This window comes from Kitasatospora sp. MAA19, from assembly GCF_029894125.1.
In the GTDB taxonomy this organism is placed as follows: domain Bacteria; phylum Actinomycetota; class Actinomycetes; order Streptomycetales; family Streptomycetaceae; genus Kitasatospora.
On record NZ_JARXYZ010000012.1, the window covers coordinates 172,246 to 229,916 of the forward strand.

47 protein-coding genes and 1 pseudogene (2 of these 48 only partly in view) are annotated in these 57,671 nt (G+C 72.8%); 29 read left to right on the forward strand and 19 right to left on the reverse strand.

Annotation, left to right across the window (positions count from 1 at the left end; translation table 11 throughout):
* A protein-coding gene (locus P3T27_RS20255) for an alpha/beta hydrolase-fold protein (RefSeq protein ID WP_280680488.1) crosses the window boundary here: on the forward strand, positions 1 to 934 show its 3' portion. 242 nt of this gene lie to the left of the window's left edge; the window shows 934 of its 1,176 coding nt (coding positions 243–1,176); its start codon lies off the left edge, out of view; it ends in the stop codon at positions 932 to 934.
* 45 nt (positions 935 to 979) lie between these two features.
* On the opposite strand, the gene P3T27_RS20260 is transcribed toward P3T27_RS20255, so the two are convergent.
* The 4 genes from P3T27_RS20260 to kdpB all read right to left on the reverse strand — a co-directional run bounded on the left by P3T27_RS20260 (position 980) and on the right by kdpB (position 5,566).
* On the reverse strand, positions 980 to 2,077 hold the full coding sequence (locus P3T27_RS20260) for a S1 family peptidase (RefSeq protein WP_280680489.1): 1,098 nt from the start codon (positions 2,075 to 2,077) through the stop codon (positions 980 to 982).
* Positions 2,078 to 2,277: 200 nt separating this feature from the next.
* On the reverse strand, positions 2,278 to 2,565 hold the full coding sequence (locus tag P3T27_RS20265) for a hypothetical protein (RefSeq protein ID WP_280680490.1): 288 nt from the start codon (positions 2,563 to 2,565) through the stop codon (positions 2,278 to 2,280).
* Positions 2,566 to 2,680: 115 nt separating this feature from the next.
* Positions 2,681 to 3,169 carry a universal stress protein gene (locus tag P3T27_RS20270; RefSeq protein WP_280680491.1) on the reverse strand — a complete coding sequence of 163 codons (489 nt, stop codon included), beginning with the start codon at positions 3,167 to 3,169 and terminating at the stop codon, positions 2,681 to 2,683.
* A 159-nt stretch (positions 3,170 to 3,328) separates the two neighbouring features.
* Positions 3,329 to 5,566, reverse strand: coding sequence for a potassium-transporting ATPase subunit KdpB (gene kdpB / locus P3T27_RS20275; RefSeq protein ID WP_280680492.1), 2,238 nt, complete (start codon positions 5,564 to 5,566; stop codon positions 3,329 to 3,331).
* A gap of 374 nt (positions 5,567 to 5,940) precedes the next feature.
* Between kdpB and P3T27_RS20280 the strand changes: the two genes are divergently transcribed.
* The 3 genes from P3T27_RS20280 to P3T27_RS20290 all read left to right on the forward strand — a co-directional run bounded on the left by P3T27_RS20280 (position 5,941) and on the right by P3T27_RS20290 (position 9,148).
* Positions 5,941 to 6,144: a hypothetical protein gene (locus P3T27_RS20280; protein WP_280680493.1), complete on the forward strand. Its 204-nt coding sequence runs from the start codon at positions 5,941 to 5,943 to the stop codon at positions 6,142 to 6,144.
* A 41-nt stretch (positions 6,145 to 6,185) separates the two neighbouring features.
* Positions 6,186 to 7,562, forward strand: coding sequence for a diaminopimelate decarboxylase (gene lysA, locus P3T27_RS20285; protein ID WP_280680494.1), 1,377 nt, complete (start codon positions 6,186 to 6,188; stop codon positions 7,560 to 7,562).
* A gap of 203 nt (positions 7,563 to 7,765) precedes the next feature.
* Positions 7,766 to 9,148 carry a sugar porter family MFS transporter gene (locus P3T27_RS20290; protein WP_280680495.1) on the forward strand — a complete coding sequence of 461 codons (1,383 nt, stop codon included), beginning with the start codon at positions 7,766 to 7,768 and terminating at the stop codon, positions 9,146 to 9,148.
* A 78-nt stretch (positions 9,149 to 9,226) separates the two neighbouring features.
* On the opposite strand, the gene P3T27_RS20295 is transcribed toward P3T27_RS20290, so the two are convergent.
* Positions 9,227 to 10,081 carry an NAD(P)-dependent oxidoreductase gene (locus tag P3T27_RS20295; protein WP_280680496.1) on the reverse strand — a complete coding sequence of 285 codons (855 nt, stop codon included), beginning with the start codon at positions 10,079 to 10,081 and terminating at the stop codon, positions 9,227 to 9,229.
* Between the two features lie 154 nt (positions 10,082 to 10,235).
* Between P3T27_RS20295 and P3T27_RS20300 the strand changes: the two genes are divergently transcribed.
* Both P3T27_RS20300 and P3T27_RS20305 read left to right on the forward strand, forming a co-directional pair.
* Positions 10,236 to 11,207: a 5-dehydro-4-deoxyglucarate dehydratase gene (locus P3T27_RS20300; protein ID WP_280680497.1), complete on the forward strand. Its 972-nt coding sequence runs from the start codon at positions 10,236 to 10,238 to the stop codon at positions 11,205 to 11,207.
* A gap of 86 nt (positions 11,208 to 11,293) precedes the next feature.
* Positions 11,294 to 12,511, forward strand: coding sequence for a hypothetical protein (locus P3T27_RS20305; RefSeq protein ID WP_280680547.1), 1,218 nt, complete (start codon positions 11,294 to 11,296; stop codon positions 12,509 to 12,511).
* On the opposite strand, the gene P3T27_RS20310 is transcribed toward P3T27_RS20305, so the two are convergent.
* Positions 12,468 to 13,247, reverse strand: coding sequence for an IclR family transcriptional regulator (locus P3T27_RS20310; RefSeq protein ID WP_280680498.1), 780 nt, complete (start codon positions 13,245 to 13,247; stop codon positions 12,468 to 12,470). The two genes, P3T27_RS20305 and P3T27_RS20310, sit on opposite strands and share 44 nt — an antisense overlap.
* Before the next feature lie 225 nt (positions 13,248 to 13,472).
* Here P3T27_RS20310 and P3T27_RS20315 point away from each other — a divergent pair, with 225 nt between their 5' ends.
* The 3 genes from P3T27_RS20315 (at position 13,473) to P3T27_RS20325 (ending at position 16,736) form a co-directional block, all read left to right on the forward strand.
* Complete coding sequence (locus tag P3T27_RS20315; protein ID WP_280680499.1) at positions 13,473 to 14,393, forward strand: polysaccharide lyase; 921 nt, start codon at positions 13,473 to 13,475, stop codon at positions 14,391 to 14,393.
* A 69-nt stretch (positions 14,394 to 14,462) separates the two neighbouring features.
* On the forward strand, positions 14,463 to 14,615 hold the full coding sequence (locus P3T27_RS20320; RefSeq protein ID WP_280680500.1) for a hypothetical protein: 153 nt from the start codon (positions 14,463 to 14,465) through the stop codon (positions 14,613 to 14,615).
* A gap of 120 nt (positions 14,616 to 14,735) precedes the next feature.
* Positions 14,736 to 16,736, forward strand: coding sequence for a transglycosylase domain-containing protein (locus tag P3T27_RS20325; protein WP_280680501.1), 2,001 nt, complete (start codon positions 14,736 to 14,738; stop codon positions 16,734 to 16,736).
* 70 nt (positions 16,737 to 16,806) lie between these two features.
* Here the strand turns inward: P3T27_RS20325 and P3T27_RS20330 are convergent, their stop codons facing one another.
* Positions 16,807 to 18,063 (reverse strand): hypothetical protein, encoded by a 1,257-nt coding sequence (locus P3T27_RS20330; protein WP_280680502.1) that lies wholly within the window; start codon positions 18,061 to 18,063, stop codon positions 16,807 to 16,809.
* A 379-nt stretch (positions 18,064 to 18,442) separates the two neighbouring features.
* On the opposite strand from P3T27_RS20330, the gene P3T27_RS20335 reads away from it, so the two are divergent.
* The 5 genes from P3T27_RS20335 to P3T27_RS20355 all read left to right on the forward strand — a co-directional run bounded on the left by P3T27_RS20335 (position 18,443) and on the right by P3T27_RS20355 (position 24,440).
* Positions 18,443 to 19,786, forward strand: coding sequence for a sugar ABC transporter substrate-binding protein (locus tag P3T27_RS20335; RefSeq protein WP_280680503.1), 1,344 nt, complete (start codon positions 18,443 to 18,445; stop codon positions 19,784 to 19,786).
* A complete protein-coding gene (locus tag P3T27_RS20340) occupies positions 19,783 to 20,703 on the forward strand; it encodes a sugar ABC transporter permease (protein ID WP_280680504.1) in 921 nt (306 codons plus the stop codon). The genes P3T27_RS20335 and P3T27_RS20340 overlap by 4 nt, the downstream gene beginning before the upstream one ends.
* Positions 20,704 to 20,729: 26 nt before the next feature.
* Positions 20,730 to 21,560, forward strand: coding sequence for a carbohydrate ABC transporter permease (locus P3T27_RS20345; RefSeq protein ID WP_280680505.1), 831 nt, complete (start codon positions 20,730 to 20,732; stop codon positions 21,558 to 21,560).
* Positions 21,561 to 21,562: 2 nt separating this feature from the next.
* A complete protein-coding gene (locus tag P3T27_RS20350) occupies positions 21,563 to 23,281 on the forward strand; it encodes an alpha-galactosidase (RefSeq protein ID WP_280680506.1) in 1,719 nt (572 codons plus the stop codon).
* A 115-nt stretch (positions 23,282 to 23,396) separates the two neighbouring features.
* On the forward strand, positions 23,397 to 24,440 hold the full coding sequence (locus tag P3T27_RS20355) for a LacI family DNA-binding transcriptional regulator (RefSeq protein WP_280680507.1): 1,044 nt from the start codon (positions 23,397 to 23,399) through the stop codon (positions 24,438 to 24,440).
* A 13-nt stretch (positions 24,441 to 24,453) separates the two neighbouring features.
* Here the strand turns inward: P3T27_RS20355 and P3T27_RS20360 are convergent, their stop codons facing one another.
* A complete protein-coding gene (locus P3T27_RS20360; protein ID WP_280680508.1) occupies positions 24,454 to 25,284 on the reverse strand; it encodes a DeoR/GlpR family DNA-binding transcription regulator in 831 nt (276 codons plus the stop codon).
* A gap of 161 nt (positions 25,285 to 25,445) precedes the next feature.
* Between P3T27_RS20360 and galT the strand changes: the two genes are divergently transcribed.
* Positions 25,446 to 26,615 (forward strand): galactose-1-phosphate uridylyltransferase, encoded by a 1,170-nt coding sequence (gene galT, locus P3T27_RS20365; protein WP_280680509.1) that lies wholly within the window; start codon positions 25,446 to 25,448, stop codon positions 26,613 to 26,615.
* Entirely contained in the window at positions 26,612 to 27,742 is a 1,131-nt protein-coding gene (gene galK / locus P3T27_RS20370) for a galactokinase (protein ID WP_280680510.1), read from the forward strand. The genes galT and galK overlap by 4 nt, the downstream gene beginning before the upstream one ends.
* 24 nt (positions 27,743 to 27,766) lie before the next feature.
* Here galK and P3T27_RS20375 read toward each other — a convergent pair.
* Positions 27,767 to 28,432: pseudogene (locus tag P3T27_RS20375) on the reverse strand (NAD(P)-binding domain-containing protein); the annotation flags it as partial.
* Positions 28,433 to 28,609: 177 nt separating this feature from the next.
* Here P3T27_RS20375 and P3T27_RS20380 point away from each other — a divergent pair.
* Positions 28,610 to 29,410 (forward strand): glucose 1-dehydrogenase, encoded by an 801-nt coding sequence (locus P3T27_RS20380; RefSeq protein WP_280680511.1) that lies wholly within the window; start codon positions 28,610 to 28,612, stop codon positions 29,408 to 29,410.
* A 113-nt stretch (positions 29,411 to 29,523) separates the two neighbouring features.
* On the forward strand, positions 29,524 to 30,363 hold the full coding sequence (locus P3T27_RS20385; RefSeq protein WP_280680512.1) for a helix-turn-helix transcriptional regulator: 840 nt from the start codon (positions 29,524 to 29,526) through the stop codon (positions 30,361 to 30,363).
* Positions 30,364 to 30,400: 37 nt separating this feature from the next.
* Here P3T27_RS20385 and P3T27_RS20390 read toward each other — a convergent pair whose 3' ends face one another.
* A complete protein-coding gene (locus tag P3T27_RS20390) occupies positions 30,401 to 31,687 on the reverse strand; it encodes a hypothetical protein (RefSeq protein WP_280680513.1) in 1,287 nt (428 codons plus the stop codon).
* A gap of 322 nt (positions 31,688 to 32,009) precedes the next feature.
* Positions 32,010 to 32,426 (reverse strand): Fur family transcriptional regulator, encoded by a 417-nt coding sequence (locus P3T27_RS20395; RefSeq protein ID WP_280680514.1) that lies wholly within the window; start codon positions 32,424 to 32,426, stop codon positions 32,010 to 32,012.
* A gap of 189 nt (positions 32,427 to 32,615) precedes the next feature.
* Here P3T27_RS20395 and katG point away from each other — a divergent pair, with 189 nt between their 5' ends.
* Together katG and P3T27_RS20405 are read left to right on the forward strand one after the other, a co-directional pair.
* A complete protein-coding gene (katG, locus tag P3T27_RS20400) occupies positions 32,616 to 34,844 on the forward strand; it encodes a catalase/peroxidase HPI (RefSeq protein ID WP_280680515.1) in 2,229 nt (742 codons plus the stop codon).
* 154 nt (positions 34,845 to 34,998) lie between these two features.
* Positions 34,999 to 37,431, forward strand: coding sequence for a penicillin acylase family protein (locus P3T27_RS20405; RefSeq protein ID WP_280680516.1), 2,433 nt, complete (start codon positions 34,999 to 35,001; stop codon positions 37,429 to 37,431).
* 27 nt (positions 37,432 to 37,458) lie between these two features.
* Here the strand turns inward: P3T27_RS20405 and P3T27_RS20410 are convergent, their stop codons facing one another.
* From P3T27_RS20410 to P3T27_RS20420, 3 genes are all read right to left on the reverse strand, one after another.
* Complete coding sequence (locus tag P3T27_RS20410; RefSeq protein ID WP_280680517.1) at positions 37,459 to 38,196, reverse strand: response regulator transcription factor; 738 nt, start codon at positions 38,194 to 38,196, stop codon at positions 37,459 to 37,461.
* A complete protein-coding gene (locus tag P3T27_RS20415) occupies positions 38,193 to 39,434 on the reverse strand; it encodes a sensor histidine kinase (protein WP_280680518.1) in 1,242 nt (413 codons plus the stop codon). Before P3T27_RS20415 ends, P3T27_RS20410 begins: the two co-directional genes overlap by 4 nt.
* A 180-nt stretch (positions 39,435 to 39,614) precedes the next feature.
* Positions 39,615 to 40,184, reverse strand: coding sequence for a hypothetical protein (locus tag P3T27_RS20420; RefSeq protein ID WP_280680519.1), 570 nt, complete (start codon positions 40,182 to 40,184; stop codon positions 39,615 to 39,617).
* A gap of 367 nt (positions 40,185 to 40,551) precedes the next feature.
* Between P3T27_RS20420 and P3T27_RS20425 the strand changes: the two genes are divergently transcribed.
* The 3 genes from P3T27_RS20425 to P3T27_RS20435 all read left to right on the forward strand — a co-directional run bounded on the left by P3T27_RS20425 (position 40,552) and on the right by P3T27_RS20435 (position 46,374).
* A complete protein-coding gene (locus P3T27_RS20425; RefSeq protein WP_280680520.1) occupies positions 40,552 to 40,731 on the forward strand; it encodes a hypothetical protein in 180 nt (59 codons plus the stop codon).
* Positions 40,732 to 40,877: 146 nt separating this feature from the next.
* Positions 40,878 to 44,054, forward strand: coding sequence for a type 2 lanthipeptide synthetase LanM family protein (locus P3T27_RS20430; protein WP_280680521.1), 3,177 nt, complete (start codon positions 40,878 to 40,880; stop codon positions 44,052 to 44,054).
* Between the two features lie 397 nt (positions 44,055 to 44,451).
* On the forward strand, positions 44,452 to 46,374 hold the full coding sequence (locus tag P3T27_RS20435; protein ID WP_280680522.1) for an ABC transporter ATP-binding protein: 1,923 nt from the start codon (positions 44,452 to 44,454) through the stop codon (positions 46,372 to 46,374).
* 83 nt (positions 46,375 to 46,457) lie between these two features.
* On the opposite strand, the gene P3T27_RS20440 is transcribed toward P3T27_RS20435, so the two are convergent.
* The 3 genes from P3T27_RS20440 to P3T27_RS20450 form a co-directional block, all read right to left on the reverse strand.
* A complete protein-coding gene (locus P3T27_RS20440) occupies positions 46,458 to 47,474 on the reverse strand; it encodes a cupin domain-containing protein (RefSeq protein WP_280680523.1) in 1,017 nt (338 codons plus the stop codon).
* Between the two features lie 59 nt (positions 47,475 to 47,533).
* A complete protein-coding gene (locus P3T27_RS20445) occupies positions 47,534 to 48,547 on the reverse strand; it encodes a cytochrome P450 (RefSeq protein ID WP_280680524.1) in 1,014 nt (337 codons plus the stop codon).
* 179 nt (positions 48,548 to 48,726) lie between these two features.
* Positions 48,727 to 48,879: a hypothetical protein gene (locus tag P3T27_RS20450; protein WP_280680525.1), complete on the reverse strand. Its 153-nt coding sequence runs from the start codon at positions 48,877 to 48,879 to the stop codon at positions 48,727 to 48,729.
* A 343-nt stretch (positions 48,880 to 49,222) separates the two neighbouring features.
* Between P3T27_RS20450 and P3T27_RS41015 the strand changes: the two genes are divergently transcribed.
* The gene (locus tag P3T27_RS41015) at positions 49,223 to 49,363 is read left to right on the forward strand and encodes a DUF5990 family protein (RefSeq protein WP_348534117.1); all 141 of its coding nucleotides are present in this window, start codon (positions 49,223 to 49,225) and stop codon (positions 49,361 to 49,363) included.
* Positions 49,364 to 49,457: 94 nt separating this feature from the next.
* Here the strand turns inward: P3T27_RS41015 and P3T27_RS20460 are convergent, their stop codons facing one another.
* Both P3T27_RS20460 and tsaD read right to left on the reverse strand, forming a co-directional pair.
* Positions 49,458 to 51,689: a M9 family metallopeptidase gene (locus P3T27_RS20460; protein ID WP_280680526.1), complete on the reverse strand. Its 2,232-nt coding sequence runs from the start codon at positions 51,687 to 51,689 to the stop codon at positions 49,458 to 49,460.
* Positions 51,690 to 51,899: 210 nt separating this feature from the next.
* Complete coding sequence (gene tsaD, locus P3T27_RS20465) at positions 51,900 to 52,952, reverse strand: tRNA (adenosine(37)-N6)-threonylcarbamoyltransferase complex transferase subunit TsaD (RefSeq protein ID WP_280680548.1); 1,053 nt, start codon at positions 52,950 to 52,952, stop codon at positions 51,900 to 51,902.
* 178 nt (positions 52,953 to 53,130) lie between these two features.
* Here tsaD and P3T27_RS20470 point away from each other — a divergent pair, with 178 nt between their 5' ends.
* From P3T27_RS20470 to P3T27_RS20490, 5 genes are all read left to right on the forward strand, one after another.
* Positions 53,131 to 53,733, forward strand: coding sequence for a superoxide dismutase (locus tag P3T27_RS20470; RefSeq protein WP_280680527.1), 603 nt, complete (start codon positions 53,131 to 53,133; stop codon positions 53,731 to 53,733).
* Positions 53,734 to 53,974: 241 nt separating this feature from the next.
* On the forward strand, positions 53,975 to 55,006 hold the full coding sequence (locus P3T27_RS20475) for a glycosyltransferase family 2 protein (RefSeq protein ID WP_280680528.1): 1,032 nt from the start codon (positions 53,975 to 53,977) through the stop codon (positions 55,004 to 55,006).
* A gap of 555 nt (positions 55,007 to 55,561) precedes the next feature.
* Positions 55,562 to 55,876, forward strand: coding sequence for a cupredoxin family copper-binding protein (locus P3T27_RS20480; RefSeq protein WP_280680549.1), 315 nt, complete (start codon positions 55,562 to 55,564; stop codon positions 55,874 to 55,876).
* On the forward strand, positions 55,873 to 56,832 hold the full coding sequence (locus P3T27_RS20485; protein ID WP_280680529.1) for a metallophosphoesterase: 960 nt from the start codon (positions 55,873 to 55,875) through the stop codon (positions 56,830 to 56,832). The genes P3T27_RS20480 and P3T27_RS20485 overlap by 4 nt, the downstream gene beginning before the upstream one ends.
* On the forward strand, positions 56,829 to 57,671 hold the 5' portion of the coding sequence (locus tag P3T27_RS20490; protein ID WP_280680530.1) for a DUF6529 family protein. 627 nt of this gene lie beyond the right edge of the window; the window shows 843 of its 1,470 coding nt (coding positions 1–843); its start codon is at positions 56,829 to 56,831; its stop codon lies beyond the right edge, outside the window. The genes P3T27_RS20485 and P3T27_RS20490 overlap by 4 nt, the downstream gene beginning before the upstream one ends.

Sequence of the window (57,671 nt, forward strand, 5' to 3'; positions counted from 1 at the left end):
CGTGATCCAGGGCGGTCCGGCCACGCCGGGCGTGGGCGCCACCGGTACCCCGGGCGCTTCCGGCACCCCGGGCGGACCGGCGCCCGGCGTGCAGGTGCTCGGGACGGCCGAGGTCACCGGCACGGGGTCGGAGAGCCGCGACCCGGCCCGGATCGGCCGGATCGACCGGGTCCGCATCCCCGGCCCGAGCACCGGCCTGTCCACGGACGGGTACGTCTATCTGCCGCCGCAGTACTTCCAGCCGGGGTTCGAGGGCCGGCGCTTCCCCGCCGTCATCGTCATGACGGGCTTTCCCGGAGACGCCACGAACCTGGTCACCAAGCTGCGCTACCCGGCCACCGAGCTCGATCTCCTCCGGAACGGGACGATGAAACCGGCCGTCCTGGTGCTGATGCGGCCCTCCCCGTCGATGCCCCGGGACAGCGAGTGCGAGGACATCCCGAACGGCCCGCAGGCGCAGACCTACTTCACCACCGATGTGCCGCAGGACATCCGGGCCTCGTACCGGGTCTCGACCGGGCCGAACAGCCTCGGGGCGATCGGCGACTCCACCGGCGGCTACTGCGCGTTGAAGCTCGGCATGGTGCACCCGCAGGTCTACTCGGCGGTGGTGTCACTGTCCGGCTACTTCAAGGCGGCGGAGGACATCACCACGGGTGACCTCTTCGGCGGCAGCCAGCAGCGCCGCGACGAGGCGGACCTCAACTGGCGGCTCGCCCACCTGCCCGCCCCCGCGGTGGCGGTGCTGCTCGCCGACAGCAAGGAGGACGGCAGTACCTACGCCGACTCGAAGGCCTTCGCCGCCGCCGCGCGCCCTCCGCTGACCGTCGCGCAGGCCACCGTCGATGCCGGCGGCCACAACTTCACCACCTGGAACCGGCTGATCCCGCCCTCGCTCGGCTGGCTGAGCTCGCACCTGGCCGATCCGGCCTGACCGCTGCTGGTCAGGCCGGATCGGCGGTCTGCGCGTAGCCGGGCCCTAGCCGATCGTCGCGCCGAAGTGGCTCAGCGCGGCGGTGACCGGCTGGAAGAAGGTCTCCCCGCCGCTGGTGCAGTCGCCGCTGCCGCCCGAGGTCAGGCCGACGGCCTGGTCACCGGAGAACAGCGCACCGCCGCTGTCGCCGGGCTCGGCGCAGACGTCGGTGTCGATCAGCCCGCGGACCGAGCCCTCCTGGTAGTTCACGGTGGCGTTCAGGCCGGTCACGGTGCCGCCGTAGACGCCGGTGGTGGATCCGCTGCGCTGGACCGACTGGCCGACGAACGCCTGGGCGGCGCCGCTGATCGACTGCGTGGTGCCGTCGTACAGGTCGACGGAGCTCGGGTGCCCGACGGCGCTGGTGTACTTGACCAGCGCGTAGTCGTTCCCGGGGAAGGTGGCGCTGGTCACCGAGCCGATCTGGCCGCCGCCCTGGGAGTCCGACCAGCTGCGGAAGGCCACGCCGCAGTGGCCCGCGGTCAGGAAGTACGGCTGGCCGTTCTTGACGACGTTGAAGCCGAGCGAGCAGCGGGCGCCGCTGGCCCAGATCGCGTCGCCGCCCGCGATGAGGGGCTTGAAGCGGTCGGCCGACCGGTTCAGCCGGGCGGTGTCACCGAGGGCCGCGACCGCCGCCGTCAGTCGCTCCAGGTCCGCGCCGGTCACGGTGGGGTCCGCCGTGACCGCCACCTGGTCGGTGCGCGGGTCGATCGACCAGGCGGTGCCCGGTATGGTCGCGGTGCGCTGCAACTCCTGCTGCGTGCCGAGCAGTTCCGCCATCGAGTGGCGGACGGTGCGCGGCTGCGCGCCCGTCTGCCGGACGCGCTCGCCGGCCACCGCGTCCAGGACGTTGACGACGAGCCTGCCGTCGGTGTCGACGTAGGCGCCCGCGCCGGCGCTGTCGCCGAGCTGCCCGGTGAGGTCGCTCGCGAGCCGTGCCGTGGCGGCGGAGGTGGTGGAGAACGTCCGCGGCACGGCCGCCCCGGACGGGGCGGCCTGCGCGGAGACCTGCGGGAGGATCAGCGCGGCGGTGAGGGCGGTGACGCCTGCGGCGGCGAGTGCGGTGCGGCGGGTCGGGGTCGGGGTGATCCGTCGTGTCTTCAACTCGGCTCCTGCTGTGGGGGATTGGGGCCTGAGGGAGGAGCCGCCGGAAGGGGCGCGCGCTGGGCGCGGGTCGGCGGCCGAACACTGGCCGGGTGCATGTCAACCGGCTGAGCCGAGTGTCCCGCCGGCGAAGGGCCGCTACAAGAAGGTGGCCCCACCCTGTTCCCCTGACTGCAGCCATGCGGAGCATTGGCGCAGAACTACAGGAATGTAGAAATGAGTTGGCGTCGAATCGGGCCACGCACGGCCGAACGCCCGTGGTGGCCTATGCAGGTGGACATGATGGCGCCCAGCCGGACCGCAGGGACGGGCTCCTGGGTGTCGGTGGCCCGGGAGGTGAGGGCCCGGCCGGAGCGGCGCAGCAGCAGGACGGCCGCGACGCCCAGCAGTCCGGCGGCGATGCCCAGCCCCTGCTGGGCCGGCTGCGCGCCGAGCACGGGGTGACCTTGGCGCTGATCAGCCACGACCTGCCACTGGTACGCGAACACGCGGACACGGTGGTCGAGTTGGGGCCGGCTCCGGACATGATGGCGCCCGCCGGCTCGGCGTGGGTGAGGTGACGCGCCGAGCCGGCGGGCGGGCTATGGGTCGGTGGGCGGCGGGTCAGACCCGCCCGAGCAGAGGCAGCGGGGCGCCGGTGCGGGCGGGGAGTTCGAGCCGGGTCAGCAGGGCGGAGGGCGACACCTCGACCACCGGGCAGCCCGCGCGGTGGCGGCAGTGCCGGGCCACCGAGCCGTGCCGCAGCCGGTCGAGGCGGCGGCGGGTGGCGGCGCCGAGGACCAGCAGGTCCGCCGGCCCGGTGACGGCGCCGACCAGGGCCGGCCCCGGCTCGGCGTTGACCACCAGCGGGTGGATGACCAGGCCGGCCGGGTAGCCGCCGTAGGCCTGCTCGAAGGCGATGTCCAGCCGCCGCCGGGCGGCGTGCTCCAGTTCGGACAGCGGGCGCAGCCCGTCCCGCTCGCTCGCGGTCCAGGCGGCGACGGGCACCAGCACGGCCTCGTGGCGGGCCGCCTCGCCGACGGCGTGGTAGAGGGCGGCCAGACTGCTCAGTGATCCGCTCAGGCCGACGATCACTCGGGTGGTCCCGGTCATGGCGGTTCGCCTCCGTCTCTCCGGTGCTGTCTCGCCGGGTCGGTGCTCCCAGGCTTCGGATGACTCCAGTGAACCCCGGAACCGGTTCGTCCGTACCGCCGCTGACACCACCATGACGCCGGCCGCGGACTTCTTGACGGCCTCCTGACAGCCGCCGGGTCAGCCAAGCCCGGGCACGAACTGGATCAGCAGGTCGATCGCCTTGATGCCGAGGAACGGCAGGATCAGCCCGCCCAGTCCGTACACCCGCAGGTTGCGCCGGAGCAGGTCGGTGGCGGAGGCGGGCTGGTAGCGGACACCGCGCAGGGCCAGCGGGATCAGCGCGATGATGATCAGCGCGTTGAAGATGATCGCGGAGGCGATCGCCGAGGTGGGGCTGTGCAGTTCCATGATGTTGAGGTGGTGCAGGCCGGGGTAGGAGCCGGCGAACATCGCGGGGATGATCGCGAAGAACTTCGCCACGTCGTTGGTGATCGAGAAGGTGGTCAACGCGCCCCGGGTGATCAGGAGTTGCTTGCCGATCCGGACGATCTCGATCAGCTTCGCCGGGTTGGAGTCGAGGTCGACCATGTTGCCGGCCTCCTTGGCGGCCGGGGTGCCGGAGTTCATCGCCACCCCGACGTCCGCCTGGGCGAGGGCGGGGGCGTCGTTGGTGCCGTCTCCGGTCATCGCCACCATGTTCCCGGCGGCCTGCTCACGCCGCAGGTGGGCGAGCTTGTCCTCGGGGGTGGCCTCGGCGAGGAAGTCGTCGACCCCGGCCTCGGTGGCGATGGCGCGGGCGGTGAGCGGGTTGTCGCCGGTGACCATGACGGTGCGGATGCCCATCCGCCGCAGCTCGGCGAAGCGTTCGGCGATGCCCTCCTTCACCACGTCCTTGAGCTCGACCACGCCGAGCGCGCGGGCGCCGTGCCGGTCGTGGACGGCGACCAGCAGCGGGGTGCCGCCGGCCTCGGCGATCCGGTCCACCAGCGGCTCGGCCTCCATCGGCATCCGCCCGCCGGACTCCACCACCCACCGGGCGACGGCGCCGGCGGCACCCTTGCGGATCAGACAGCCCGTCCCGTCGGGCCAGCTGAGGTCGACGCCGCTCATCCGGCTGTGCGCGCTGAACGGGACGGGCCGCTGCTCGCCGAGTTCGCCGGGTGCGCGGGGCGGCACCCAGTACTGACGGTTCGTCAACTCGATGAGGGAGCGACCCTCCGGCGTCTCGTCCGCGACCGAGGCCAACTGGGCCGCCTCGGCGAGCTGTTCGGTGCTCGCGCCGGGCAGCGGGTGCAGCGCGACGGCCCGGCGGTTGCCGTGGGTGATGGTGCCGGTCTTGTCGAGCAGCAGCACGTCGACGTCCCCGGCGGCCTCCACCGCCCGGCCGGACAGGGCGACCACGTTGCGCTGTACCAGACGGTCCATCCCGGCGATGCCGATCGCGGACAGCAGCGCGCCGATGGTGGTCGGGATGAGCGCGACCATCAGGGCGACCAGCACGACGGTGGTCTGCGGCGCGTGCGCGTAGATCGCCATCGGCTGGAGCGAGACCACGGACAGCAGGAAGACGATGGTGAGCGAGGCGAGCAGGATGTTGAGCGCGATCTCGTTCGGGGTCTTCTGCCGGTCGGCCCCCTCCACCAGGGCGATCATGCGGTCGACGAAGCTCCGCCCCGGCCGGGAGGTGACCCGCACGACCAGGTGGTCGGAGAGCACCCTGGTGCCGCCGGTGACACCGGTGCGGTCGCCGCCGGATTCGCGGATCACCGGCGCGGACTCCCCGGTGATCGCCGACTCGTCGACGGCGGCGACGCCCTCGACCACCTCGCCGTCCTGCGGCACGACCTCGCCGGCCGGCACCAGCACCACGTCGTGCAGCATCAACTGCTCGGCGGGGATGACGTCGTGGCGGTGGTCGCTGGTGCCGACCCGCCAGTGCAGCAGCCGCCGGGCGGTGGTCCCGGCCTGGGCGCGGCGCAGCGACTCGGCCTGCGCCTTGCCCCGGCTCTCGGCGACGGCCTCGGCGAGGTTGGCGAACAGCACGGTCAGCCAGAGCCAGAAGCCGATCACCCAGGCGAAGACGCTCGGGTGGATCACCGCGCTGAGGGTGGTGAGCGCCGAGCCGGTCTCCACCACGAGCATCACCGGGTTGCGCATCATGGTGCGCGGGTGGAGTTTGCGGACGGCGGCGGGCAGGGCCTCGGCGAGCTGGCGGCGGGTGATGAGCCGGCGCCGCCCGCCGGGCTTGCTCGGCCGGTGGCTCGGGTGGTGGTGCGGGTGCTGATCGGACCGGTGGTCCGGTTGGCGGTCCGCTTGGTGGCGCGGGGACTGCTCGGGGACCCGTGCCGGGCGACGGAACCAGTCGGTTCGGGCGGCGGTGGTGGTGTCCGGTGGGGTGAGGGCCGAACGGCGCATCGTCTCGGGGGACCTTCCGGGCCGCCCCGAAGCGGCGGGACGGCGTGCTCGGTGGCGACGGGGACGGCGCACAGCCCACCATCGGATCCCTGCCCGTCATGCACCTCTTGACGCGGGCTTGGCGCTGGGGCGGGCGTCCTTGACAGCTCTCTGACACGCGAGTCGATCAGCCGTTCGGGTGTGCGGGCGGCCGTTCGGGTGAGCCTCTGTGGCGGCGGATGCCGGGCGGGCGGCGGCGGATGTCAGGAAGGCGTCAAGGACGCCCGGCGGCGCGTAGGCCACGCGTCAAGGCCCGGTGCGATCGGCGGCCGGTGGGGATCCACTGAATCGAGGGCCGCACCACGGCGGCCCGCCCGAGCCCCGAGGAGCCTCTCGTGAACAGCACGATCGCCACCGCCGTCGAGCAGCCGACGCGCCGCCTGGTCCGCCTGGTGTCCGCCGCCGGCCGCCAGGACCGCCAGGACGGCCAGGACCGCCAGGACGGCGCCGAGCCGCCGCATCCTGCGCCCGCGGCCACGGTCGGCCACGACCGCGGTCGCCCGGCGCACTGCCGGATCGCGATGCATTTCGAGGACTGACCGGCCCCCTGCACCCCGCCCCACCCCCTTGGAGTACCGCCATGACCCAGCTCACCGCCCCGGCCTTCCCCGCCCCCTCGACCGCCCCTTCGACCGTCCCCTCGACCGCCCCCGCCGACGCGCTCGGCGGCCCCTGGCCGGCCTCGGCGCGGCCCGGTCCCGGCGGTGACGTGCTGGTCGGCGGGGTGGGGCTGGCGGAGGCCGCCGAGCGGTTCGGCACCCCGTTGTACGTCCTGGACGAGGCCGAGGTGCGGGGCCGCGCGCGGGCGTACCGGCGGGCGCTGCCGCACGCCGAGGTGCTGTACGCGGCCAAGGCCTTCCTGTGCAGCGCGATGGCGGACTGGGTGGCCGAGGAGGGGCTGGGCCTGGACGTGTGCTCCTCCGGCGAGCTGTGGCTGGCCGCCTCGGCCGGCTTCCCGGCGCAGCGGATCCTGCTGCACGGCAACGCCAAGTCCCCGGAGGAGCTGCGGCTGGCCCGGCGGCTGCGGGTGGGGCGGATCGTGATCGACGGCCCGGCCGAGATCGCCCGGCTGGCCGCGCTGGTGGCCGCCGACACCCCGCAGCGGGTGCTGGTCCGGGTGGTGCCGGGGATCGCGGCCGGGCACCACGCGGCGGTGCGGACGGGCGTGGGCGGACAGAAGTTCGGCTTCCCGATCGAGGGCGGGGACGCGGCCGACGCGATCGCCCGGGTGCTGGATCAGCCCGGGCTCGAACTGGCCGGTCTGCACTGCCACCTGGGCTCGCAGATCACCGAGGTGGAGCCGTACCTGCAGGCGGTGGACGCGCTGGTGCGCCTGCTCGCGGAGATCCGGGCGCAGCACGGCGTGGAACTGCCCGAGCTGGACCTCGGAGGGGGCCACGGCATCCGCTACCTGCCGGGGGACGCCGAGCTGGACGTCGCCGACTTCGCGGTGCGGGTGACCGACCGGCTGGCGGTGCGCTGCGCCGAGGCGGGCCTGGAGGTGCCGCGCCTGATCGTCGAGCCGGGCCGCGCGGTGGCCGGGCCGGCCGCGGTGGCGGTGTACCGGGTGCTGTCGGTGAAGCACACCGCGGACGGCCACTGCTTCGCCGCCGTGGACGGCGGGATGAGCGACAACCCGCGCCCGGCGCTGTACGGATCGCCGTACAGCGTCCGGCTGGTGGGCCGCCGCTCGGAGGCGGGCGCCGCCCGGGTGGACGTGGTGGGCCGCCACTGCGAGGCCGGCGACGTGCTGGTGCGCGACGCCGTCCTGCCCGCCGACCTGCGGCCGGGCGACCTGCTGGCCGTCCCGGCGACCGGGGCCTACCAGCTGTCGATGGCGTCGGGCTACAACCTGGTCGGCCGCCCCGCCGTGGCCGCGGTGAAGGACGGCCGGGCCCGGCTGCTGATCCGCCGCGAGACGGTGGAGGACTTCCGCCTGCGCGAGGTCGGGAGGTAGGTCTGCGCGGCGGTTCGCCATTCAGTTCTGAATTCATGGATGTGAACCAACGTCTCGGTGGATATCAGTCGATAACTGGACATAGCCAAAGCCCTCAATTCGTGGATGTGGACGAGAGGTCTTGACCGGTCAGTGGGTTGCCGCTTCACTCCCGGGTCAGGAGCACCGCCACCGGTCACTCACGAGACAGGGCGATCCCATCCATGACCCAGAGCACCGCGTCCGCGGTGTCGTCATCGACACCGCGCAGCATCAATCCCGTGACGCTGTACGCCTTCGGCGCGCTCGGCGGCATCCTGTTCGGCTACGACCTCGGTGTCATCGCGGGCATTCTGGTCGTCATATCCAAGACCTGGCAGCTGTCCGGCCTGGACAAGGGGGTCGTCACGGCGGCGCTGTCGGTCGGGGCGGTGCTCGGTGCGGGCCTCGCCGCCCGGCTGACCGGCCGGATCGGCCGCCGGCGCACCATCATGGTGGCCGGTGGCGTGGTCATCCTGGGCACCCTGGCCTGCGCGCTGGCGCCGGGCTTCGGCTCGCTGGTGGCCTTCCGTACCGTCCTCGGGCTGGGCGTCGGCCTCTCGTCCGCGACCGTGCCCACCTACCTGTCCGAGCTGGCGCCGGCCAGGATCCGCGGTGCGATGGGCTCGCTCAACCAGATCTTCATCGTCAGCGGCATCCTGATCGCCTTCCTGGTCGACTACTGGCTCCAGCCGCACGGGCAGTGGCGCTGGATGTTCGCCGGCGCCCTGCTGCCCGCGGTGGTCCTGGTGGCCGGGCTGGCGTTCCTGCCGGAGACCCCGCGCTGGCTGGTGAACCTGGGCCGCGAGGACGAGGCCCGGGCCGTCCTGGCGGCCACCCACCCGGCGGACGAGATCGAGGCCGAACTGGCGTCCATCCGCGAGGTCATCCGCCTGGACACCGGCCAGACCGCCTACCGGGTCCGGGAGTTGCTGGCGCCGTGGGTGCGTCCGATGCTCTTCGTCGCCCTGCTGCTCGCGATCGGCCAGCAGTTCAGCGGGGTCAACGCGATCAACGCGTACTTCCCGACCATGCTGGTCGCGCTCGGCCTCACCGCCAACACCGCGCTGCTCTCGGCGGTCGTCCTCGGCGTCACCAAACTGGCCTTCACCGCCTGGGTGGTCTTCGTGGTGGACCGCTGGGGCCGCAAGCCGCTGCTGCTGATCGGCAACGTGGTGATGGTGGTGACCCTCGCCCTGGCCGGCTGGGTGGTGACCCACGTCCACGACAAGGGCACCCTCGGCGTGCTGACCGTGGTGCTGCTGGTGCTGTACCTGGCCGGGTACGAACTGGGGTGGGGTGCGGTGGTCTGGGTGATGATGGCGGAGGTCTTCCCGCTGAAGGCGCGCGGCGCGGGGATGGGCGTGGCCTCCGTCGTGCTGTGGGCGGCGACCGGTGTGATCACGGCCGTCTACCCGATCATGTCCGACGGCAACCATCTGGGCGTCGGCGGGTCGATGTACGTCTTCGCCGGGGTCAACGTGGTGCTCCTGGTCCTCACCACGTGGCTGGTCCCGGAGACCAAGGGCCGCAGCCTGGAACAGATCGAAATCGGCCTGCGCCACTGAGACACGGACGGGCCCCGGCCTGCCCCGGCCGCCGTGTTCGTCCGGCGGGCGGGGCGAGCCGGGGCGCCGCGCGTCCGGTCAGCGGGGGGCGTGGCCCTGGCGGGGCGGGAGGCTGGTCACGGGGGCTCCGCAGAGGTGGTCGGCGTCGAGGTCGGGGAAGGTGAAGCGCCCTCCCAGGTGGGCGAGGACGGGGTCGTCGGCGGCGGGCTGTCCGTGGGCGGCGAGGACGGCGCCGGCGTGGACCTCGGCGTCGTCGACGGGGGCGTAGCCGAGCGCGCGGGCCTCGTCGAGGGAGACCCAGCCGCCCCTGGTGTTGGGGGAGACGCCGTACACGATCCGGTAACCGGGGTGCTCGACGGCGAGGCAGGCCTCCAGCAGGCGGGCGCAGTCGTCGGGGGAGAGCCAGGTGGAGAGGGCGCGGGGGTCGGGCGGCTCGGCGAAGCAGGTCATGATGCGGATGCAGATGACGTCCAGTCCGTACCGGTGGTGGTAGAGCGCGCCGAGTGCCTCGCCGGCCACCTTCGAGACGCCGTAGTACGTGTCGGGCAGGGGCGGGGTGGCGGCGGTGAGCGGGTACTCGGCGGGGGTGCGGAAGCCGACGGCGTGGTTGGACGAGGCGAACACGACCCGGTGGACGCCGGCGCGGCGGGCGGCCTCGAAGACCGTGTGGGTGCCGTTGATGTTGACGTCGAGGATCCGCTCCCAGGGCGCTTCGAGGGAGATCCCGCCGAGGTGGATCACGGCGTCGACCCCTTCGCAGGCCGCCCGCATCGCGACCGGGTCGGTGACCGAGGCCTGGACGAACTCCTCGCCCTCGCCCGGTTCGAGGGCGACGAGGTCGAGCAGCCGGAGGGTGCGGCCGGGCCGAGCCAGCCGCGGCCGGATCAGGGTGCCGACGCCGCCTGCCGCGCCGGTGACGAGGATTAGGGACACGGTGAACTCCCTTGCCTGGCTTGTCTGGATGGGGGCGCCGCCCATGCTCACAGAGGATCAGGCCGTTCACAAGAAAGGCTGATGTTCAGGTACAGGAACGCCGGGTGCCTTGACCGCCACTCGGCCCGAACCTACGCTGGACGCGTTCATATTCATGTACGCGGTTCGTGAATCTGAAGGGATCGGCCCAGTGCCCGCACCCGCCGGCAACTCCCCGCTCGCCGACCGCCTGGACGGCCTGCTGTTCTTCCCCGTGACCGCCTTCGACCGTGACGGCGGTTTCGACCCCGGTGGCTACCGGCACCATCTGGAGGCGCGGCTGGCGGACGGCCCCGCCGCGGTCTTCGCCGCCTGCGGCACCGGCGAGTTCCCCGCCCTCGCCCCCGCCGAGTACGAGCGCTGCGTCGCCGTCGCGGTGGCGGCCGCCGCCGGCCGCGTCCCGGTGATCTCCGGCACCGGCTACGGCACCGCGCTCGCCCGCGAGTACGCCGCCGCCGCCGAACGGGCCGGCGCCGACGGCCTGTTGGTGCTCCCGCCGGAGGGTGTCGACGGCGGGCAGGAGGGACTCGCCCGCCACTACGAGGCGCTGGCGGCCGGCACCGGACTGGACCTGATCCTCTACCAGCGGGGCCACCTGGCCTTCGAGCCCGCGACCGTGGCCCGACTGGCCGAGGTGCCCACCGTCATCGGCCTCAAGGACGGTCGCGGCGACCTCGACCTGATGCTCCGGATCGTCAGCGCGGTGCGCACCGCGGACCGGCCGGACTTCCGCTTCTTCAACGGCATGCCGACCGCGGAGATGACCCAGCTCGCCTACCGGGCGATCGGGGTGCCGCTCTACTCCTCGGCGATCTTCTGCTTCGCCCCCGATCTCGCGCTCGCCTTCCACCGGGCGTTCGACAAGGAGGACACGGCCACCCTGGCCACCCTGGTCGACGTCTTCCTGCGCCCCTACGTCGAGTTGCGGCGCCGGCGCCCCGGCTACGCGGTCTCCCTGGTCAAGGCCGCGACCCGGGCCGCCGGGCACCCGGTGGGCACCGTGCGGGCGCCGCTCGCCGAGCCCGAGCCCGAGCACGTGCGCGCCCTGCGCGACCTGGTCGACCGCGCCCGTGAGGTGCTCGCTTGAGCGGCGGCGCGGCACCGCTGCGCCCGAGTGACGGCGCGGCACCGTTCGACCTGAGCGGCGGCGCGCCGCCGGGTCGCCGTCCCGAGGTGGGCGGCTACCTCTACCCCTGGGACGTGGACGGGGACCCGGCCTTCGCCGACCGCCTGGCCGGCCTCGGTATCCGCCGGGTGGCCGTCGCCGCGGCCTACCACAGCGTGCGGGCGCTGACCCCGCACCATCCGCGCCACAAGGTGGTCACCGCGGCCCATGCCGCCGTGTACTACCGTCCGGACCCGGCCCGTTGGGAGGGGACCGGGCGCCTGCGCCCGGTCGAGGCCCCCGGGGTGCCCGGGTCCTTCGGCCGGGCCGCCGATGCGCTGGTCGAGGCCGGGGTGGAGGTCTACGCCTGGACCGTGCTGGCGCACGCCCAGCGGCTGGGCGAGGCCCGTCCCGAGGCCGCCGTGGTCAACGCCTACGGCGACCGCTACCCGTGGGCGCTGTGCGTCGCCAACCCGCTGGTCCAGCAGTACTGCGCCACCCTCGCCGCCGAGGTCGCCGGACAACCGGGCCTGGCGGGCTTGGAGTTGGAGTCCTGCGGCTGGTACGGCTTCGACCACCTGCACGCCCACGACAAGGCGGCCGGGATCGTCCTGCCACCCTCCGCCCGGCTGCTGTTCTCGCTCTGCTTCTGCCCGAGCTGCCGGCACGCCTACCGGGCCGCCGGAGCCGAACCGCGGGCGCTGCGCGCGGCCGTCCGGGCGGCCCTGGACCCGGTGTTCGCCGGGGCCGCCCCCGATGCCGCACTCGACGCGGAGCCGTACGCGGCGGTGGTCCGGATGCGGGTCGCCGCCGCCACCCGGCTGCGGGAACTGGCGGTGGCGGCGGTCCGGCGGGAGCGGCCCGGGCTGCCGGTCCTGCTGCACGCCCAGCCCGACCCGCTCGGCTTCGGCCCCTCGCCCGGCCTGGACCCCGCCGACGCCTTCGCCCCGGCCGACGGGCCGGTCCTGCTCGCCACCGTCCGCTCCGCGGCGGCGCTGGCGGCCGTCCGCGCCTACGCCGGTCCCGGCCGTCGGGTGGTGGCGACGGTCGGCGCCGTCGAGGGGCTGGGCGGCGACCGCTCCGACCTGTCCGACTGGTGCGCGGCGTTGGCCGGCGCCGGCGCGAGCGAACTGCGCTTCTACCACCTGGGGTTGGCGTCGCGTACGGACCTGGCGGCGGTCCGGGACGCGGTGGCCGCCCTGCCCGCCCCGGCACAGTGCCTGCCCGACGGGCGGGGTCGGATCACAGGTGGCGGGTGGCCAGGTCGAGCCGCTCCTGCGCGGTGAGGAGGGCGTCGCGGATCATCTGCTCGCGTCCCGGGGTGAGCCGGGCGACCGGCACCGAGCAGCTGACCGCGTCGCGGGCCGGCCTGCGGTTGGGGACGGGGACCGCGAAGCAGCACAGCCCGGCCGTGTTCTCCTCCCGGTCGGTCGCGTAGCCGCGCTCGCGGATCGCGCGCAGGTCGTCGAGCAGAGCGGCGCGAGAGGTGTGGGAGTGCTCCGTCAGCGGCTCCAGCCGTTCCGGCAGCAGCCGCTCCACCTCCTCGTCGGTGTGGGTGGCGAGCAGGGCCTTGCCGAGCGCGGTCGAGTGCGCGGGGAGGCGGCGGCCGACCCGGGTGAACGGGCGCAGGTAGTGCTGGGAGGCGCGGGTGGCCAGGTAGACCACGTCGGTGCCGTCGAGGCGGGCGAGGTGGATGGTCTCGGAGGTCTCGTCGGCCAGCCGGTCGAGCGCCGGCCGGGTGGCCGCCACCACCTGGTCGCCGTCGATGTAGGACGTGCCGACCAGCAGGGCGCGGACGCCGATGCCGTAGCGGGTGCCGGTCAGGTCGGTCTCCACCCAGCCGAGGTCGACCAGGGTGCGCAGCAGCATGTACAGGCTGCTCTTCGGGTAGCCCAGTGCCTCCTGCACGTCGGCGAGGCTGTGCAGTCCGGCGTGCCCGGCGAAGTACTCCAGGAGCTTGACCGTGCGAACCGCGGACTTCACGTTCGCGCCGTCGGGTGCGGCGGGGCTCGGCTGCGCCATCGGGACGACCTTCCTGTTCACAGATGTGGACGGGGTCCAATATAGCGCTGCCCTGGCAGGCTCAGGCTCTCCATGGCGTTCACAAGAGTGAATGCTGTCCGGGTACTTGACCAGCCCTGCCGCTCGGCGCTGTCATGGGTGGTGCGTAGCTTCGCGCAGCTGAGTTCCAGTCATCTCGGCGACCCGCATCGCGTCCGGGTGGCCGGCCTGCCTCAAGGGAGCATCATGAAGCGTTCACTGATCGCCGCGTGGGCCGCGATGGCCCTGTGCGCCACTGCGCTGGGCCTGGCCGGCCCCGCCCAGGCCGTCGACGCCGAGGCCTTCGCCGCCCAGGCTTCGGCCGCCGCCACCTCCGCCGCCCAGGCTTCGGCCTCCACCTCCGCCGCCGCCTGGACCGGCGAGTTCACCGGCTACGGCAGCAGCGCCTGGACCGGCGCCTGGGGCACCCTGTCCACCGGCCAGTGGGGCCGGCCGAACCTCAGCGGGACCAGCGACCCCACCGCCCCCGGGGACGGCTCGGCCCTCCAGGTCTTCTACGGGGCCGGCTCCTCCGCCAACTCCTGCTCCGACTGCCCCTCCAGCGGCGGCGGCCAGTTCTACACCGACCTGCCCACCCTCGGGCTCGGCGACCTGGCCGACTCCACCACCCTGGACCTGAAGTACTACCTCAAGCTGCCCTCGGGCTTCGACTTCGGCCGGGCCGGCAAGCTCCCCGGGCTGTACGGCGGCACCCCGGGCGAGGCCTCCGGCGGCAACCACGGCAACGCCTGGTCCACCCGGTACATGTGGCGCAACCCCGGCAGCGGGGTCGGGAACGGCGAGGTCTACCTCTACACCCCGACCAACTCCGGCCCCTCCGGGTACGGCGTGGACCTCGGACTCGGCTCCTGGCAGTGGCCCGCCGACGGCAACTGGCACAGCATCGAGCAGCTGGTCGACCGCGGCAGCGGCGACGTGACCGTCTGGCTCGACGGCGGCCAGGTGTTCACCCAGCCCGGGGCGGGTGCGCCCGACCTGGCCTCGATCCCGTTCAGCGGAGTGTTCTTCTCCACCTTCTACGGCGGCCACGACACCAGTTGGGGCCCGGCCACCGACCAGTACGCCTACTTCGCGCACTTCAGCCTGGCCACCGGCCCCCAGCACTGACCACCCGCCGGCTCGACACCCCGGTTCGCCCGCAGGCCCGCCACCGTCGGCCACGAGCAAGACGTCGCCGTGCCGCTCGCGGCCCGCACCGCCGACGAGGTCATCGACGACAACGCCGTCCGCTTCGAGGACGTCGCAGGGGAGGCCGACGTCGTCATCGACCTGGTCGGCGACGACCACGTCGGCGTCCGGGTCAACGGATTTGCGAGGGCGTTCGGTTGAGGTCGCGGGCCGCGCGCGGTATGACCATGATCACACCCGTTCCTGTCTGCCGTGATGCGGCCCCCATCGCGTCTGAGTGTTCGGGGGACCTGTCCCCACGAGCGAATCGGAGACCGGACTGTGTGTGCTGACCAAGGCGGCGGGGCCGAGGACGAGAAGCCCGGACGTCGGCGATGGCGTCCGTTGCGGTGGATCAACTACCCGCGCAGAGGGCGGCGTGGGGTCCGCCGCTGGCTTCCGTCCTGGCGACTGCTGCTCCTGGTGGCGGGGACGGGGGCGGTGGTGCTGGCGGGATGGCTGGCCTGGTTCTACCGGACCACCAAGGTCCCGGAGGACCTGAACGCCTTCGCCACCCAGCAGAACAACGTCTACTACTGGGCGGACGGCACCGAGATGGCGCGGATCGGCCCGACCAACCGGCAGGAGGTGCCGCTCGACCGGGTGCCGCAGTCGGTGCAGTGGGCCGTGCTGGCCGCCGAGAACGAGACCTTCTACTCGGATCCGGGGATCTCGATCACGGGCATCGGCCGCGCGGTCTACCAGATGGCTTCGGGCGGCGACACCCAGGGTGGCTCGACCATCACCCAGCAGTACGTCAAGAACATCTACCTGAACCAGCGTCAGAACATGTCCCGCAAGCTCAGCGAGATGGTCATCGCGATCAAGCTGGACCAGCGGATGAGCAAGCAGGACATCCTCGAAGGCTATCTGAACACCAGTTGGTTCGGGCGCGGCAGCTACGGCATCGAACGTGCCGCGGCGGCGTACTACGGCAAGGACGTCTCGCAGCTCGATCCGAGCGAAGGGGCCTTCCTGGCAGCCCTGTTGAAGGGGGCCGGGCAGTTCGATCCGGCGCTCAGCACGGAGAACCACCAGCGGGCCGAGGACCGGTGGTCCTGGATCCTGGACCGGATGGTGAAGGCCGGCAAGCTCTCGGCCGCCGAGCGCGCCAAGTACACGGTGTTCCCCGAGCCCAGGCCCCAGCCGAAGTCGGCCGGGCTGAGCGGACAGGTCGGGTACCTGGTGGACATGGCCAGGACCTACGTGGAGGGCCACAGCGACATCACGGCGGCCCAGTTCGACCTCGGCGGCCACCAGATCCACACCACCTTCGAGAAGCCGAAGGTCACCGCCCTGGCCGCCGCGGTGCAGGACGCCACCAAGGGGATCGACCCCGGCAACCGCGAGGCCGACAGGTTCCTGCGGGTCGGCGCCGCGTCGGTGTCCCTCGACGGGCGGATCGTCGCGCTCTACGGCGGCCCCGACTACCTGAAGCAGGGCTTCGACAACGCCAACACCTCCTCGGTGCCGGTCGGTTCGGCCTTCACCCCGTTGGTGTACGCCGCCGGCCTCGGCCAGGGCGTGCAGCGCCAGCGGGGCGGCAGCCGTACCCCGGTCCTGCCCACCACGGCCTACGACGGCGACAACGGGGTGAACGTGATGACCCCGGAGGGGCCGTACTGGGGGCGGGACGGGAAGATCGTGAAGACCGCCAACGACGGCAAGCGGGACTGGGGCACGCTCACGCTGCGGAGCGCGCTGGAGCAGTCCGTCAACGGGCCGATGATGCAGCTCGGCCTGGACGTCGGCCTGGAGCAGGTACAGAAGACCGCCGCGGACCTGGGTGTGCTCCCGGCCACCATGGGGGAGTTGGTGCCGGCCTTCGGGGTCGGGAACTCCACGCCGAGCGCGATCAGGACCGCCGACGCGTACGCCGCCTTCGCCGGGGGAGGCCGCCACACGGACCCGTACTCGGTCCTCAGGATCACCCGGAACGGCGAGCAGCTTGCCCTGCGCCTGCCGACCGCCGCGCAGGCGCTGACCCCGGCGGTCGCGGCGGAGGTGGACACGGCGCTCAAGGGCGCGGTCCGCACCGGCAGCGCCGCGTCGGCGGCGGAGGCCGGCCCTGACGTCGCCGGGAAGCCCGGCACCACCGCGGACCGTACGGCGGGGTGGTTCGTCGGCTACAACGGGCAGGTGTCCACGGCGGTCACGGTCTTCCGGGCGGACCTGAAGGACATGAAGCTGCTCTCGCTGGAGGGGGTGGGCGGCGCCGCCCCGGACACCCCGGACTCCGCGCTGCCCACCCGGATCTGGACCTCGTACATGAAGACGTCCTAGCGGCGGCCGGGCAGGCCCGGCCCGCCGTGGGGCCCGTGACACCACGGGCCCCACGGCCGCCGGGACCGGGTCACTTGACCAGTCGTGACCAGTCGGCCGGCTGCCCGGGGTCCAGGCTGCGCAGCTTGTCGAGCACCTTGGGGTCCTGGGCGTCCAGCCAGTCGGCGACCTGGCGGAAGGAGACGCAGCGGACGCCGTCCCGCTTGCAGACGCTCTTCATCACGTCCTCGATGGCCTGCATGTAGATGCCGCCGTTCCAGGTCTCGAAGTGGTTCCCGATGAAGAGCGGGGCCCGGCTGCCGTTGTAGACCCGTTCGAAGCCGCTGAGATAGCTCTCCCGGGTCTCCTTCTCCCAGGTGGCGTACTTCTTCGGGTCGCCCTTGGTGCTGTCCCCGGACTGGCCGGCCAGGAAGTTGAAGTCCATCGAGAGGCCCTGGGTCGACTTGCCCGGGTAGGGCAGCATCTGGAGTGGGAAGTTCCAGATGCCGCCCTTCTTGGTGGGCCAGACCTGGAACTCGCCCGGCGAGCTGGCGTCGTACCGGAAGCCCGTCGCCTTCTCGGCCGGGAGCAGGGCCTTCTGGCCCTCCAGACAGGGGGCGCGGCCGCCGACCAGCTCCTTGGTGTAGTCGAAGGGCAGCGGCGGCAGGTTCTTGAGGCCGGTGTTGGTCTTCCAGTTGGTGACGAAGGAGATCGCCTGGTCGAGCTCGCTCTTCCACTCCTCGGTGCTCCACTCGCTGCCGCCCTTGGCGTTGCAGAAGTGCCCGTTGAAGTGGGTGCCGATCTCGTTCCCGTCCTGCCACGCCAGGCGCAGCTGCTCCAGGGTGTCCTTGATGTGGGCGTCGGTGGCGAAGTCGATGGAGGCGGTGCCGACGTCGTGCTGCGGCGGGTGGTAGAGCGTGCGTTTGGACTTGGGCAGGGTGTAGATGCCGGAGAGGAAGAACGTCATCTGGGCGTTGTTCTCCGCCCCCAGCTTGCGGAAGCGCGAGAACAGGTGGTCGTCGCCCTCCAGTGCCCCGTCCCAGGAGAACACCACGAACTGCGGCGGCTTCTCGCTGGGCTTCAGCTTCTCCGGCGTGGCCTGCCTGGGCTGCGGGCCGGTGTCGGAGGTGGAGCCGTCTCCGAGCACCTTGACCTGGCCGTCCCAGGTCGGCGTGGGGACGGGGTCGGGGCCGGGGCCGGCGGGCGGCGTGTCGGTCGGGTCGGGCGCGGGGATCGACGGAGCGGCGTCGGTGGCGGTCGGTCTGCCCTTCGCGTCGGAGTCTCCCGCGACCAGGGCCGCGACGACCCCCACCGCCAGCAGGACGGCCACGCCTCGAACAGCCCGCACCATTGCCTCCTTTTCTCCGACACCTGGTCAGCTGGTGTTCGGAAAGTTGTTCCTACAGACCGATGTTGGTCGTCTTCGCCTAACGCTCCTTCGGTGGTGCGGGGTTGCCATGACTGCTGCGGATCTTCGCCCGGCGGTCGGCGCGCGGGTCGGTAACAGATCGGTTTCGGAGCCCGCCCTCCCCGCGCTCGGGTCTTGACGAAGCGGGGAGGGTGGGCGTTTGCTGTGACCCGCCCGTTCGAACCTGTTTGTTTCCGGTTTGTTTTGTGCATTTGAACGTTCAAAACCAGCCCGACCCCCTCACTCTCGCCATCCCCCCGCTCTCGCCACCCCCCTTCTCGCGCTCCCCTACCCTCGCCACCCCACCGAGAGGAATGCAATGTCACACCTTTCTCGTCGCGATCTGCTCCGAGCCTCCGGGGCGGGTCTGCTGGCCCTGGCGGCCGGCGGCGCGCTCACGGCCTGCGGCGACTCCGGTTCGGGGAGCGCCTCGGGCGGGGACGCCGACACCGGCACCATCACCGTCTGGTCCTGGGCCACCGCCGCCGACGCCCTGCGCGGGATCGTCCCGGCCTTCGAGAAGGACAACCCGGGGATCAAGGTCGACGTCCAGGACATCGGCGAACCGGCCATCTGGGACAAGATCACCGTCGGCATGGCGGCCGGCGGCCAGGGCCTCGGCGACGTGCTGCACATCGGCTGCGACTACCTGCCCGGCTACATGGAGAAGTTCCCCGGCGGCCTGGCCGACCTCTCCGCGCTCGGTGCCGACGCGCACAAGGACAAGTTCGCCAAGGGCCTGTGGCCCGTCGTCAGCGGCAAGGACGGCCACGCCTACGCGCTGCCCTGGGAGGTCAACCCGCTCGGCTTCTTCTACCGCAAGGACTACTTCGACAAGGCGGGCATCGACCCCGAGTCCTTCGCCACCTGGGACGACCTGCTCGCCGTGGCCGACCGCTTCAAGGCCGCCAACCCCGGCGTCGCCCTGATCGGCGTCAACCGGGCCGCCAACCCCACCCCCGACCTGGACTTCGTCCAGGCCCTGATGCAGCTCCAGGGCGCCTTCTACTTCGACCTCCAGGGCAAGATCACCGTCGGCTCGGAGCCGGCCGTGCGCGCCCTGACCATCGTCAAGCGGCTGGACGAGGCCGGGCTGATAGGCGACACCCCCGGCGTCCAGAGCTGGATGCCCGTGATGAAGAGCGGCAAGCTCGCGGTGGCCGCGATGCCCGCCTGGGTCGCGCACTACCTGGAGAAGAAGTTCCCCGACCAGAGCGGCAACTGGCGTCTCACCAAGCCCCCGGCGGTCACCCCCGGCGGCAAGCGCACCGCGCTGGTCAACTCCACCCACCTCGCCGTCGCCGCGTCCAGCCCGCGCCGCCGCGCCGCCTGGAAGTTCGTCGAGTACGCGGTCACCCGTCCGGCCTCGGTGAACGCCATGTTCAACGCGGGCGGCGTCTTCCCGGCCCTCACCGAGGCCTACGCCGACCCGCTGTACGCCGCGCCGAGCGCCTACTACGGCGGCCAGCCGGTGCTCAAGACCTTCGCCGACCTCGCCACCGAGGGCGGCGACCCCACCAACTACTCCGGCGACTACGCCCGCGCCCTCAAGCTCGTCAGTGACGCCCAGGTCAAGGTCCTCCTCAAGGGCGCCGACCCGGCCGCCGTCCTCCAGGACGCCGCCAAGCAGCTCGCCCAGCAGACCGGGCGCGGTACCGCATGAGTGCCGCCAGCCCGCCCGCCGCCCTCACCAGGAGGTCCGCAGCGCCGCGCCGGTCCCGCTGGCGGCGCACCGCCGTGCCGTACCTGCTGCTCGCCCCCGCCCTGCTGACCTTCGGCGTGTTCAAGGCCTACCCGGTCATCGACTCGCTGCTGCTGTCCTTCACCACCGGCTCCGGCACCGCCACCCACGGCGCCGGCCTCGCCAACTACCAGCGGCTGCTGGACGATCCACTGTTCTGGACCGCCCTGCGCAACACCGCAGAGATCCTCGTCGTGCAGGTCCCGCTGATGCTCGGACTGGCCCTGCTGATGGCCGTCGGCATCAACTCCGCGCTGGTGCGCTGGCGCACGGTGTGGCGGCTCGGCGTCTTCATGCCCTCCGTCACCGGCCTGGTCGCCACCGGCGTGATCTTCGCCTACCTGCTCAAGACCGACGACGGCGCGGTCAACTGGGTGCTGAACGCCGTCGGCCTGCCCTCCGTCGACTGGCTGGGCCAGCCCGTCTGGGCCCGGATGGCCGTCGTCCTGGTGCTCACCTGGCACTACACCGGATACAACGCCGTCATCTACCTCGCCGGACTCCAGTCCATTCCGCGGGAGTTGTACGAGGCCGCGATGGTCGACGGCGCCGGACCGATCCGCCGCTTCACCTCCATCACCGTCCCCGCGCTGCGCCCGGTGCTGCTGTTCACGATCGTGCTCTCGACCATCGGCACGCTCCAGCTCTTCGACGAGCCGTACGTGCTGACCGGTGGCGGGCCGGACAACGCCACCCTGACCGTCTCCATGTACCTGTACCAGAACGGCTTCCGGTACTTCGACTTCGGCTACGCCTCTGCCATCGCCTACGCGCTCACCCTGCTCGTGACGGTGCTCGGCGCCGTTCAGATGCGCCTGATGGGAGAGCGCGACACGTGACCTCCAAGAACGAGACCTCAAAGCGCGTGAACCCCCTCAAGAGGCTGCGCGGCTGGCCGCTGACCTTCCTCCTCGCCGGCGTCACCGGGCTGTCGATCGCCCCCTTCTACTGGTTGGTGGTCTCCTCCACCCGCAAGGACACCGAGGTCTTCGACTGGCCGCCCAAGCTGCTGCCCGGCGGTCACCTGGGCGAGAACCTCGACCACCTCCAGCAGAAGATCGGCCTGCTCCGGGTCGTCGGCAACTCGCTGCTGGTGGCCGGGATCCAGACGCTGGGCGCCCTCGTCGTCGCCCTGCTGGCGGGCTACGCCTTCGCCAAGTTCCGCTTCCGCGGCCGGACCCTGCTGTTCGCCCTGCTGTTCTCCACCCTCGTGGTGCCCGAACAGGTCATGCTGGTGCCGCTGTTCAAGATGATGATGAACTTCGGCCTGCTGGACACCTACCAGGCGCTGATCCTGCCCGGCCTGTGCGTGCCGTTCGCCATCTTCCTGATGCGGCAGTCACTGAGCAGCCTGCCGGACGAGCTCCTGGACGCCGCCCGGGTCGACGGCGCGGGCGAGTTCCGGGTGCTGTTCAGCGTGGTGGTGCCGGTCATGAGGCCTGTGCTGGCAGCCCTCTCGATCTTCCTCTTCCTCGGCTCCTGGAACCAGTTCGTCTGGCCGCTGATCGCTCTGCGCAGCCCCGAGATGCACACCCTGCCGGTCGCCCTCGCGACCCTGCACGGCAACAAGAGCAACACCGACTACGGCGCGATCCTCTCCGGCACCGCGCTGTCCACGCTGCCGATGATGGTCCTCTTCCTGGTCCTCCAACGGCAGTTCATCTCCGGCCTGCTGGCCGGCGCCACGAAAGGCTGAGCATGACCGAGATCTGGGAACCGCACGCCCCGACCGCCGGCGGCGGCCTGCGCCCGCTGTCCGCCGAGGGCCTGGACCTGCGGGTCAGCGGCCCGGCGACCGCCCGTACGGTGGGCGAGGGCGTCGTCGAGGTGACCGCGGAGGGGAAGGGCGACGTCCGGATCGAGTGGCGGGTGCCGTGCGTCGACGCCACCGCCTTCTGGACCCCCGAGCCGCGCGGCACCGGCTGGCTGCCCGCCGCCTGGAGCGCCCCGCGCCGCACCAGCCTGGCCAACGGCGCCCCGATCGCCGCCCTGATCGGCACCGGCGACGTCGCGATCTGTGCCTTCGCCGCCGAGCGCGCCGACGTGCTGGCCGGCGCCGGAGTGCTGGAGGAGACCGGCGAGTTCCGGTTCTGGGCCCAGGCCACCGACCGGCTCACCGTCCGCATCGACACCTCCCGCCGGCACTTCGCCCGCTGCCTGGCCGGCCTCGCCGACTGGTGGTGGACCGGCCGCGAGGCCGACATCCCCGCCGCCGCCCGCCGCCCCGCCTACTCCACCTGGTACTCGATGCACCAGGACATCACGCCCGAGGGCGTCGAGACCCAGGCCGCGCTCGGCAGGGAACTCGGCCTGGACGTCATCATCGTCGACGACGGCTGGATGACCGCCGACCGCACCCGCGGCTACGCGCACTGCGGCGACTGGGAGCCGGTCTCGCTCCCCGACACCGCCGCCCACGTGCGGCGCGTCCACGACCTCGGCGTGCGGTACATGCTCTGGTACGCGCTGCCGTTCATCGGCAAGGACAGCGCCGCCTTCGAACGGATCGGCCGGTACGCGCTCGCCGACGCCGCGCACATGGGCGCGATCGTCGCCGACCCGCGCTACCCCGAGGTCCGTGAGTTCCTGACCGGCCGGCTCGCCCGCGCCGTCGAGGAGTGGGGCATGGACGGGCTCAAGGTCGACTTCGTCGACTGGTTCGCCCGGGCGGAGGCGCCGCCCGTCGGCCCCGAGGCGGACTGCGAGAGCGTCGACGAGGGTGTCGAGCGGCTGCTCGCCGCGATCCGCGGCCGGATCACCGCGGTCGATCCGGAGGCGATGATCGAGCACCGCCAGCCGTACGTCAGCCCCGGCCTGTGGCCGTACGTCACCATGATCCGCGCGACCGACTGCCCGCTCAGCCCGCAGGAGAACCGGCAGCGGACGATCGACGTGCGGCTCGCCGCCGGGCCGGTGCCGGTCCACGCGGACATGCTGATGTGGCACCCGGCCGAGCCGCCGGAGCAGATCGCCTGCCACCTGATCAACGTGCTGTACTCGGTGCCGCAGATCTCCGTCGACCTCGCCGCGCAGAGCCCCGGGCAGCGCGAGGCGATCGCCTTCTGGCTCGGCGTCTTCCGCGAGCACGCCGACACCCTGCAGCTCGGCGGGCTGCGCCCGGCCCGGCCGGACCTCGGCTACCCGATGGTGACCGCCGACGGCGGCGCCACCGTCGTGGTGGCGCGCTACGCCGCGCTGCCGGTGGACGCCTCCGGGGACGGCTGGCGCACGCTGCTGGTCGCCAACGCCGACGTCGACCCGGACGTCCGGCTGACCGGCGGTGGCGGGACGGTGCAGGCCACCGTGCAGGACGCCCGAGGGCGTATCGTCCGGCAGGGCGAGGTCGAGCTCGACCGGGCGGGCACCATCCCGGTGCCGCGCGGCGGGCTGCTGACCCTGCGCCGTCCACTGGTCTGACCGGACGGCCACCGGCCTGCCGGCTCGCCACTGATCCGGCCGGCCTGCACCGGCCCGACAGACCGCTGCCGGTTCGACAGATCGACCGCCTGAGCAACCGTCCTGGGAGTCTGCGATGCCCGAGGGAACACGCCGACCGCGCCGCGGCGCCACCACCATCGAGGAGGTCGCGCGCGCGGCCGGGGTGTCCCGGCAGACCGTCTCCAACGCGCTCAACGCCCCCCAGCGGGTCCGGCCGGACACCCTGGAACGGGTGACCGCGGCGATCCGCGAACTCGGCTACCAGCCCGACCAGTCGGCGCGCTCGCTGCGCAGCGGCGCCCGGCGCACCATCGGCTACCTCGCCCCGGTGGACGACCCCTTCGATCCCAACCCGCTGATGGCCGGCTTCCTGGAGGCGCTGGTCGACGCGGCCGGGGCACAGGGGCAGCGGGTGCTGCTCTTCCGTCCGGGACAGGGCGGGGGGCGGGATGCCGGGCCGGGGGCGGCGGACCCTCGGGCGGCCATCGACGAACTGGTGGCGGCCCGTCAGGTCGACGGCCTGGTCCTGGCGGACGTGCTGCACGACGACCCCCGGATCGGGCACGTCGCCCGGGTCGGGGTGCCGTTCGTCACCTTCGGACGGACCGGTCCGGGGGAGCCGCAGCACTGGGTGGACATCGCCAACGACGCGGCGATGGCCGCGGTGGTGCGCCACCTCGCGGCGCTCGGCCACCGCCGGATCGGGTACGTCGGCCGCGCCGGGGAGCTGCCCTGGATGGCCGCCCGCCGGGCGGGCTTCCTCGCCGAGGCGGGCCGGCTCGGCCTGTCCGCGGTGGAGGCGGTGCGGCCGGACGTGGCGGCCGTCCGGGAACTGCTGCGCGGGCCCGAGCGGCCGACAGCCTTCGCGGCGGCGAGCGACCTGCTGGCGCTGGACGTCTACGAGGCGGTCCGGGCGGAGGGGCTGGTGGTCGGGCCGGCCGGGGTGGCGGTCACCGGCTTCCACGACACGCCGCTCTGCCGCCACCTGCACCCCGCGCTGACCTCGGTGCGGCTCCCGCTGCGGGCGATCGCCGCCGCGCTGGTCGGGCGGTTGCTCGACCAGGTGCGGGGGGAGGCGCCGCCGGCGGCCGGGCTGGAGCTGCCCGCCGAGCTGGTGGTGCGGGCCAGCTCGGGGTGAGCCGATGGTGGGCCTACGGGTGCGCCACCTGCTCCGGCTCCCCGGACGGCGCGACGATCAGCTCGCCGACCAGCCGGGCCGCCGCCGCCCGGTGTTCGGCCGCCAGCGCGTCGTCGGTGACCAGGACGTCCAGCTGCTCCAGCGCGGCGAAGGAGGCCAGGCCGACCGCGTTCCACTTGGTGTGGTCGGCCACCACGACCACCCGGCGGGCGGACTGCAGGAAGGTCCGGTTGGTCTCCGCCTCGGCCAGGTTCGGGGTGGTCAGCCCGGTCTCGGCCGAGAGGCCGTGGCAGCCCATGACCAGCACGTTCACGTGCAGCGAGCGGATCGCCTGGTCGGCCACCGGGCCGACCAGCGCGTCCGAGGGCGTGCGCACGCCGCCGGTGCGGATCACCGTCGCGGTGGCGGGCGTGCCGTCCTCGTCGGGTTCCTCCATCAGCTCCGCGATCCGCAGCGAGTTGGTGACCACGGTGAGGCCCTCGACGGCGCGCAGGTGCCGGGCGACCGCGAAGGTGGTCGTTCCGGCCGCCAGCCCGACCGCCGAGCCGGGCGGCACCAGGGCGGCGGCCACCTTGGCGATCGCCTCCTTGGCGGGCAGCTGCCAGCCGGCCTTGGTCTCGAACCCGGGCTCGCCGCTGGCGGCCGCCTCGATCCGCACCGCCCCGCCGTGCACCTTGTGCACCAGCCCGCGGCGGGCCAGCGCGTCCAGGTCACGGCGGATCGTCATGTCGGACACCCCGAGGTCCCGGACCAGTTCGGTCACCCGGACCCCGCCGCGCGCGCGGACCTGCTCCAGGATCAGCACGCGGCGCTGTCCGGCGAGCGGTTGGGCGCTGTCAGCCATCGGGGGCCTCCTCGGTGTCGGTGTGGATCAACGGGCCGCGGGTCACGGGCCGCGGGTCACGGTCACCGCCATCATGGCAGGCGCGGACCCCTTCCGGACAGCCAGGTCTGATGGATAATGTTGGATATTGTTGTTTCATGTCGGATAGAGGGAAGAAGGCCATGGCCGGGACTCTGACCCAGCCCACCGCCAAGACCGTGACCACACTCGCGGACGGGCGGCAGCTGATCTACTACGACGGTGGCGAGGCCGTCCCCCGGGACGCCGTCGACCGGCGCCCGCTCGATCCGCCGGCCCACGGCTCCGAGGTCCGGCTCGACCCGGCCACCGGGGCCTGGGTCACCGTCGCCGCGCACCGCCAGGCCCGCATCTACCAGCCTCCCGCCGAGGAGTGTCCGCTCTGCCCCTCCCGGGACGGCCGGCTCAGCGAGATTCCCGCCGACGACTACCAGGTGGCCGTCTTCGAGAACCGCTTCCCCTCGCTGGCCGGTACGGGTGAGCTCGGTGCGGACGGTCCCGGCGTGCCCGGCGTGCCCGGCGTGCCCGGCGTGCCCGGCGCGTTCGGTGCGCCCGCCGAGCCGGACGGCGGCCTGTGGACCGCAGGCCCCGGCACCGGGCGCTGCGAGGTGGTCTGCTTCACCGCCGACCACGACGCCTCGTTCGCCGACCTCGACGAACCGCGGGCCCGCCTGGTCCTCGACGCCTGGACCGACCGCACCGCCGAACTCGCCGCCCTCCCCGGCGTCCGGCAGGTCTACTGCTTCGAGAACCGCGGCGCCGAGATCGGCGTCACCCTCGCCCACCCGCACGGCCAGATCTACGCCTTCCCGTTCACCACCCCGCGCACCGCCCGGATGGCCGCGCGCGCGGCCGACCACCGCGCCGCCACCGGCCGCAGCCTCTTCGACGACCTCCTCGCCGCCGAACGCGCCCACGGCGACCGGGTGGTGCTCGCCGGCGAGCACTGGACGGCCTTCGTCCCCTTCGCCGCCCGCTGGCCGTACGAGGTGCACCTCTACCCGCACCGCCGGGTGCCCGACCTGACCGGCCTCGACGAGCCGCAGCGCGCCGAATTCCCCTCCCTCTACCTGGAGTTGCTGCGGCGCTTCGACCGTCTCTTCGGCGGCGGCCGCACCCCCTACATCTCCGCCTGGCACCAGGCGCCCGCCGGGCAGGAGGACGAACTCGCCCTCCACCTGGAGCTGTTCACCATCCGGCGCACCGCCGACAAACTGAAGTTCCTGGCCGGGGTCGAATCCGGCATGGACGCCTTCGTCAACGACGTCACCCCCGAGGACGCGGCCCGCCGGCTGCGAGAGGTCGCCCTGTGAACACCTTCGAGGAGCTGTACGGCCACGCCCCCGAGGGGGCGTGGGCCGCCCCCGGCCGGGTCAACCTGATCGGCGAACACACCGACTACAACCTCGGGTTCGTGCTGCCGATCGCCCTCCCGCAGGCCGTCCGCGCCCAGGTCCGGCGCCGCGACGACGGCGTGCTGCGGCTCTGGTCGGCCCAGGGCGACGACACGGTCGCGGAACTCCGGGTCGCCGACCTCGCCCCGGGCTCGGTGCCCGGCTGGGCGGCCTTCCCGGCCGGCGTGGTGTGGGCGCTGCGCGAGGCCGGGCACGAGGTCGGCGGAGCGGAGTTCCGGCTGGAGAGCGACGTGCCCGGCGGCGCCGGGCTGTCCTCCTCGGCCGCCCTGGAGTGCGCCGTCGCGGTCGCGTACGACGACCTGTACGGGCTGGGGCTGTCGGCGGCCGAACTGGCCCTGATCGCGCAGCGGGCCGAGAACGCCTTCGTCGGCGTCCCCTGCGGGATCATGGACCAGATGGCCTCGATGTGCTGCCGCGCCGGCGCCGCCCTGCACCTGGACAGCCGCGACCTGGCGATGCGTCACGTGCCGATCGACCTGGCCGGCGCCGGACTCACCCTGCTCGTCCTCGACACCCGGGTCAAGCACGACCTCGGCGACGGCGCCTACGCCGCCCTGCGGGCCGGCTGTGAACGGGCGGCCGCACTGCTCGGGCTGCCCGCCCTGCGCGACCTCGGGACGGCTGCGCTGCCGACCGCGCTGGCCCGACTGCCGGAGGAGCTGCGGCCGTTGGTGCGGCATGTGGTCACCGAGAACGAGCGGGTCACGGCCGCCGTGGCCCGCCTGGACGTCGGCGACCTCGCCGCGCTCGGCCCGATCCTCACCGCCGGGCACGCCTCGCTGCGCGACGACTACCGGGTCTCCTGCCCGGAGACCGACCTCGCGGTCGAGGCCGCCCTCGCCGCCGGCGCCCACGGTGCCCGGATGACCGGCGGCGGCTTCGGCGGCTCGGTCATCGCCCTCGTCGACGCACCGGCCGCCGACACCGTCGCCGCCGCCGTCACCACCGCGTTCCGGGCCGCCGGCTACGCCGCGCCGCGCACCCTCACCGCCGTCCCGGCCGAGGGTGCCCGCCGCATCGGCTGAGAGGACGGGCCTGCTGACAGGCCCTTACGCCCGGTGGTCGGCCGGGCGCTCCGGAGACGCCTCCGCGAGCGCCCGGGTGACGGCCGCCACCCCGGCGCGCAGCCCGTACACCGGCGTGCCGGGCTGCTGGCGCCAGGACTCGTCGATCCCGCCCGCGTCCACCGTGTCGAAGCCCAACTCCTCGATCAGCGCCCGCACCACGCGCTTGGCCGCCTCGTCGTCCGACGCCACCGGCACGGCGATCCGCTCCGGGTCGCCCTCCGGGCGCGGCCGCTCCAGCAGGTCCTGCGCGTAGGTGCCGTTGAAGGCCTTCACCACCCGGTGGCCGAGGTGCTGCTCCGTCCAGCGGCTCTCCGTCACCCCGTCGTCCTCGATCGCGTCGATCCGGCCGTCGCGCTGCTGCGGGTAGTAGTTGCCGGTGTCGATCACCGCGACGCCCTCCGCCGCGCCGGCCAGCAGCCCGGCGGGCAGGTCGGGCACGTTCTTCAGCGGCACGGTGACCACCACGACCTGTGCCCCGCGCGCCGCCTCGGTGGCCGGCACGGCCGTCGCACCCGTCTCCTCGACCAGCGCGGCCAGTGACTGCGGACCACGGGAGTTGGCCACCGAGACCTCGTGCCCGAGCGCCGTCAGCCGCCGGGTCAGGTTGCCGCCGATGTTGCCTGCGCCGATGATGCCGATCTTCATGGGAGATCCCCTCGTGCGAGTACCGGATGGTCGTCAAGCTCGTCGCCTTGGCCCAACCGTCCGGTGGCCGCTCCGATTCCCGGTGGCACGGCGGCTTTTCCGGACGCAGGGTGGTCCTGCCGGACCCAGGGTCGAGCCGGGCCTGGTCCCACCCCGGCGGCCGTCGGGAGAGTGAGGCCCATGACCGACAACGCCCCCTCCCGGGAATTCGCCGACCGCACCATCCTCGTCACCGGCGGCACCAGCGGCATGGGCCTCGCCACCGCCCGCCTTCTCCTCGCCGCCGGCGCCCAGGTGGTCATCACCGGCCGTGACGACGCCCGGCTCGCCCGCGCCGCCGAACAGCTGACCGCCGAACAACCGGCCGGCGGCGACCGCCTGCTCACCGTCCGCGCCGACGTCGCCGTCCCGGCCGACCTCGCCCGGCTCGCCGACACCGTCCGGGAACGCCACGGCACGCTGGACGGCGTCTTCGCCAACGCGGGCGTCGGAGTCTTCCAGCCCGCCGCCGACGTCACGGAGGGCGTCTTCGACCACACCGTCGACGTCAACTTCAAGGGCGTCTTCTTCACCGTCCAGCACGCCCTGCCGCTGCTGGAGGCGGCCGGTGGCGGCTCCGTGGTCCTCAACGCCTCCTGGACCCCGCACCGCGGCCTGCCCGACGCCCCGGTCTACGCCGCGACCAAGGCGGCGGTCCTCAGCCTCGCCCGCACCCTCGGCACCGGCCTCGCCGGGCGCGGCATCCGGGTCAACTCGGTCAGCCCCGGCTTCATCGCCACCGAGATGTTCCACGCGATCGTTCCCGACCCGGCCGCCCACGAGCCGATCCGCGCCAGCGTCCCGCTCGGCCGCCTCGGCCGGGCCGAGGACGTCGCCGAGACCGTCGTCTTCCTGCTCTCCGACCGCTCCTCCTACATCACCTCGCAGGACATCGTCATCGACGGCGGGCTCGTCCCCGCGGTCCAGGCCGTCGCCGGCTGAGCCCTGGCCGTACCTGGCTGCGCTTGGTCGCCGTGCCTGATCGTGCTCGGACGCCGTGCCTGGTCCTGACAGGGCCAGGCACGGCGTCCCGTCCACGGGTGAGAATCATCCGTATGAACCCGACCAGCGCCCTGAGCGAGTTCCTCCGCACCCGCCGCGCCCAGCTGCGGCCCGAGGACGTCGACCTGCCCGACTACGGTGGCCGACGCCGGGTCGCCGGGCTCCGCCGGGAGGAGCTCGCCCACCTCGCCGGCGTCAGCGTCGACTACTACACCCGGCTCGAACAGGGCCGTGTCGGTAACCCGTCCGAGGCCGTCCTCGACGCCGTCGCCCGCGCCCTCCAGCTGGCCCCCGACGAGTCCGGCCACCTCCACCGCCTGGCCCGCCCCACCCGCCGCACCCCGCGCCGGCGCACCGCCCCGCAGCAGCCCCGCCCCTCCCTGCTGCGCCTGCTGGAGCAACTCGACCACACCCCGGCCCTGGTGATGGGCCACCGGATGGACGTCCTCGCCTGGAACCGCGCCGCCGCCGCCCTCTTCGGCGACTACGGCGCCCTCCCGCCCGAGGACCGCAACATCGCCCGCAGCACCTTCCTCGACCCCGCCTCGCGCGAACTCTACGGAGACTGGACGGCCTGCGCCCGGGAGAACGTCGCCTTCCTCCACCTCGAAGCCGGCCGCCGCCCCCACGACCCCCTCCTCGCCGAACTCGTCGGCCAACTCTGCGTCCACAGCGAGGAGTTCCGCCACCTCTGGGCCGAACACCCGGTCGCCGACAAGACCTCCGGCCGCAAGCTCTTCCACCACCCCATCGCCGGCGCCCTCGACCTCGCCTACGACACCCTCCGCCCCGCCGACGACCCCGGTCAGGCCCTCATCACCTACACCCCCGACCCCGCCACTCCCTCCGACGACGCCCTCCGCCTCCTCCTCTCCTGGGCCGCGACGAGCTGACCGGAGAGGCCGCCCGACGGCGGCCACCGCCGACCTGTCAGAGGATGTCGGCGAACACGATCACGGTGGCGCTCTCGCCGTACTTCTGCGTCTTCTCGGTCTGGTACTTGCCCCTCCGGACGAGAATCTGCTTGACGTCGATCCTGGTGCCGAGGGGGAAGGTCATCTCCTGCTCGGACTGGTTGTTCCGGCCGAGCGACCTTCCCTGGTGTTCGTCCGGCACGCTGAATTCCCACACGATGTCCTTGCCCGCCACGTACGAGTGGGTCAGCGGATCGCCGTAGGTGGTCGACAGGATCGCCGGCCATGCGATCGTCTTGTTGACCGTGACGTAGCCGCCGTCCGGGTGGGCGTCGGGCTTCAGGATGCCGCCGAACGAGTCGTACAGGTGCTTGCTGTCGCCACGCAGCACCTTCCCCTCCGCATTCGCGGACGGCTTCGAGAAGTCACCCCACACGCCGTTGATCCGCCGGAAGATCTCGAAGGTGTCCCGGAGGTGCTTCGTGTCCCACCCCTCCGTGCTGATCTCGTCCGCGTAGCCTCGCGCGATGGCCACCTTGCGCCATGCCTCAAGGACCTCCGCCTCCTTCGACTGGAAGGAGAAGTCGGGGCTCGCGATCTCGGCAGGGCCGTAGCCGACCACCCCGAGGGCCGCCAGCAGCGGATTGATCCGGCGGTAGTCCGCGCTGAGGTAGTTCTCGCCGAGATCGAGGTCCGCCTGCTTCTGCCTGGCGGCGACGGCCGCCGGATCCAGCTCCTGCTCGCGGGCGGCCGTGTAGTTCCTGCGGGACTCCTCGCGACCCTCGACAGTTCCCCATTCCTTGGCGAGGGGGGACGCGCGAACCTTCTTGCCGGCTTCGTCGGCGATCAGATAGGACCCGAAACTGAACCCGCTGATCGTGTAGTTCACCGGGCTGTCCCCGTCGTCCTCGTGCTTGACGACGGCAGTCCCCTTCGGGAGCCCCGGCGCCAGGGTGCGCTGGACGGCCGCCTCGCCGCTCCGCCCGCCGGCGGGGGCTGTCTCCGTGGCGTGCGCATCGTGCGCCGGTACCGGGCCGGACACCGCGCGGACCGCGTCGGCCTCGGCGTCACGCGGCGAGGGTGCGAGCGGCTGTCCCTGCGGGTCGAGCCCCCGGTGCGCGGAGGAGCGCTGCATCAGCCGTGCCACCGCCGCGTTGCCGACGGTGCGTTGCAGCGTCGCGAGCAGGTCCGGACTGGGCACGGAGTTCCGGGGCGCCGGGGACTCGTTCCGCGCCTGCGGCCGGGCCGGGGTGCCCCGGGGCGCGCGGGCGGGCCGCCCCGGCTGTTCGCGTTCACGTTTCATGGCGGCTCCTGTCGCTGGGGATTTGATCTCCAGCCATAGCACCAGGGGGCCACCGCGCGAGAGGGCCGCGAAGGCAACACCGAGGCAGACCGTGCCGCCCCCGCGCCCTGCGGCCCTGGTGCGCCACTCGGCGCTGCCGTGGCGTCGATGAGGTGACGCTCGATCAGGAGCACGTGAACAGGGTGTCGTGAGCCCGGTCGTCGGAACAGTGGAAGGCACGCCCGTGTGTGGTGTGACGGCGTATTCAGGACAGACTGATGAGACGAGCCGATGATCGCCACCGCGGCGCCTCACGTCCCGCCGATCTGCCCGGCGGCCGGGGTCAGGAGGCGCAGGCCGGGCAGAGCCCCCAGTAGGTGACGGCGGCGTCGGTGACGGTGAAGCCGAAGCGCTGGTCGGCGGGGAGGTCGGTGAGGGGACTGCCGGTGGGGTGGACGTCGCGGATGGTGCCGCAGCCGGTGCAGACGAGGTGCTGGTGGGGGTGGTGGGCGTTGGGGTCGTAGCGCTTGGCGCGGCCGTCGGTGGAGACCTCGGTGACCTCGCCGAGGGTGACCAGTTCGCCGAGGGTGTTGTAGACGGTGGCCCGGGAGATCTCGGGCAGGCGCTCGGCGGCTCTGGCGTGGACCTCGTCGGCGGTGAGGTGAACGTGCTCGCCGTCGTCCAGGACCTCCGCCACGACACGCCGCTGGGAGGTGAGGCGCCAGCCGCGCCCGCGCAGCCGCTCCAGCAGGTCACTCATATCGGTTCACCTATTCAGGTCAATGGGACGACCGGATTTTACCAACCGTTATCGGCTTCTCTCCGGTTCCCGATCGGATATGGGTTTGGTGCCTTTCTTGACTTGGATTGCGTCCATCGTAGGATCGGCTCCGGCGATAGCCTGGGTAGCAGGAAGACACCGTGATCCGCCTTGTAGGGAAGGATTCCCATGTCTGAGAACCACGATCCGATCGTTGCCGAGCCGCAGGCGGAGGGCACTGGCGGCTGCCCGGTAGCCCACGGGCGCGCGCCGCACCCGACCCAGGGCGGCGGAAACCGCCAGTGGTGGCCGGAGCGGCTCAACCTGAAGATCCTTGCCAAGAACCCGGCCGTGGCGAACCCGCTCGGTGCGGACTTCGACTACGCCGCGGCGTTCAGTTCCCTCGACCTGCCGACCGTGAAGCGCGACATCGCGACGGCCCTCACCACCTCGCACGACTGGTGGCCGGCCGACTACGGGAACTACGGTCCGTTCATCATCCGCATGGCCTGGCACAGCGCGGGCACCTACCGGATCCGCGACGGTCGCGGCGGTGCCGGCGGCGGCCAGCAGCGCTTCGCGCCGCTGAACAGCTGGCCCGACAACGCCAGCCTCGACAAGGCCCGCCGCCTGCTGTGGCCGGTGAAGAAGAAGTACGGCCGGAGCCTCTCCTGGGCCGACCTGATGGTCCTGGCCGGCAACGTCGCGCTGGAGGGCATGGGCTTCGAGACCTTCGGCTTCGGCGGCGGCCGCGTGGACGAGTGGGAGCCGGACGAGGACGTCTACTGGGGCCCGGAGACCACCTGGCTGGGCGACGAGCGCTACACCGGCGACCGCCAGCTGGAGAGCCCGCTCGCCGCCGTCCAGATGGGCCTGATCTACGTTAACCCGGAGGGCCCCAACGGCACCCCGGACCCGATCGCCGCCGCCCGCGACATCCGCGAGACCTTCTACCGGATGGCGATGAACGACGAGGAGACGGTGGCGCTGATCGCCGGCGGCCACACCTTCGGCAAGACCCACGGCGCCGGCCCGGCGGACAACGTCGGCCCCGACCCCGAGGACGCCCCGCTGGAGCAGCAGGGCCTCGGCTGGAAGAGCACCTTCCGCACCGGCAAGGGCCCGGACGCGATCACCAGCGGCCTGGAGGGCGCCTGGACCGCCACCCCGACGACCTGGGACAACAGCTTCTTCGAGACGCTGTTCGGCTACGAGTGGGAGCTCACCAAGAGCCCGGCCGGCGCGTACCAGTGGAAGCCGAAGGACGGCGCCGGCGCGGACACCGTCCCGGACGCGTTCGACCCGGCCAAGCGGCACGCCCCGACGATGCTGACCACCGACCTGTCGCTGCGCCTGGACCCGATCTACGAGCCGATCTCCCGGCACTTCATGGAGCACCCCGACCAGTTCGCGGACGCCTTCGCCCGGGCCTGGTTCAAGCTCACCCACCGCGACATGGGGCCGGTCACCCGCTACCTCGGCCCCGAGGTCCCGAGCGAGGAACTGTTGTGGCAGGACCCGCTTCCCGCGGTCACCTACCAGCAGATCGACGCGGCCGACGTCGCCGGCCTCAAGCAGCGGATCGCCGCCTCCGGCCTCTCGGTGTCCGAGCTGGTGTCCACCGCGTGGGCGGCGGCCTCCTCCTTCCGCGGCAGTGACAAGCGCGGCGGTGCCAACGGCGGCCGGATCCGGCTCCAGCCGCAGATCGGCTGGGAGGTCAACGAGCCGGACCGGCTGGCCTCGGTGCTGCGCACCCTGGAGGGCGTGCAGCAGGAGTTCAACGCCCGGGCCGGCGGCAAGCAGGTCTCGCTCGCGGACGTGGTCGTGCTGGCCGGCGGCGTCGGCGTCGAGAAGGCGGCCAAGGCGGCCGGTCGCGACGTCGAGGTGCCGTTCACGCCCGGCCGGGTGGACGCGCCGCAGGAGCTCACCGACGTCGAGTCCTTCGCCGCGCTGGAGCCGGCCGCGGACGGCTTCCGCAACTACGTGGGCAAGGGCAACCGGTTGCAGGCCGAGTACCTGTTGCTCGACAGGGCGAACCTGCTGAACCTGAGCGCGCCCGAGCTGACCGTCCTGGTCGGCGGACTGCGCGTGCTGGGCGCCAACCACCAGCAGTCCCCGCTCGGCGTCCTCACCGGGACACCCGAGGTCCTGACGAACGACTTCTTCGTCAACCTGCTGGACCTGGACACGAGTTGGAAGGCGACCTCGGCGGACGCGCACACCTTCGAGGGCCGGGACGCCGAGACCGGCGCGCTCAAGTGGAGCGGCAGCCGGGCCGACCTGGTCTTCGGCTCCAACTCCGAACTGCGCGCCGTCGCCGAGGTCTACGCGAGCGACGACGCGAAGGAGAAGTTCGTGGCGGACTTCGTCGCGGCCTGGGTCAAGGTCATGAACCTGGACCGGTTCGACCTCGTCTGATCGCCGCGGCTTCGGACCGGCCGACGGATCGGACGGCCCGAAGCCCGGCGCCGGCGATTGGCCCGGGGGCGTACGCCCCCGGGCCAATGCCGTGCCCGGGGATTAGATCAACGGGCCGATGCCGCCGGGGTGCCGTCCCGGGCACTGTTGCGGCATGACCTCACGTCACAGCACCTCACCCTCGAAGCGGGTCTCCACCGGCCTGGCGGCGCTCTGCCTCGCCTCGGTCACCGCCGGGCTGCTGCCCGGGACGGCGGTCGCCGCCGATTCCGATGGCCAACTCGGCGGGCGGGACGGCTATTCGGCGCAGATCCGGCGCACCGAGTACGGCATCCCGCACATCCTGGCGCACGACTTCCGGGGCCTCGGCTACGGGTACGGGTACGCCTTCGCACAGGACAACCTGTGTGAACTCGCCGACCAGGTACTGACGGTACGAGGCGAGCGGGCTCGCTACCTCGGGCTGGACGCGACGGCGCCGAGCGGCTCCGACAACCTGACCAGCGACGTCTACCACCAGGGTCTGCAGCGCAGCGGTTCCGTCAAGCGGCTGCTGGACAAGCCCGCGCCGCTCGGCCCGACCGACGACGTGCGGCGACTGGTCGAGGGCTACGCGGCGGGCTACAACCGGTACTTGAGCGACACCGGCGTGGACCGGCTGCCGGACGCCGGCTGCCGGGGCCAGGACTGGGTGCGGCCGATCACCGCCGAGGACGTCTGGGGGATGATCTACGAGGTCGACACGGCCGCCGGCCTCGGCGGTGCCCAGGACGCCATCGCGTCCGCCACCCCGCCGACCCCGGGCGCCCCGGCGGTCCCGTCCGCGCCCGCCCCGGCGTCCGCACCGTCCGGCCCGGCCCCGGCGTCCGCGCTACCGAAGGAGAGCCCCGGCCGTGACCCGGAGCTCGGCAGCAACGGCTGGGCGCTCGGCCGCGACGTCACCCGCGACCACGACGCGATGCTGCTCGCCAACCCGCACCTGCCGTGGACCGGTTCGGACCGCTTCTACCAGGTGCAGCTCACCATCCCCGGCGTCCTGGACGTCTCCGGCGCCGGCCTCTACGGCACCCCGCTGGTCGAGATCGGCCACACCCGGAACGTGGCGTTCACCGCGACGTCCAGCTTCGCCCAGCACGCGGCGCAGTTCCGCCTGACGCTGGTGCCCGGCGACCCGACCAGCTACCTGGTCGACGGCAAGGCCGAGCCGATGGGCCGCCAGGAGGTCCCGGTCACCGTCCGGGGCACGGACGGCACCCTCTCGACCGTCACCCGCACCCTCTACACCTCCCGCTACGGCCCGGTGCTGGGCGGCAGTTGGAGCACCGAGCACGCCTACGCCCTGCGCGACGCCAACGCCGAGAACCTGCGCTCGATGAACGGGTGGCTGGCGATGGACCGGGCGCAGAGTCTGGCCGAGCTGAAGCAGGCGGACGACACCTACCAGGGCAACCCCTGGAACTACACGATCGCCACGGACTCCACGGGGGAGACGTACTTCACCGACTCCTCCGCCGTCCCGCACCTCACCGATGCGCAGCTCAAGCAGTGCGCCCTGCCGCCGGTCCACGACGAGCCGGTCGGCCTGGACGGCTCGGTGTCGGCCTGCGACGCGGGCAGCGACCCGGACGCGGTGGTGCCCGGGATCTTCGGCCCGGCGAACCACCCGAAGGTGAGCCGGACCGACTACGTGGCCAATTCCAACAACAACCCGTACCTCGCCAACCCCGCCGCCCCGATCACCGGTTACCCGACGGTCTACGGCACATTCCCCGGGATCGGGACGCGCGCCCAGCTGGGCCTGCGGATGATCGCCGACCGGCGCGACGGCAGCGACGGGCTCGGTGCCCCGGGCTTCACCCTGTCGACCCTGCAGGCGGCCATGTTCGGCGATCGCGTCTACAGCGCGGAGCTGGGCCGGGACGACGCGGTGGCGATGTGCCGGGCCAACCCGGTGCTGAACGACAAAGACGGCCATCCGGTCGACGTCAGCGCCGCCTGCGAGGTCCTCGCCGCCTGGAGCACGCGGGCCGACGCCGACGGCCACGGCGCCGTCCTGTGGGGCGAGTTCGTCAGCGACCTGTACCGGTACCGGACCGACGCGTGGGAGCGGATCCCGTTCGACCCGGCGCACCCGCTGACCACCCCGGCCGGCATCCGGGGCGACAGCGCCACCGCCCGGACGGCCCTGGCCGCAGCGGTGCGGCAACTCGCCACGGACGGCACCGCGTTGGACGCGACTGTCGGCGAGGTCCAGCGCTGGGCGGGCATCCCGTTGCACGGCTGCGACTCGGGCGAGGGCTGCTTCGACGTCGTCCGGGCGGGCGCGGACTCGGGCAGCACGGGCGCGGCGCACCCGGACGGGACCGCCCCTGCCTACGGCTCCAGCTTCGTGATGGCCACCGAGCTGACCCCTCAGGGCCCGCGCACCCGCACGGTGCTCACCTACGGCGAGTCGGTGAACCCGGCGTCGCCGCACTACACCGACCAGACCGGGCTGTACTCCCGCAAGCAGTGGGTGACCGAACGGTTCACCGAGGCCGAGATCAAGGCCTCCCCGCACCTGGAGACCACCAGCCTGCGCGGCTGACCGCCGCACGACGGCGCGGGGCAAGCCCTACTGCGGGCCCGGCCCCGCGCCGACGCTGACCAGCCCGGTCTCGTACGCGGCGACCACCACCTGGGCCCGGTCCCGCAGGTTCAGCTTGCCGAGGATCCGGGCCACGTGCGTCTTGACCGTCGCCTCGGAGAGCTGGAGCCGGGCGGCGAGCTCGGCGTTGCTCAGGCCGCGGGCGAGCAGGCCCATCACCTCCCGTTCGCGCGGGGTGAGCGCGGCCAGTTCGCGGTGCAGGGCGGTGGCGGGGGCGTCCGGGCGGGCGAAGCGCTCGACCAGGCGGCGGGTGATGGCCGGGGCGAGCAGGGCATCGCCGGTGCGGACCAGCCGGACGGCGGCGGCCAGGTGCTCCGGGGTGACGTCCTTGAGCAGGAAGCCGCTCGCTCCGGCCGCCATCGCGGCGTAGACGTACTGGTCGAGGTCGAAGGTGGTCAGCATGATCACCCGCGGTGGGTGGCCCGTCGGGCCGGCGTCGGCGAGGATCCGGCGGGTGGCCTCCAGGCCGTCCAGGACGGGCATCCGGATGTCCATCAGGACGACGTCCGGGCGGGTCCGGCGGACGGCTGCGACGGCCTGCCCGCCGTCCTCGGCCTCGGCGACCACCTCGATCCCCTCCGATTCGAGGATCAGCCGGAACCCGGTCCGGACCAGGGACTGGTCGTCGGCGACGACCACCCGCAGCGGCGCTCCGGTGTTCGGCGCCGCTGTCGTCGGTGCGCCAGCCGTCTGCTCGCCGGTCATGAACTCTCCAGGGGGATCAGGGCCTTGACGCGGTAGCCGCCGCGCGGCCGGGGGCCGGTGTGCAGGGTGCCGCCGTAGACGGCGAGGCGTTCGCGCAGGCCGATCAGGCCGTGTCCGTTGCCGGTGGCGGCGGCGCCGGTGGGGCGGCCGCCGGTGTCGGTGACCTCCACCCGCAGGTGGTCGGGGGCGTACTCGACGGTCACCGCGGCGTCCGCGCCGCCCGCGTGCTTGACGGTGTTGGTGAGCGCCTCCTGGACCACGCGGTAGGCGGCGAGTTCGACCCCGGGCGGGACGGCCCGGCGCTCGCCGGTGACGGTCAGCTCGACCGGCAGCCCGGCCTGCCGGACGCCGTCGACCAGCGCGTCCAGCCGGCCCAGCCCCGGCTGCGGGCTGAGGTCGGCGGTCACGGCCGGGTCGTCGCCTGTTTCCGAGTCGATCGTCAACAGTCCCATGACGTGCCGCAGTTCGGTCATCGCCGCGCGTCCGCCGCGCTCCACCGCGGCCATCGCCTCACGGGCCTTGTCCGGGGCGGTGTCCAGGATCTTGCGGGCGGCCCCGGCCTGGATCGTCATCATGCTCACGTTGTGCGTCACCACGTCGTGCAACTCCCGGGCGATACGCGCCCGTTCGAGCTCCACCGCGCGCTCCAGCGCGGCCAGCTGCTCGCGCTCCAGGGCGGACAGCCGCCGGCGTCCATCCTCCACCCGGCGGCGCCACATCCGCAGTTCGTAGGCGACCGCGAACACCGGCACCAGGACCAGCAGGGCGATCACCGAGTTCGGGAAGTGCGGCAGCTTGGCATCGTCGAAGAGCACCACCAGGGCCGCGGCGGCCGCCGGCAGGCTCGGCAGCATCAGCCGGGGGCGGCGCCCGTACGCGGCGGCACTGTAGGCGGCGATGATGACGACCACGCCCGCCGAGTAGGCGATGTCCGCGGACTGGTGCCGGATGAGCAGGGCGGCCGGCAGCACCGTCCACAGCACGGCCAGCGGGAAGCGGCGGCGCAGCGCCAGCGGCAGTGGCACGAGCGGCACCAGCAGCATCAGCCCCCGCCAGGAGGTCTCGTGCGGCCCTGACGCGGTGGTCACGTAGCGGCCGGCGATGCAGGCCAGGAGCAGTGCCAGCGCGACGTCGAACACCCGGCCGCGCCGGGTCGGCCGGGGCGGCGGGTCGGCGCTCGGGTCGCCGGTGAGGCGGGCCGCCGCGCTCAGCAGGTCCCACCGGGGGAGGTTGATCACCGGGACATTCTGGCGGGCCGGGTGCCGCCGCGAACAGCCCCGGTTCGGCGGTCGTCCGCTCCACCCGGCGACTACCTCGGAAGGATGACCCCGCGCGGTGTCCGTCCGACGCGGTACGGAACATGGCGCGGGCGGCGGACGCACTGCGGGCGGAGTAGCGGTGCGCGGGGCGGGGGCGGGTCAGCCGCCCCCGGCAGCCTTGTCCTCGCCCGTCCTCCGCTCGCCCGTCCTCTGCTCGCTCGTCCGGCCCTCGTCCGTCCGGTCTCCCTCCGCCTTGTGCTCGGCGGCCCGGACCTGCTCGGTGAAGGTGTGCGCGTCGATCCGTTCGACCGTGGCCCCGTGCCGGGCGGCCAGTTCGTCGGCCGGGTCGGGGGAGGACTCCCGCAGCTCCAGGACGAGCAGCGCGCCGCCGTCCGGGACCCGGGGCGAGAGCATGATCAGCCCGGCGCCGCCCTCCGTCGCCCGGCCCTCCTCGGCGGCGTTGCCGAGCGCCGCACCCGCCGCGAACCCGAGCAGGACGCCGATCGGCCCGCCGAGCAGTCCCACCAGGCCGCCGAGGACGCCGGAGCCGACGGTGGCCACGCCCGCACCCCGGGTGAAGGCGTCCCTGACCTCCAGCAGGCCGTCGGCGCTGCGCTCCAGGGCCGCCACCTGCCGCAGGCCCGGCAGGTGCTGCGCCTCGTCGAAGGCCGGCCGCCACGCGGCGGCGTCCGGGAAGGTCAGCAGGACGACGTTGTGCTGGTCGCTCATCGCGCTCCGATCGGGCCGGGGCCGGGGGTGCCGGGTTCCATCGTGACCCTCGGTGCCCGGCCCGGCCACAGGAGCGGCCGTCGGCGCGGACTGCCCGGGGCCCGTCCGTTCAAACGTGGGCCCCGGTTCGGGTGCCCGCCACCGCCCGGATTCCGGACAGGTGTACAGGGGCAGGAGGGCCGACGGGCCGCCCGGGGCACGGGCCCGGCCTGCGGGAACGGGACCCCGGTGGTCGACATCGACACTATTTCGACCCTGGCCGAAATTTGGCCCGGTGCGCTGCCCGCCCCTGGTGTGACGGGTGTGGCGGTGTCAGGATCCCGACCCGGCACGACCGTGCCAGACCCGACCGTCTGAAGGAGGCACCATGCAGCCCACGGCTGAGCAGGTCCGCGCGCTCAAGGACGAGGACTACCGGCTCACCCTCGGCCAGGGCCACCAGGTCCACCCGGCCGGCGACCTGTCGGACGAGGTCTACGTGACCGCCGCGGTGCAGTCCGGCACCTGTGGCGGCTGGAGCAGCTGCGGCCAGGTCTGCAGCTTCTGAGCCCGCCGTCCGCGGCGCGGGCCCCGGCCGCACCGCCGGAGCCCGCGCCGCGGACGCCCGACCCGACGGCCGCGCCGCGGCAGCACCGCCGGGGCGCCCCGCCCGCCGCCCCGCCTTCAGCCGATGACAGAGAGGCCGCACCGCCCGTGGTTGACGCGTCCGAACTCCGCCGGGCCGCCGCCCGGGCCCTCCCGCTCGCCGACCGGGGGCCCCGGCCCGGCGCCGCCGGGAAGGACCCGGAACGGGCCGGCCGGATCCTCGACCGCTGGCGCGCCCAACCACCCTTCGACCGGGACGGCTGGTTCGAACGCCGCCTCGCCGCCGACGGCCTCGACCCGGACGGGCTGCGCGCCCTGCTCGCCGAGGACCCGGACGCGCTCGCCGACCGCCTCGGCACGCCGCCGTGGGCCGAACGCCTCGCCGCCGCCTTCGAGGCCGGGCCCGCCCTCGACCTCACCCTCGGCCTCCCCGAGGAGCAGGCCTTCGCCCGGCTCGCCGGCCCGCTGCTCGCGGACGCCCGCGACCGCCTGCGCACCGGCCTCGCCGCCCTGCCACTGGCCGACCTCGGGACCCCCGAGGAGCTGACCGCACTCGTCCTGCCCGCGCTCACCGCCGCCGCGCACGCGACCGCCGTCCGCACCGTCATCACCGAACTCCACATCGCCCACCTGGGCGGCGAGTTGACCGGCGACACCCCCGAGCGGCGCTACCGGGACTTCCTCGACCGGCTCACCGAACCCGAGCGGGCGCTCCGACTCCTCACGGAGTACCCGGTGTTGGCGTACCGGCTCAGCGTCGGTGCCGAGCAGTGGACCGACACCTGCCTCACCCTCTACCGCCGCCTCGCCGCCGACCTCCCCGCCCTCGCCCGCACCTTCGCCGACGGCCGCCCGCTCGGCCGGCTCACCGAACTCGCCACCGGCCTCGGCGACCCGCACCGCGGCGGCGCCACCGTCAGCGCCCTGCGCTTCGAACACGGCACCCGGATCGTCTACAAGCCGCGCCCGCTCGGCGCCGAGACCCACTTCCAGCACCTCCTGCGCTGGCTCAACCCGCGACTGCGGCTGCCGCTGCACGACCTCGCCCACCTGGCCCGCGACGGCTACGGCTGGGTCGCCTACGTCACCGCCGAACCGGCCCGCGACAACGCCGAGTTGAGCGCCTTCTACCACCGCGCCGGGACACTCGCCGCGCTGCTGTACGTGCTGGACGCGGTCGACTGCCACGCCCAGAACCTGCTCGCCGTCCGCGACCAGCCCGTACTGATCGACCTGGAGGCACTGCTCCACCCCGACCTGCCCGAACCCGTCAAGGAGCTCTCCGAGTCCGAACGGCTCGCCCGACACCAGGCCCGGCACTCCGTCCTGCGCTCCGGCCTGCTGCCCGAACGGATGTGGGACGAGGGCAACGGCGGTACCGACCTCTCCGCCCTCGGCTGGGACCCGGCCAGCCTGCCGCCCCGCCCGGCGCCCGTCCTGGTCGACCAGGGCACCGACCGGCTCCGGCTGGAGTACCGCCGGATGCCCGTCGTGGCGCCCGACAGCCGGCCCGTCCCGGCCGGACAGCCGCTGCGGCTGGCCGACCACGTCGGCGAACTCGAAGCCGGCTTCACCGAGGCCTATCGGTTGCTTGCCGCCCACAAGGACCAACTCCGCGACCTCATCAGGGCGTTCGCCGCCGACGAGACCCGGATGCTGCGCCGCGACACCTTCGAGTACCGCAGTCTTTCCAGCACCGCCTGCCACCCCGACCTGCTCCGCGACGGCCTCGACCAGGACCGGCACCTCGACCGGCTCTGGGCGCTCGCCGCCTGGGAGGAGCACGCGCTCGCCTACGTCGACCACGAACGCGCCGACCTCTGGCGCGGCGACGTCCCGGTGTTCACCATCCGCCCCGACGGCGTCGACGCCCGCTCCTCCACCGGCGCCGTCATCCCCGGCGTCACCGACCGGCCCGCACTCGACCTCGCCCTCGCCAAGGCGGGCGTCCTCGGGGAGGAGGACCTGACCCGCCAACTCCAGCTGCTGCGCCTGTCGGTGACCACTGCGGACGGCGCCCGCGAGCCGCGCCGCCGCCCGGTGGCGGTCCGTGCCGCGAGGCCCGGCGAGCCGGCCGAGGGTCTCGCCGCCCGCGCCCTCGCCAAGGCCGTCGAAGCCGGCGGGCAGCTGCTCCGCGAGGCCTACCGGGGGAGTGCCGACCTCGCCTGGGTCGGCCCCAACTGGGCCCCGCCCGGTCGTTGGGCGCCCGCCGAACTCGGCCCCGACCTCTACAGCGGGACGGCCGGCGTCACCCTCTTCCTGCACCAGCTCGCCACGGCCACCGGGGAGCGGGAGCACCGGCAGGCGGCCACCGCCGCGGAAGTGACGCTCCGGCACCAGGTCCGGCGGCGCGCCGACCGCCTGGGCGGCGGCCTGGCCGGTACCGGCGGGGTGCTCTACGCGCTGGCCCACCTCGCGGCCCACCACCAGGACGCCGAACTCGACGCCCTGGGGGCCCTGGTGGTCTCCCGGATCGCCGCCACCGCCGCCGAGGACACCCAGCACGAGCTCATCGCCGGGAACGCCGGCTCCATCGGCGGGCTGCTCGCCTGGGAGGCGGTCCGCCCGGGGCCCGCGGTCACCGACGCCCTCGCCGTCTGCGCCGAGCGCCTCGTGCAGGCCGCCGCCCCGCACCCCGAAGGCGGCGTCGGCTGGCTGCCCGCCTCCCTCGCCGGCACCGCCGCCCGCCCGTTGGCCGGCTTCGCCCACGGGGGCTCCGGCATCGCCTGGGCGCTCGCCCGGGCCGGCCACCGCCTCGGCGACCCGCGACTGCCTCAACTCGCCCTCGCCGCAGTCGCGTACGAACGCACCCTGTTCGACCAGGCCGCCGCCAACTGGCGCGACGTCCGCGAGGACGGCGGCCCCGGCGCCCCCTCCTACCCCACCCTCTGGTGCCACGGCGCCGCCGGCATCTCCCTGGCCCGCACCGAACTCGCCGAACTCCTGTCCGGCGACGACGAGTTGCTCCTCGCCGAACGCGACACCGCCCTCACTACCGTGCTGGGCGAGGGCTTCGGCCACAACTTCTCGCTCTGCCACGGCGACCTCGGCAACCTCGAACCCCTCCTCCTCGCCGGCGGCCCATGGCGCGCGGCCGCCCTCCGCCAGGCGCAGTCCACCCTCGACGACCTCGACACCCGGGGCTGGATCTGTGGCCTCCCGCAGGGCGCCCACAGCCCCTCCCTCATGGTCGGCCTCGCCGGTATCGGCCACGGCCTCCTCCGCCTCGCGGCCCCCGCCACCACCCCGTCCCTCCTCGCCCTCCACCCCCCGACCCGCTCCTGACCCGACCGCCCCCGGCACACCCCGCGCCCGACCCGACCGCCCCGGCACACCCCGTGCCGGGGGGTTCCTGTGATCGTCGGATCGCATGCCCGCAGTGCGCCGCAGCCTGCCCTCGAATCGAACATCGCGGACCCCTCCGGTGATCGATTGCCACCAACTCGCCGTCGCCGACACGGAATCGCCCGGATCGAGTGAGACCCGCCGGGACACGCCGGACGGCCCCGCGGACCGCTGCCAGGATCGGGGTCCGCACCGGCAGCCCTCCCTTCGCAGCGTGCCCATCGGCACCGCTGCCGCCCCACCACGCCCACCCGGCGCTGAGGGCTGCCCGCGTGCGGATCCGCTGCGGCCACCGGCTACCGGCCACCGGCCGCCGTACGAGGGAGCAGGGAGCGCTGTGTCCGAGCAGATCGCGAAACCGGAGATGCCCCGACCACGACAGGAGGATGAGCACGACGAGGAGCTGCACCTGCGGTTCCCCGGCGACCGCCGGGCCGAGGCCGGTGCCTCGATGTCGGCGAGCGCGATGCTGCGCCGCCTGCCGCACCTGGTGCGCCGTGCGCTGGCGCTGGCCTGGGCGGCCGACCGGACGTCCACCGGGTTGCTGCTGGTCTGCCAGGCACTGGCGGGCGTGTTCGGGGCGCTGGCGCTGTACGCCACCACCGGTACCCTGGGCGCGCTGCTGGTGGCGGGCCCGGTGGGGGAGCACCTGCACACCGCCGCGCCGTCGCTGCTCCTGCTGACCGTCTCCGCCGGACTGCGGGCCGTGCTGGGGATCGCCGTGGTCGGCCTGTCCGGCCGGGTGTCGCCGCGGATCACCCGGGAGGCGGAGCTGGCGCTGATCGCGGCCGGGTGCGCCGCCGAGCTGAAGGCGTACGACGAACCCGCGTACAACGAGCAGTGGGAGGCGGCGGACCGGGGCGCCTCGACCACGCCGGACCTCCTCTCCAACGCCCAGGACGTGATCGCCTCCACGGTCTCGCTGGCGGCGGCCGCGGGCGTCCTGGCGACGCTCCACCCGTGGCTGGTGCCGCTGCTGCTGCTCGGTTCGGTGCCGACCGCGGTGGCGGCCGTCCGGACGGCCCGGATCCACTACCTGGCAGCGGTGGCCACCAACGAGGACCGTGGCGCGCTGCGCGTGTACCGCTGGTTCCTGATCGACAAGACCCGGGCCGACCAGGTCCGTTCGGACCAGGTCACACCGTTCCTGATGGCCAAGTACCGCCGGGCCGAGGCGAAGATCGTCGCGGCCACGGACCGGGCGACCCGGGAGGCGGCCAAGGTGTCCCTGCTCGCGGCGCTGGGCACGGGGGCGGGCAGCGCGCTGATCTGGGGCACGCTGCTCTACCTGGTGGCGAGCGGCCGGATCGACCTGGCGGCCGCGGGCACGGCGACGTTCGCGCTGCGGACGGCCTCGTCCGGCTTGCAGGGCCTGGTCGGCAACGGCGCCCGGCTGTACCGGATGGGCCTGTACCTGGACGACTACTTCACCTTCCTGGACGAGGCGGGCGGGCACCGGATCCGGCGCGGCCAGGTCGTGCCCGGCGCGCCGCAGCTGGTCGAGGTCGCGGACCTCGGCCACACCTATCCGGGCGAGCAGAAGGATCCGGCGCTGCGCGGCGTCAGCATGACCTTGCGGGCCGGTGAGGTGGTGGCGGTGATCGGCCAGAACGGCAGCGGCAAGTCGACGCTGCTGAAGCTGCTGTCCGGCCTCTACCTGCCGCAGTCCGGCCGGATCAGCTGGGACGGCGTGCCGGTGGAGGAGTTGGACGCGGACGGGATGTGGTCGCGGGTGGCCCGGGTGCCGCAGGAGTTCGCGCGCTGGCCGCTCGGCGCGGCCGAGAACGTCCACCTGGGGCACGTCACCGAGCAGGTGATGGCGGACGTGGAGCGGGCGGCGGAGCGGACGGGCTTCGACGAGGTCGTGTCCCGGCTGCGCTCGGGCTGGCGCACCCTGCTGGCCCAGGGCTGGTGGGGCGGCGCCGAGTTGTCCGGCGGCGGCTGGCAGCGGGCGGCGGTGGCCCGGGCGCTGTACCGGACGGTGCGCAGCCCGGGGCTGCTGATCCTGGACGAGCCGACCTCGGACCTGGACCCGCGCGCGGAGCACCGCATCCTGCACGCCCTGCGCGCCCTCGCCCCGGGCCGGATCACCCTCCTCGTCACCCACAACATCGCCAACGCGGCGGTGGCGGACCGGGTGATCGTGATGGACCAGGGCCGGATCGTGCAGACCGGCACCTGGGCGGAGCTGGCGGCCCGCCCGGACGGACTGTTCCGCGAACTGCTGGACCTCCAGCGCGACCGGGCCGTCCCGGCCTAGGAGTCCGCGCGTGCAGGGGGCTCCGCACCGTCCGGGACATCAGGACCGGACGGTGCGGAGCCCGGGCACGCGGTGACTGTGCGTCAGCGCGCGGTGCGTTCCGCGCCGCCGCGCAGCCTGCGCCAGGTGCGGCCGACGGATGCCAGCCCGGTGAGCCTGGCGCCGGGCCCGTCGGTCTCCCAGTTCCGGGCCGTCTCGGCGAGCGTCTGCGGATGCGCCTGAGGCATCGCGACCGGTCGCCGCGTCTGCGCGGCCCGGGCGGCGAGCCGCACGTCCTCCGGTTCGATCGTGTCGAGCTTCGCCCGGACGTGGCCGAGCAGCGTGGCGCAGGCGTCGGCGATCGCGGCCTCGCCCAGCGGGCGCGGCGGGAGGTCCAGTCCTTCGGACAAGCACTGCTCCAGGGCCGTGCGCAGGTCCTGGAGGGAGATGTCGCGGATCGTCAGCGACAGGTGGGCGGACAGTCCGGCGGCGCCCACCGCGCGGTGGGCGTAGCCACGTGGGACGTAGAGCACGCTGCCGGGTTCGAGGACGCTGTGCAGGAGCCGCGGGGAGTGCTCGTCGTCCGGGAGCTCTCCCGGCGACCAGTCCGCGACCGTCGGGGCGTCGTGGACGTACCAGGTCTTGCGTCCGGCCACCTGGAGGACGAACACGTCGGCGTCGTCACGGTGCACCGCGAGACCCTGACCGCCGGCGGGCGTGACGAAGAAGAACGCCTCCACCCGCCGGTCGAGTTCCTCGGACAACCGCGCCACCAGATCGCCCGTCGGGCGGTGCCACTGGTCGACGCAGCGCAGGAGCAGCGTCGCCCCGGCCTGCAGGAGTTCGACGACCTTCGCGCGGTCGGCGAAGCCGTCGTACGTCGTGCCGTTGACCACGCGTGACGTGGTGTAGGCGGCGGGCGGGACGGTGACCTTGTTGGAGCGGACCATCTCCAGGTAGGGGGTGCGCAGCAGTCCGCCGTCGAAGGCGGCGTCCAACGCGTCGAGGTCGAACGGCGCGGCGAGGGTCTCCGGCGTGAAGACCGCGGGCTCGCGCTGCCACTGGCGGCCGGTGAAGGTCTTGACGTCGCCGACCCAGCCGGCCAGCGTGGGCGATTCCATGGTGGTTCCCGTGGTGTCAGGGTGTTCGGTGCGCGCGGCCGGAAGCGTCGGCCCCCAGGTCAGGCTCCGGCTTCGGCCTCGAACCGTACGGAGAGCAGGGAGCGCAGGGGGACTTCCGCGTCCTGCCGCGGGCTGCGGATGACGAGCCGGTTGTCGAAGGCGGCGGTCAGCAGGCGTTCGGCCAGGGGCACGATCAGGTGCTTGGCCCAGCAGCGGGCGCCGTCGAACCCGAACGGCATGAACCCGGGCGTCTTCTCCGGGTCCGCGACCCCGGCCCACCGCTCGGGCCGGAACTCCATCGGGTCGGTCCAGTAGTCGGGATGACGATGCATCAGGAGCGGGAAGAGCGCGACGTTGTCCTCGGGGCGGATCTCGGGATGCAGTTCGGTGTACGCGTCCCCGCCCTTGCGGTACAGCATCCACGCGGGCGGGAGCAGCCGCAGGGTCTCCCACAGGACCGGGGTGAGGTCGGCGCGGGCTTCCTCCTGCTCCCGCGCCGGTCCCATGAGCCACAGGGCGTTGCCGGCCAGGGCCGCCACGCCGTCGCACAGGGTGGCCGTCGCCCGCCGGTACATGGCGATGGCCTGCTTCCGCTCCAGGGTGCCGGAGGCGTTGCGGATCAGCTCGGCCAGCGCGGTGGAACTGCCGTCAGGGCCGGATCCCGGCCAGACGGTGACGGCGTGGTCGACGATCCGGGAGAGGGTGTCGGAGCGGGTGATGCCGCGCTTCGACAGCAGGGAGACCGGCAGGGGGTCGGAGGAGAACAGCCACCGGCGAAGGTAGGAGGTGGATGCGTAGGGCCAGGCGCCGGACAGCCCGCGCGCCGGCGGCGGCGGGTTCCGGATGCCCGCCATGACGTCCTGCCCCAGCGCGCGGATCGTCCGGGTCGCGCTGTCGTGGTGGATGTCGGCGCCTGCGGCGGGCTTGTAGACCGAGCGTTCCGTCGACAGCACGGGGCGCGCCGCGACGATCTCGGCCATCAGATGGCAATCGGAGACGCCGACCGTGGTCGCGTCGATCCGGAATACCTTCTCTTCCCGGGTCAGCAGGTCCTGAATTCGCGGGGCGTACACGACGGAATGGTTGCGAACCACTGTCGGCGCCATTTCTTCCACTTCTTCCACGAGAATCCCGCCTCCATGGAACGGCGATGAAATGCGGTTCCCGGGGAAGGCGGAGGGAGGTCGGGGCACTCTGCGGCGCCGGCGGAGGCAGCAATGGCTTGGCCGCTGCCTCCGCCGACCGTGGTGCGTCAGATCACGTGCAGGATCCACGCGTGGTTGGCGAGGTCCTCGTCCTTCTTGAACTTCTTCACGAGCGCCTTGATCTTCTTCATGGCTTCTCCAATCTCGGGATTGCAGGCACGGCTAACGGGTGTGGCCGCGCTGTCGGTGAAATTCGGCATTCCGATCCGGAAGGCCGAACGGCTTCACCTGTCTCTGGACCTTAACCGAAAAGGGGTCTCTCTGACACCCCTCCGACAACAGATGTCCGACTCTTTGCGCAACACTGACGGCCTATTCGATGGGCAAATCGTTATAACCTTTTCCGGCGATTCGCGGCGGAGGAATCACGGCGGGGGGACCGGGAGAGACGCGGGTGGGGGACCATGCGTGGTATGGAGCTGAGGATCGAGGCCACCGACCTGCCGGGGCGCGAGTGCGGCACCGGGCCCGGGTTCCCCGGGTACCGGGACATCCACGTGGCCGTCCGGCGCCGGGACGCTGTTCCGCCGGGCGAAGCTGCTGCTGGCGGCGGTCGACCGGGCGACTGTCGAGGAGGCCGTGGGCACCGGGCTGCTGGTGGCCCGGCTCGGGCTGACGGACGCCAAGGGGCACCCGCTGTGCGCGGCCGTCCGCCCGCCGGTGGTCACCTGGGCGGCGGGGTAGCCGGAGAAAGGGGGAGGGCCCCGCGTCGCCGCGGGGCCCTCCTGGTGCGTCGGTGCTCAGTTGTGCGTCATGGCGGTCAGTCGTGCGTCGGCGCTCAGTTGTACGTCGTGGTGACGGTCACGCCGCCGAAGCCCTGCTGGGCGTAGAGGCTGAAGTACACCCAGCCGGACGGCGGGTTGGTGATGGTGAGGGTCTCGCCGTTGCCCGCGTTGGCGGACTTGGCCAGGTACGACCCGGTGGTGGCCCAGGCGCCCCCGTTGTAGTAGAGGTCGGCGTTGCCGGTGCCGCCGCTGGTGGTGATGGTCAGCTGCTTCACGCCGGCGGGCAGGTTGAGGAAGCTGTAGCTGTAGTTGCCGGTGGTGGCTGCGACGCCGTCGCGGCGGCAGTTCTTGTCGAACTGCCGGGTGTCGCCGGCGGTGCAGAGCGGGGCCTGGCCGGTGGGCAGCGAGCCGCAGTTGTCGGCGCCGCAGGCCTTGAGCCAGGTGGCGAAGTCGGCGTCGTACCTGGTGCCGATGGTGGTCTTGAGCAGGGTGCGGGCGCCGTTCCAGTCACCCACGCGGTACTTGGCGAGCAGCGCGTCGACGTCCTGCGGGTGCGACTGGAGCATGTAGCGGACGGCCAGGTAGCCCCAGTTGTAGACCTTGGTGGAGTCGGAGTTGTCGTAGGTGTTGTCGAAGAGGGTGCTCAGCGCGTAGGTGCCCTTGGCGGCCTGCGCGACGGCGTCGTCGTAGTGGACGCCCCGGTAGCTGTACGAGACGTACTCGGCGAGGCCCTCGACCCACCAGACGGTCGGGGTGGTCATGCCGGCGTCGAAGTCGCCGTAGAAGTCGTAGCGGCCGTCGAGGTAGTGGGTGTACTCGTGGTTGAGGTTCCAGATCTGGAAGGCGGGGCGCAGCCAGGAGGCCTCGTGCGCGATGAAGCGGGCCTGGTTGCCGGCCTTGGCCGGGTCGCCCTCCTCGTACATGCCGCCGTTGTCGACGGCGATGCCGTACATCTCCCAGGCGTAGAGGCTGTAGTTGTAGTAGTCGTCGAAGACGACGACCTCAAGGCTGGTGTTGTTGTCGTTGGCGACCGGGCCGTTGTCCTTGACCACCTTGTGGAAGAACGCGTCCTCGTTGATCAGGCTGGTGCAGGTGTCGGCGAGCTGCTGCGCGGTCATGTCCTGGGCGCGGATGCGCAGGTTGGCGTTGCAGGTGTGGTCGACGGTGAGCACGAGCGGGACGAGCCGGGTGGGCAGGTCGCAGGTGCCGTAGAAGGCGCAGTTGCCGGTGTCCTTCTTCTCCGCGAACCAGACCAGGTTCATGGTGAGCGGACCCGTGTTGCCGACCAGCGGGTAGCGGTTGACCAGGTCCTTGACGATCGGCCGTCCCTGGGCCTTGAGCGCGTCGACGGCGACCAGGTTGCCGATCTGGATGCCGATCGAGGTGACCAGGTCGGAGCCGTTCAGCTGGGCGCTGTTGCGGGTGACGAAGGACGCCATGGTGGTGGCGAAGGAGGGGTCGGCCTGGAGGGCGGCGGTGAAGGCGGGGAGGTCGAAGCCGCGCTCGATGACGGTCTTGGTGTTGGCGACGGCGGTGGCCATCGAGCCGGTCCAGGCGCCGGTGTAGTCGGTCAGCAGGCGCTTGACGACGCCGGTGTAGCGGGCGTTCTCCTGGGCGCTGTCGATCAGGGTGACGGCCTCGGCGAGGGTGGCGCCGTTGGCCTCGGTCACGTCCTTGCTGTGCGGGGCGGCGAAGAAGCCGTCCAGGGCGCCGCGGATGGCGGTCTGCAGGGTGGTGCCGTACGGGCCGACCACGTCCGCGTGGTTCCACTGCACGTAGTAGCCGGCGCGGAGGAACAGGACCAACTGGCCCACGGAGGTGGAGTCGTCGCCGGGGTAGGCGGCGGACGTGTCGCGCAGGGCGTTGGCGACGGTGGCCATCTGCGCCTCGTTGAACGCGGCCTTGGCGTCGTTGCCGGTCAGGTTGAACAGCGTGTTGACGCAGTCGAGGCCGGCGGCCTTGACCTGCTGGACCAGCGCGGCACCGGAGTTGCCGGTGAAGGCGGAGACATCGCAGGCGGCGGCGGCCGAGAGCTGCTTGGCGGCCTTGGCGTCGGCGTGGGCGCCGGTGGCGCTGCCCGCCGCCGGAGCGGTGGCCTTGGCCTGGGCGTCCGAGGCGAGCGGGCGCGCGTCCTTGGGCGTGTCGGGGGACTTGGGCACGGGGACGGAGCGCGGCGCGGCCGCCTTGGCGGTGGGGGCCGGGACGGCTGACGGGGCGTCGGCCGCGTGGGCCTGCGGCGCGAACAGCCCGAGCGCGAGGAAGAAGGCGGCGCCAAGCGCGGGCAATCTGCGCGCCTGGGCCGTGGATATCCGGAAGGGACGCATCTGTGGGGGCCTCCGGGGCTGTTGAGGGTCGTCGTGCGGTTGGGGCACACGAGCACCTGATGTGTGACATGTAAAATGGCACACGGAGTAACGTGGAGGGAAGATCCGGGAACGGATTTTCGACCGGCGAGACCTAACCGTTGCCGGGCCGTCGTCTGATCGGACGTGCCGTCAGGCGGCAGCGGCACGCACCAGCGGCGTCAGCGTCGCGAACTCCAACGGCGCCGACGGATCCACCGACAGGTCCGCCGGAGCCGGTTCGGCCCCGGCGCGGACCAGCAGGTCGCCGATCGCCGCGACCATCGCCCCGTTGTCCGTGCAGAGCCGCAGCGGCGGCACCCGCAGCGCGATCCCGGCCGACGCGCAGCGCCGTTCGGCCAGCGCCCGCACCCGGGAGTTGGCCGCGACCCCGCCGACCACCACCAGGGTGCCGATCCCGTGGTCGGTGCAGGCCCGCACCGCCTTGCGGGTCAGCACGTCGGCGATCGCCTCCTGCAGCGCGGCCGCCGCGTCCGGGACGTGGGGTTCGGCGCCGGCCGTCCGCTGTGCCTCCACCCAGCGGGCGGCGGCGGTCTTCAGCCCGGAGAAGGAGAACGCGTACGGGTCGTCCCGCGGCCCGGTCAGCGGCCGGGGGAGCCGGACGGCGGCCGCGTCTCCCGCTCGCGCCGCGCGGTCGATGGCCGGCCCGCCGGGGTAGGGGAGCCCCAGGATCCGGGCCACCTTGTCGAAGCACTCACCGGCCGCGTCGTCCAGGGTGTCGCCGAGGTGGACGATCGGGTCGCGGGTGAGGTCGCGCACCAGCAACAGCGAGGTGTGCCCGCCCGAGACGATGAGCACCACGCACGGGTTCGGCAGCGGCCCGCCGTCCAGCGTCGCGGCGGCGACGTGCCCGGCGAGGTGGTGCGCCCCGTACAGCGGGACGCCGAGCGAGAACGCGTAGCCCTTCGCGGCGGCCACCCCGACCTGGAGGGCGCCCGCCAGCCCCGGACCGGTCGTCACCGCGACCGCGCCGACGTCCTTGAGCGTCAGTCCGGCCCGCTCCAGCGCTTCCTGGACCACCGGCGTCATCGCGTGCACGTGCGCCCGGGAGGCGATCTCCGGTACCACCCCGCCGTAGCGGGCGTGCTCGTCCATCGACGACGCCACCGCCTGTCCGAGCAGCACGCCGTCCCGGACCAGGCCCGCGCCGGTCTCGTCGCAGGAGGACTCGATCCCCAGCACCACCGGCGATCCGGTCACAGCCACTCACCCTTGTCACTCATTACATCTTCCGGTGACCATTGTGCCCGACGAGACGTACGGAATAAGCAGGAGCCCATACTTCGTTCCTGCAAGTCATACGCAATAGTGTTGTCCCGGCACGATCACCACCGTTCAACCCGCCGAAAGGGGCCGTGTCCTGATGGGCACCTACTCGCTTCCCGACCTGCCGTACGACTACTCCGCGCTCGAGCGGGCGATGTCCCCCGAGATCCTGGAGCTGCACCACTCCAAGCACCACGCCGCTTACGTCAAGGGCGCGAACGACACCCTGGACCAGCTCGCCGAGGCGCGCGACAAGGAGCAGTTCGGCGGCCTGGTCGGCCTGCAGAAGACCTTCGCCTTCCACCTGTCCGGCCACGTGCTGCACTCCCTGTTCTGGCAGAACCTCTCCCCGGAGGGTGGCGACCGCCCCGAGGGCGAGCTGGCCGACGCCATCACCGAGCACTTCGGCAGCTTCGAGGCCTTCCACAAGCAGCTCACCACCGCCACCACCGGCGTGCAGGGCTCCGGCTGGGGCATCCTGTCCTGGGAGCCGCTGGCCAAGCGCCTGATCGTCGAGCAGGTCTACGACCACCACGGCAACGTCGGCCAGGGCACCACCCCGCTGCTGGCCTTCGACGCCTGGGAGCACGCCTACTACCTGCAGTACCGCAACGTCCGTCCGGACTACGTCGAGAAGCTCTGGGACGTCGTCAACTGGCAGGACGTCTCGTCACGCTTCGCGGCGGCCAAGACCGCCTGATCGGTAGCGGGTGACGGAAGGCCTCGGACCGGTCGGGCGGTCCGGGGCCTTCCCCTTGTGCCCCAAGGGGCGTCCCGCGAAGGCGGGTTCGCGCCGGACACGGCTGAGGTGCCGATCCACTGGCTCGATTCAACCCGGCGTTCGCCCACGGGCCGCGTACGGTCCGTATGCTCGGGCCACTGTCGGTGACCGGCGGTCGACGGCCGCCCGGCCTGTCCGCTCCTGTGCGAAAGGCCGTGCGATGGCCCCGCGTCTCTCCCTCGTCGTCCCTGTCTACAACGTCGAGCGCTACCTCCAGGAGTGCCTGGACTCGATCGCGGCGCAGACCTTTGGGGACTTCGAGTGCGTCATGGTCGACGACGGCTCGACCGACGGCGGCCCGGCCATCGCCGAGGAGTACGCCGGACAGGACCCGCGCTTCCGACTGGTCCGCCAGCACAACCAGGGCCTGGGCGCCGCCCGCAACACCGGCCGACGCCACCTCACCCCCGGCACCGAGTACCTGGCCTTCGTGGACAGCGACGACACCCTGCCGCCGCACGCCTACCAGCTGATGACCGGCACACTGGACGAGACCGGCTCCGACTTCGTCGCCGGCAACGCCCTGCGGCTGCGCACCACCGGCCTCAGCCCCTCGCACGGCCACCGCCGCCCGTTCCGCGAGACCCGGCTGCGCACCCACGTCAGCGAGTTGCCCGCCCTGGTCACCGATCGCACCGCCTGGAACAAGGTCTACCGGCGCTCCTTCTTCGACGGCGCCGGCCTGTCGTACCCCGAGGGCATCCTCTACGAGGACGCTCCGGTCAGCGTGCCCCACCACTTCCTCGCCGATCGGGTCGACGTGCTCGCCGACCCGATCTACCACTGGCGGGTGCGCGAGGACGGCGACCTCTCCATCACCCAGAGGAAGACCGACCCGCGCGGCCTGGTCGACCGGGTCCGCTCGATGGAACTCGTCCGCGAGTGGCTGCTTGCCCGCCCCGAGCCCGCCTTCGCCGAGTACCTGCGCGCCTACGACCGCAACTGCCTGGTCGAGGAGATCCCGATGTTCTTCTGGACCGTCCCGGACGGCGACCGCGCCTACCGCGCCGCCTACCAGCAGCACGTCAGCCGCCTGCTCCAGGCCATCGGCCCGGAGGCGCAGACCGGCCTCAGCCGCCAGCTCCGCCTCAAGTACCGCCTCACCCAGGCCGACTCCATGCACAGCTTCGTCGCCGTCCAGCGCGCCCACCGTCTCGCCCGCCGCACCCGCCAGGCCATCGGCCGCCGCTGAGCCGCCTTCCGCGGCGACAACGGCGGGGCCGCCCCGGTCGTGCTCGCGTTCCTGCGCGTCGGTCGACACCGCGCATCGCTCTCGTGCTGCTCCTGACCTGTATGGACGCCGAAGCCCTGTTCCGCTGCCCGCCGCCGGGGTGAAACAACGAGACCTCGCTGTGGAATTCGTTTCGCTGCAAGGAATGTGCTACCCACCCACATAACGTGGCCCACCGGGTTGCATCCCCTTCCGGCATCCCCCGGCGGGTGTAACGCGGTCGTCTATCTGCCTGAGAAGACCGATCCCGGATCGGTCCTGGACCACACCGTCCCGTGCGGCTGGGGACGTGTAGAAGGAACGATGGCCATGAATGCGAACTCCTCTGCGCCGGTGTGGCGGTCTCGTACGGCGTGCCTGGTCGCCGTTGCCGTTGCCGGAGCACTGGGACTGCTCAGCGCGTGCGGCGGATCGTCACATCCCAGCCCCGCCGGCGCGCTGAGTCCCGGCCCCGGCCAGACCCTGCCGGGATTTCCCGGTGCCTCCGGAACGAGCGGTACGGTCGCGGTCAGCCCACTGCCAACCACGGCCTCGACCTCAGCCACCAGCGGCCAGCCGTCCGCTCCGGCGGCCGCCAACGCGGTGACGATCAAGAACTTCGCATTCTCCCCGGCCACGCTGACGGTCAAGGCGGGCACGACGGTGACCTGGACCAATACCGACTCCGACGCTCACACCGTCACCAGCAAGCAGGGATCGGGCGGGCCACTGCAGTCGGCGGCCCTGGCCACCAACGACACCTACAGCTACACGTTCACCCAACCCGGCACCTACCCGTACTACTGCACCATCCACCCGTTCATGACCGCCACCGTGGAGGTGACCCCATGACCGAGCCCACACCCGACTCCGACTCCGACGGCGGCGGCGAGCACGGCATGACCCGCCGGCAGCTCATGCGGCACTCCGCCTGGTTCGGCGGTGCCGTGGTCCTGACAGTCACGGCAGGAGAGGTGATCAGTCATATCCCCGGTTCGGCGCACGCGGCTCCGGCAAGCAGCGCAGACCTGCGTTTCGTGCAGGTCTCCGACAGCCACATCGGCTTCCAGGGCCCGGCCAACATGGACGTCGTCGGGACGTTCGGCACAGCGATCAACCAGGTCAACTCCCTCGGGTTCCGTCCCGACTTCGTCATGCACAGCGGCGACCTGACGCACCTTTCCACCCCCGCCCAGTTCGACCAGGTCAAGCAGATGCTGTCGCAGCTGGACACGGACCGGGTCTTCACCGTGCCGGGCGAGCACGACTCGATCGGCGACGACGGACCACGCGCTTACCGACAGGCTTTCGGCAAGAACACCCTCGGCGACGGCTGGTACAGCTTCGACACCCACGGTGTGCACTTCATCGCGCTGGTCAACACACTGCACCTGGAGCAACTCGGCCACTTGGGCAACGATCAGATCGACTTCGTGCGCAAGGACATCGCCGGTCTGTCGTCGGACACGCCCATCGTCATCTTCAGTCACATCCCGCTGTTCGCGATGTATCCGACCTGGGGTTGGGGCACCGACGACGCGGTGCAGATGCTGTCGATGTTCCGCCGCTTCTCCTCAGTCACGTGCCTCAACGGGCACGTCCACCAACTGTTCAGCAAGACCGAGGGCAACATCACCTTCCACTCGGCCGCTCCCACCTGCTACCCGTTCCCCAAACCCGGCCAGGGCCCCGCCCCACTTCCCCAGGTGCTGCCCGCCGGACGCCTCAAGGACGCACTCGGCATCCGCACCGTCAACTACTGGCAGGGCAACCACGCACTGGCCGTCAAGGACGAGAAGCTCGTATGACCATCCGGAGCCTGCCCGCCCTCGCGCTGCGTCTGGTGCTCGCCGCCGCGCTCGCGGTGAGCGGATACATTCACGCCCAGCTCTACATCGACGGATACCGCTTCGTCCACGTCATCGGCTCGTTGTTTCTGCTGCAGGCCAGCGCCGCCTTCGCGGTGGCCGCGCTTCTGCTGTTGGGGGCACCCCTGCTCCTGCGGATCGCCGCTGCGGCGATCGCCGTCGGCGCACTCGCCGGGTTCACCGCATCGCGTACCAGCGGACTGTTCGGGTTCTCCGAAGACGGCCTGCAACCCGCCCCGCAGGCCTTGCTCAGCATCATCGCCGAGGTGCTCACCCTGCTGGTCGTCGCGACCTGGCAGGCGTTCGAGCTCGGGCTTGTGCCGTCGAGATCCAGGGCTGCGGAGTCGGGGGCGGGTGATCACGCGGAGGACCTCGCTCACCCCGCCGGCCGCCGGCAAGGACAAGAAGCTCGCATGGCCCTCCGGAGCCTGCCCGCCCTCGCGCTGCGCCTGGTGCTCGCCGCCGTGCTCGCGGTGAGCGGATACATCCACGCCCAGCTCTACATCGACGGATACCGCTTCGTCCACGTCATCGGCTTGTTGTTTCTGCTGCAGGCCAGCGCCGCCTTCGCGGTGGCCGCGCTCCTGCTGTTGGGGGCGCCCCTGCTCCTGCGGATCGCCGCTGCCGCGATCGCCATCGGGGCACTCGCCGGGTTCACCGCATCGCGCACCATTGGATTGTTCGGGTTCTCCGAACAGGGCCTGCAGCCCGCCCCGCAGGCCTTGCTCAGCATCATCGCCGAGGTGCTCACCCTGCTCGTCGTCGCGACCTGGCAGGCC

Excerpts from the sequence above, each read along its gene's own strand:
- P3T27_RS20270 (WP_280680491.1), bottom strand. The coding sequence starts at position 3,169 with ATGACCGGGACCACCCGAGTGATCGTCGGCCTGAGCGGATCACTGAGC.
- kdpB (WP_280680492.1), bottom strand. The coding sequence starts at position 5,566 with ATGCGCCGTTCGGCCCTCACCCCACCGGACACCACCACCGCCGCCCGA.
- lysA (WP_280680494.1), top strand. The coding sequence starts at position 6,186 with ATGACCCAGCTCACCGCCCCGGCCTTCCCCGCCCCCTCGACCGCCCCT.
- P3T27_RS20290 (WP_280680495.1), top strand. The coding sequence starts at position 7,766 with ATGACCCAGAGCACCGCGTCCGCGGTGTCGTCATCGACACCGCGCAGC.
- P3T27_RS20300 (WP_280680497.1), top strand. The coding sequence starts at position 10,236 with ATGTACGCGGTTCGTGAATCTGAAGGGATCGGCCCAGTGCCCGCACCC.
- P3T27_RS20310 (WP_280680498.1), bottom strand. The coding sequence starts at position 13,247 with ATGGCGCAGCCGAGCCCCGCCGCACCCGACGGCGCGAACGTGAAGTCC.
- P3T27_RS20315 (WP_280680499.1), top strand. The coding sequence starts at position 13,473 with ATGAAGCGTTCACTGATCGCCGCGTGGGCCGCGATGGCCCTGTGCGCC.
- P3T27_RS20335 (WP_280680503.1), top strand. The coding sequence starts at position 18,443 with ATGTCACACCTTTCTCGTCGCGATCTGCTCCGAGCCTCCGGGGCGGGT.
- P3T27_RS20340 (WP_280680504.1), top strand. The coding sequence starts at position 19,783 with ATGAGTGCCGCCAGCCCGCCCGCCGCCCTCACCAGGAGGTCCGCAGCG.
- P3T27_RS20350 (WP_280680506.1), top strand. The coding sequence starts at position 21,563 with ATGACCGAGATCTGGGAACCGCACGCCCCGACCGCCGGCGGCGGCCTG.
- P3T27_RS20355 (WP_280680507.1), top strand. The coding sequence starts at position 23,397 with ATGCCCGAGGGAACACGCCGACCGCGCCGCGGCGCCACCACCATCGAG.
- P3T27_RS20360 (WP_280680508.1), bottom strand. The coding sequence starts at position 25,284 with ATGGCTGACAGCGCCCAACCGCTCGCCGGACAGCGCCGCGTGCTGATC.
- galT (WP_280680509.1), top strand. The coding sequence starts at position 25,446 with ATGGCCGGGACTCTGACCCAGCCCACCGCCAAGACCGTGACCACACTC.
- P3T27_RS20380 (WP_280680511.1), top strand. The coding sequence starts at position 28,610 with ATGACCGACAACGCCCCCTCCCGGGAATTCGCCGACCGCACCATCCTC.
- P3T27_RS20385 (WP_280680512.1), top strand. The coding sequence starts at position 29,524 with ATGAACCCGACCAGCGCCCTGAGCGAGTTCCTCCGCACCCGCCGCGCC.
- P3T27_RS20390 (WP_280680513.1), bottom strand. The coding sequence starts at position 31,687 with ATGAAACGTGAACGCGAACAGCCGGGGCGGCCCGCCCGCGCGCCCCGG.
- P3T27_RS20395 (WP_280680514.1), bottom strand. The coding sequence starts at position 32,426 with ATGAGTGACCTGCTGGAGCGGCTGCGCGGGCGCGGCTGGCGCCTCACC.
- katG (WP_280680515.1), top strand. The coding sequence starts at position 32,616 with ATGTCTGAGAACCACGATCCGATCGTTGCCGAGCCGCAGGCGGAGGGC.
- P3T27_RS20405 (WP_280680516.1), top strand. The coding sequence starts at position 34,999 with ATGACCTCACGTCACAGCACCTCACCCTCGAAGCGGGTCTCCACCGGC.
- P3T27_RS20410 (WP_280680517.1), bottom strand. The coding sequence starts at position 38,196 with ATGACCGGCGAGCAGACGGCTGGCGCACCGACGACAGCGGCGCCGAAC.
- P3T27_RS20420 (WP_280680519.1), bottom strand. The coding sequence starts at position 40,184 with ATGAGCGACCAGCACAACGTCGTCCTGCTGACCTTCCCGGACGCCGCC.
- P3T27_RS20425 (WP_280680520.1), top strand. The coding sequence starts at position 40,552 with ATGCAGCCCACGGCTGAGCAGGTCCGCGCGCTCAAGGACGAGGACTAC.
- P3T27_RS20440 (WP_280680523.1), bottom strand. The coding sequence starts at position 47,474 with ATGGAATCGCCCACGCTGGCCGGCTGGGTCGGCGACGTCAAGACCTTC.
- P3T27_RS20450 (WP_280680525.1), bottom strand. The coding sequence starts at position 48,879 with ATGCCGAATTTCACCGACAGCGCGGCCACACCCGTTAGCCGTGCCTGC.
- P3T27_RS20470 (WP_280680527.1), top strand. The coding sequence starts at position 53,131 with ATGGGCACCTACTCGCTTCCCGACCTGCCGTACGACTACTCCGCGCTC.
- P3T27_RS20475 (WP_280680528.1), top strand. The coding sequence starts at position 53,975 with ATGGCCCCGCGTCTCTCCCTCGTCGTCCCTGTCTACAACGTCGAGCGC.
- P3T27_RS20485 (WP_280680529.1), top strand. The coding sequence starts at position 55,873 with ATGACCGAGCCCACACCCGACTCCGACTCCGACGGCGGCGGCGAGCAC.